At 38.9% G+C, this 57,671-nt stretch carries 42 protein-coding genes (1 of these 42 running past the window's edge); 29 read left to right on the forward strand and 13 right to left on the reverse strand.

From position 1 onward, the window contains the following. Positions 1 to 46: 46 nt before the first annotated feature. The 3 genes from HPY74_01980 to HPY74_01990 all read right to left on the reverse strand — a co-directional run bounded on the left by HPY74_01980 (position 47) and on the right by HPY74_01990 (position 2,046). A complete protein-coding gene (locus HPY74_01980) occupies positions 47 to 232 on the reverse strand; it encodes a sporulation transcriptional regulator SpoIIID (GenBank protein NSW89444.1) in 186 nt (61 codons plus the stop codon). Then, on the reverse strand, positions 192 to 1,802 hold the full coding sequence (locus tag HPY74_01985) for a recombinase family protein (GenBank protein NSW89445.1): 1,611 nt from the start codon (positions 1,800 to 1,802) through the stop codon (positions 192 to 194). The genes HPY74_01980 and HPY74_01985 overlap by 41 nt, the downstream gene beginning before the upstream one ends. 61 nt (positions 1,803 to 1,863) lie before the next feature. Continuing rightward, on the reverse strand, positions 1,864 to 2,046 hold the full coding sequence (locus tag HPY74_01990) for a hypothetical protein (GenBank protein NSW89446.1): 183 nt from the start codon (positions 2,044 to 2,046) through the stop codon (positions 1,864 to 1,866). A 601-nt stretch (positions 2,047 to 2,647) separates the two neighbouring features. On the opposite strand from HPY74_01990, the gene HPY74_01995 reads away from it, so the two are divergent. From HPY74_01995 to HPY74_02020, 6 genes are all read left to right on the forward strand, one after another. Further along, on the forward strand, positions 2,648 to 2,857 hold the full coding sequence (locus HPY74_01995) for a helix-turn-helix transcriptional regulator (protein ID NSW89447.1): 210 nt from the start codon (positions 2,648 to 2,650) through the stop codon (positions 2,855 to 2,857). A gap of 56 nt (positions 2,858 to 2,913) precedes the next feature. After that, complete coding sequence (locus HPY74_02000) at positions 2,914 to 6,147, forward strand: DEAD/DEAH box helicase family protein (protein ID NSW89448.1); 3,234 nt, start codon at positions 2,914 to 2,916, stop codon at positions 6,145 to 6,147. Then, positions 6,141 to 6,767: a DUF4391 domain-containing protein gene (locus HPY74_02005; protein ID NSW89449.1), complete on the forward strand. Its 627-nt coding sequence runs from the start codon at positions 6,141 to 6,143 to the stop codon at positions 6,765 to 6,767. Before HPY74_02000 ends, HPY74_02005 begins: the two co-directional genes overlap by 7 nt. 2 nt (positions 6,768 to 6,769) lie before the next feature. Then, complete coding sequence (locus HPY74_02010) at positions 6,770 to 8,668, forward strand: site-specific DNA-methyltransferase (GenBank protein NSW89450.1); 1,899 nt, start codon at positions 6,770 to 6,772, stop codon at positions 8,666 to 8,668. A gap of 15 nt (positions 8,669 to 8,683) precedes the next feature. After that, on the forward strand, positions 8,684 to 11,788 hold the full coding sequence (locus HPY74_02015; GenBank protein ID NSW89451.1) for a DEAD/DEAH box helicase family protein: 3,105 nt from the start codon (positions 8,684 to 8,686) through the stop codon (positions 11,786 to 11,788). A gap of 343 nt (positions 11,789 to 12,131) precedes the next feature. Beyond that, on the forward strand, positions 12,132 to 12,566 hold the full coding sequence (locus HPY74_02020; GenBank protein ID NSW89452.1) for a hypothetical protein: 435 nt from the start codon (positions 12,132 to 12,134) through the stop codon (positions 12,564 to 12,566). Positions 12,567 to 12,692: 126 nt separating this feature from the next. On the opposite strand, the gene HPY74_02025 is transcribed toward HPY74_02020, so the two are convergent. Together HPY74_02025 and HPY74_02030 are read right to left on the reverse strand one after the other, a co-directional pair. Further along, positions 12,693 to 14,042, reverse strand: a complete 1,350-nt coding sequence (locus HPY74_02025) for an ATP-binding protein (GenBank protein ID NSW89453.1) — start codon at positions 14,040 to 14,042, stop codon at positions 12,693 to 12,695. Positions 14,043 to 14,331: 289 nt separating this feature from the next. Beyond that, the gene (locus HPY74_02030) at positions 14,332 to 14,535 is read right to left on the reverse strand and encodes a sporulation transcriptional regulator SpoIIID (GenBank protein ID NSW89454.1); all 204 of its coding nucleotides are present in this window, start codon (positions 14,533 to 14,535) and stop codon (positions 14,332 to 14,334) included. Between the two features lie 281 nt (positions 14,536 to 14,816). On the opposite strand from HPY74_02030, the gene HPY74_02035 reads away from it, so the two are divergent. The 7 genes from HPY74_02035 (at position 14,817) to HPY74_02065 (ending at position 25,461) form a co-directional block, all read left to right on the forward strand. Continuing rightward, the gene (locus HPY74_02035) at positions 14,817 to 15,398 is read left to right on the forward strand and encodes a glycerol-3-phosphate responsive antiterminator (GenBank protein ID NSW89455.1); all 582 of its coding nucleotides are present in this window, start codon (positions 14,817 to 14,819) and stop codon (positions 15,396 to 15,398) included. A gap of 214 nt (positions 15,399 to 15,612) precedes the next feature. Beyond that, the gene (locus tag HPY74_02040) at positions 15,613 to 17,706 is read left to right on the forward strand and encodes an HlyD family efflux transporter periplasmic adaptor subunit (protein NSW89456.1); all 2,094 of its coding nucleotides are present in this window, start codon (positions 15,613 to 15,615) and stop codon (positions 17,704 to 17,706) included. A gap of 18 nt (positions 17,707 to 17,724) precedes the next feature. Further along, entirely contained in the window at positions 17,725 to 18,405 is a 681-nt protein-coding gene (locus HPY74_02045; protein NSW89457.1) for an ABC transporter ATP-binding protein, read from the forward strand. Between the two features lie 25 nt (positions 18,406 to 18,430). After that, positions 18,431 to 19,585, forward strand: coding sequence for an ABC transporter permease (locus tag HPY74_02050; GenBank protein NSW89458.1), 1,155 nt, complete (start codon positions 18,431 to 18,433; stop codon positions 19,583 to 19,585). Between the two features lie 33 nt (positions 19,586 to 19,618). Beyond that, on the forward strand, positions 19,619 to 22,165 hold the full coding sequence (locus tag HPY74_02055; GenBank protein NSW89459.1) for an S-layer homology domain-containing protein: 2,547 nt from the start codon (positions 19,619 to 19,621) through the stop codon (positions 22,163 to 22,165). A gap of 210 nt (positions 22,166 to 22,375) precedes the next feature. Continuing rightward, positions 22,376 to 24,148 (forward strand): hypothetical protein, encoded by a 1,773-nt coding sequence (locus tag HPY74_02060; protein ID NSW89460.1) that lies wholly within the window; start codon positions 22,376 to 22,378, stop codon positions 24,146 to 24,148. 47 nt (positions 24,149 to 24,195) lie between these two features. Then, on the forward strand, positions 24,196 to 25,461 hold the full coding sequence (locus HPY74_02065) for a neutral/alkaline non-lysosomal ceramidase N-terminal domain-containing protein (protein NSW89461.1): 1,266 nt from the start codon (positions 24,196 to 24,198) through the stop codon (positions 25,459 to 25,461). A gap of 177 nt (positions 25,462 to 25,638) precedes the next feature. On the opposite strand, the gene HPY74_02070 is transcribed toward HPY74_02065, so the two are convergent. The 4 genes from HPY74_02070 to HPY74_02085 form a co-directional block, all read right to left on the reverse strand. After that, complete coding sequence (locus HPY74_02070) at positions 25,639 to 28,776, reverse strand: heparinase II/III family protein (protein NSW89462.1); 3,138 nt, start codon at positions 28,774 to 28,776, stop codon at positions 25,639 to 25,641. A 192-nt stretch (positions 28,777 to 28,968) separates the two neighbouring features. After that, positions 28,969 to 30,591, reverse strand: coding sequence for a hypothetical protein (locus HPY74_02075; protein ID NSW89463.1), 1,623 nt, complete (start codon positions 30,589 to 30,591; stop codon positions 28,969 to 28,971). Positions 30,592 to 30,652: 61 nt separating this feature from the next. Beyond that, positions 30,653 to 31,543: a carbohydrate ABC transporter permease gene (locus HPY74_02080; protein NSW89464.1), complete on the reverse strand. Its 891-nt coding sequence runs from the start codon at positions 31,541 to 31,543 to the stop codon at positions 30,653 to 30,655. Positions 31,544 to 31,558: 15 nt separating this feature from the next. Further along, positions 31,559 to 32,530: a sugar ABC transporter permease gene (locus HPY74_02085; protein ID NSW89465.1), complete on the reverse strand. Its 972-nt coding sequence runs from the start codon at positions 32,528 to 32,530 to the stop codon at positions 31,559 to 31,561. 381 nt (positions 32,531 to 32,911) lie between these two features. On the opposite strand from HPY74_02085, the gene HPY74_02090 reads away from it, so the two are divergent. The 16 genes from HPY74_02090 (at position 32,912) to HPY74_02165 (ending at position 51,993) form a co-directional block, all read left to right on the forward strand. Further along, positions 32,912 to 34,774 (forward strand): helix-turn-helix domain-containing protein, encoded by a 1,863-nt coding sequence (locus HPY74_02090; GenBank protein NSW89466.1) that lies wholly within the window; start codon positions 32,912 to 32,914, stop codon positions 34,772 to 34,774. A gap of 269 nt (positions 34,775 to 35,043) precedes the next feature. Continuing rightward, positions 35,044 to 36,567, forward strand: a complete 1,524-nt coding sequence (locus HPY74_02095) for an NAD(P)/FAD-dependent oxidoreductase (protein NSW89467.1) — start codon at positions 35,044 to 35,046, stop codon at positions 36,565 to 36,567. A gap of 126 nt (positions 36,568 to 36,693) precedes the next feature. After that, complete coding sequence (locus tag HPY74_02100; protein ID NSW89468.1) at positions 36,694 to 38,070, forward strand: FAD-dependent oxidoreductase; 1,377 nt, start codon at positions 36,694 to 36,696, stop codon at positions 38,068 to 38,070. Positions 38,071 to 38,202: 132 nt separating this feature from the next. Then, positions 38,203 to 39,396, forward strand: coding sequence for a sn-glycerol-1-phosphate dehydrogenase (locus tag HPY74_02105; protein ID NSW89469.1), 1,194 nt, complete (start codon positions 38,203 to 38,205; stop codon positions 39,394 to 39,396). Beyond that, complete coding sequence (locus tag HPY74_02110; GenBank protein NSW89470.1) at positions 39,396 to 40,187, forward strand: HAD-IIA family hydrolase; 792 nt, start codon at positions 39,396 to 39,398, stop codon at positions 40,185 to 40,187. Before HPY74_02105 ends, HPY74_02110 begins: the two co-directional genes overlap by 1 nt. A gap of 52 nt (positions 40,188 to 40,239) precedes the next feature. After that, the gene (locus HPY74_02115) at positions 40,240 to 40,635 is read left to right on the forward strand and encodes a DUF1667 domain-containing protein (GenBank protein NSW89471.1); all 396 of its coding nucleotides are present in this window, start codon (positions 40,240 to 40,242) and stop codon (positions 40,633 to 40,635) included. Positions 40,636 to 40,671: 36 nt separating this feature from the next. After that, positions 40,672 to 41,793: a hypothetical protein gene (locus HPY74_02120; protein ID NSW89472.1), complete on the forward strand. Its 1,122-nt coding sequence runs from the start codon at positions 40,672 to 40,674 to the stop codon at positions 41,791 to 41,793. Between the two features lie 159 nt (positions 41,794 to 41,952). Further along, complete coding sequence (locus HPY74_02125) at positions 41,953 to 42,732, forward strand: flagellar hook-basal body protein (GenBank protein NSW89473.1); 780 nt, start codon at positions 41,953 to 41,955, stop codon at positions 42,730 to 42,732. A 62-nt stretch (positions 42,733 to 42,794) separates the two neighbouring features. Beyond that, entirely contained in the window at positions 42,795 to 43,601 is an 807-nt protein-coding gene (locus tag HPY74_02130; GenBank protein NSW89474.1) for a flagellar hook-basal body protein, read from the forward strand. Positions 43,602 to 43,651: 50 nt separating this feature from the next. Next, a complete protein-coding gene (locus HPY74_02135) occupies positions 43,652 to 44,035 on the forward strand; it encodes a rod-binding protein (GenBank protein NSW89475.1) in 384 nt (127 codons plus the stop codon). 215 nt (positions 44,036 to 44,250) lie between these two features. After that, complete coding sequence (locus HPY74_02140; GenBank protein NSW89476.1) at positions 44,251 to 45,348, forward strand: phosphodiester glycosidase family protein; 1,098 nt, start codon at positions 44,251 to 44,253, stop codon at positions 45,346 to 45,348. Between the two features lie 361 nt (positions 45,349 to 45,709). Continuing rightward, positions 45,710 to 46,981 (forward strand): helix-turn-helix domain-containing protein, encoded by a 1,272-nt coding sequence (locus tag HPY74_02145; protein NSW89477.1) that lies wholly within the window; start codon positions 45,710 to 45,712, stop codon positions 46,979 to 46,981. Positions 46,982 to 47,135: 154 nt separating this feature from the next. Further along, a complete protein-coding gene (locus HPY74_02150; protein NSW89478.1) occupies positions 47,136 to 48,098 on the forward strand; it encodes a sugar ABC transporter permease in 963 nt (320 codons plus the stop codon). Positions 48,099 to 48,111: 13 nt separating this feature from the next. After that, positions 48,112 to 48,990, forward strand: a complete 879-nt coding sequence (locus HPY74_02155) for a carbohydrate ABC transporter permease (protein ID NSW89479.1) — start codon at positions 48,112 to 48,114, stop codon at positions 48,988 to 48,990. A gap of 135 nt (positions 48,991 to 49,125) precedes the next feature. Continuing rightward, positions 49,126 to 50,811 carry an extracellular solute-binding protein gene (locus HPY74_02160; GenBank protein NSW89480.1) on the forward strand — a complete coding sequence of 562 codons (1,686 nt, stop codon included), beginning with the start codon at positions 49,126 to 49,128 and terminating at the stop codon, positions 50,809 to 50,811. A gap of 222 nt (positions 50,812 to 51,033) precedes the next feature. Continuing rightward, positions 51,034 to 51,993, forward strand: coding sequence for a hypothetical protein (locus tag HPY74_02165; GenBank protein ID NSW89481.1), 960 nt, complete (start codon positions 51,034 to 51,036; stop codon positions 51,991 to 51,993). Between the two features lie 639 nt (positions 51,994 to 52,632). Here the strand turns inward: HPY74_02165 and HPY74_02170 are convergent. From HPY74_02170 to HPY74_02185, 4 genes are all read right to left on the reverse strand, one after another. Further along, positions 52,633 to 54,054, reverse strand: a complete 1,422-nt coding sequence (locus tag HPY74_02170; protein NSW89482.1) for an alpha-L-fucosidase — start codon at positions 54,052 to 54,054, stop codon at positions 52,633 to 52,635. A 515-nt stretch (positions 54,055 to 54,569) separates the two neighbouring features. Continuing rightward, positions 54,570 to 56,150 (reverse strand): extracellular solute-binding protein, encoded by a 1,581-nt coding sequence (locus HPY74_02175; GenBank protein NSW89483.1) that lies wholly within the window; start codon positions 56,148 to 56,150, stop codon positions 54,570 to 54,572. Positions 56,151 to 56,197: 47 nt separating this feature from the next. Next, complete coding sequence (locus HPY74_02180; protein NSW89484.1) at positions 56,198 to 57,097, reverse strand: carbohydrate ABC transporter permease; 900 nt, start codon at positions 57,095 to 57,097, stop codon at positions 56,198 to 56,200. A 12-nt stretch (positions 57,098 to 57,109) separates the two neighbouring features. Then, positions 57,110 to 57,671 carry the 3' portion of a sugar ABC transporter permease gene (locus HPY74_02185; GenBank protein NSW89485.1) on the reverse strand. It continues 392 nt past the right edge of the window, so the window shows 562 of its 954 coding nt (coding positions 393–954); its start codon lies off the right edge, out of view — the gene reads right to left on this strand; the stop codon is at positions 57,110 to 57,112.

Here is a 57,671-nt window from a genome sequence, read left to right on the forward strand (position 1 = left end):
AGATGCATTTAGATGCATTTTTTAAAAGTGGTGCACCCATAACTTATTAATTTACGATTATTCCCCGGTTATACTTAGCTTTTGTTGCCTGACCGCCTCTGATATGCCTTTCAGCTTTATTTTCATCAAGTACTTCCCTTACATATTTTGCAAGTTCAGGGTTTATGCATGAAAGTCTTTCAGTAACATCTTTATGTATTGTATTTAGTATTGGTGTCGGTTTTATCCTCAGGCGGCATCAGGAACGTGCCGGACAATAGAACGGGGAAGCTTACCCCTTCCAAGTCTTCATTGATGTTGAAATGCACATAAATTTCTTCAGTAGACATAACCCGGATCTCCTTGATGATTTTCTTCAAATCGGTATTGTCTATGTTTTCCGTAAATTTAAAATTGTCAAAGGCCTCAATAAACTTCTTAAGGCTGTCCTTAATCTGCCTGTTAAGCTCTCTGGTTTTGTCCGTGCTGTTAAGCTTAAAGGAAAGCCTTTCTATTTCGGCATTGATGGGAATCATGTCCTGCTTTGCTTCCTCCATGGTAATCAGCCCGTCCACAGCCAGCCTTTTGAGCCGTTCACGCTTGCTCTGCAATTCCTCAAGCTGTTCCCTGGCTTCATCAAGGTCATAGCCTTCATTTTCCCTGATATATTCTCTAACCAAGGTGTTGCACTTACGCTCCACAGCATCAAAGAAGGCGGCCTTATCCTTTATAAGATAATTGAAGAGCCTGTCCAAACCGTCTTTGAGCCAATCTTCATTTACCCTGACGTACTCAGACTCACAGCGGTTTTTCCCATAGGCGCTTCTTTTGGAGCAGGTCCACCAGACATACAATGGGCTGTGTTTTGAATGCCTTCTCTGATAGCGCCGGAAGGAAAAGCCGCATGACCCGCACTTAATCAAATTGGAAAACAGGTGCTTGTCGCTTCTCCGGGTAAACGTACCCTCATAAGCTTCGGCGTTCAGTTTCATCTGCTCCTGCGCCTTATAGAACTGCTCGTCTGAAATTATGCGGAATTCCGGTCTTTCAACGATATACCATTCGCTTTCAGGGTTATTTGCCCTTTTGTTCGTGAATATATCAATGCTGCTCTGCTTCCCGTTGATTACGCGGCCGATGTAAATTTCGTTTTTCAGCACTTTGCCGACAGTATTCTGCGACCAGTTGCAGTTGGGCTTGCCGTCCTTCAGCTTTTTGGTCTTTACCCTGTTCTGATACAAGTATGAGGCAATCCTCGCCATGCCCCATTTTTCCTCCGTATAGAGGTCAAAAATTCTCCTGACCCATTTGCTTTCTTCAGGATTAGGCACAAGGGTATATCTGTCGATCCTGTCATAGCCGAAAACAAAGTTGGGCACCCGCCCTTTTTCCTTGCCGGGCTGCTTGCCGAACTTAACCTTCTCGGAAATGCGCTGGGATTCGTTCTCGGCAAGCATCGCCATCAGATTTAAGGTAAAGCTGTCGATATCCTTACCCTCGCCCATATTGACAAGGTGCAGGCTAACCCCGTATGAATTCAGCTCCCTAGTAACGGTGATAAAGTCAAGAGTGTTTCTGAAAAGCCTGCTGATGTCCTTTACATACAGCTTCTGGAATTCGCCCCGTTTGGCCGCTTTGCGCAAACGCTGCAGGTCTTTCCTGTTTTGCATTTTTGTAGCAGACTTGCCCTTGTCGCAATATATGGCTACCAGCTCATCGCCTCTACTAGGTATGTAGCTCTCAAAAAATTCACGCTGGTTTTCCAGGGAGCTTTTTTGTTCTTCTTTATCTGTACTGACTCTGATATAGGCGGCAGCCTTCATCTGAATCATCCTTTCTGTTACGTTTGTTCGCACTCGGGTGGTGAATTATAACGAAGTGCGTCTACTCCGTCAATGAGTCAACTAAACTCTCATTGCCCCGGCTCGTAACATTGGTTTGATTTATGGCTTCGACTGCCGAATTTATAATGCTCCTTGCAACTCCAAAGGACAGAGCCTCCAATATCAGGTCTAAGATGGCAGGATCAAGACTCTCATTTGTGATATTCATTTGTGCTTGTCCCATCTCCCCACCCCCAACCTTGTCTCTATGTTTAATGTATATTAATGAAGGGGTGGTTTTATTCTCTGATAAACTTACTGCGTTACGAGTTTTCTTTTTTTCACTGTCAAGGTTATTGGCTGGAGGTAGCACATATCCCGATCCTCTATGTCCTTTATAACAGATAACTCTTAGAAATGAGGCTAACCATACGGAATTGTTGAAATTTATTAACACACATAAAACAGTCCAAATATCCAAAATAAAAGCTGGCAAGCATTTTTACACCTACCAGCCCTTAAGATTAACTATGAAATTACATTCTCTCTTGAGAGGTATATATGAAACTTACTTTTTAAAATATAAACTTCCGAAGCCTATATTTATGTTTATATTTAACTCACATTTACTCTCATATTGAAATTCCTGAGTACAGATAAATATGAAGCCTTTTCAAAGCTAAGATAAAAATGATTCAAGCTGTCCATGTATAAAAATAGCCCGCATTAGATATATCCTGTTTTTCAGAGAATATCTTTGCGTTCTCGGATATTTTTATTGAGATATGGACATATGCATGATAAAATATTATTTAAATTTAACAGAATTGTGCGAGGTGAAATGCATGGCCGTAAGTTACAAAAAACTTTGGAAGCTATTGATTGATAAAGACATGAAGAAAAAGGATTTACGTGCAGCAGCTGGAATCAGCCAAACGTCCATAGCTAAATTAGGTAAAAATGAAAATGTAACAACTGATGTGCTTGTGAAGATTTGCAAAGCTTTAAAATGTGATATTTCAGATATTATGGAAATTACAAATGACGAAGATTAGTAACTGTACGGTTATATAGACAATACTTTTGAATTATCTCAGGCGGGGGTGTTTCTGTGGAAGTATTCAATAATATAACGAAAATTGTCAAGGATGACTTAACGCAGGTTATCATGCCGGGAAGCCGGATTTCTGTTGCGGCTGCCTGTTTTTCAATTTATGCCTATAAGGAATTGAAAGCGCAGCTGCAGAAAATTGATTCCATGCGGTTTATCTTTACATCCCCCACGTTCGTCGCCGAAAAATCGCCAAAAGAAAAGCGGGAATTCTACATTCCACGATTACATAGGGAACGCAGCCTTTACGGGACAGAATTTGAAATAAAGCTAAGGAACGAGCTTACCCAAAAAGCTATTGCCCGGGAATGTGCGGATTGGATTCGCAAAAAGGTAACCTTCAAATCAAATTCCACCAATTCCGGGATGAGTGGATTTCTTAACATACAGACAAACGACCAGCAGCTGACTTACCTGCCGATAAACGGGTTTACAACTGTTGATATTGGCTGCGAGCGCGGCAACAACATCTATAATATGGTGAATAAATTTGAGGCTCCCTTCAGCAGTGAATATATCCGCCTGTTCGACAGCATATGGAACGATGAAAGCCGTCTTCAGGATGTGACCGAAGAAGTAATCGAATCCATATCGGCTGTTTACCAGGAAAACCCCGCCGAGCTTATATATTTTATGACCCTATATAACATTTTCAGCGAATTCCTTGAGGATATTTCCGAAGATATGCTGCCCAATGAAGCAACCGGTTTCAAAAACAGCGTTATCTGGAACAAACTCTACAGCTTTCAGAAAGACGCCGCCCTGGCAATCATTAATAAGCTGGAGCAATTCAACGGCTGCATACTGGCGGACAGTGTGGGCTTAGGCAAAACCTTCACAGCCCTCGCCGTAATCAAGTACTATGAAAACAGGAACAAAAATGTCCTTGTTCTTTGCCCTAAAAAGTTAAAGGATAACTGGCTAACTTATCGTGGTAATTTAATCAACAACCCGCTGGCCAAAGACCGCCTGCGCTACGATGTTCTTTTCCATACCGATTTGTCTCGCGAACGAGGTGATTCTGTTATCGGCTTGCCCCTCGACCGTATCAACTGGGGCAACTACGACCTCGTCGTTATCGATGAATCCCATAATTTCCGCAATGGCGGCGCCGTATCAGGGGAATACGGAGAAAAAGAAAACCGCTATCTCAGACTGCTCAATAAAGTCATCCGCCCCGGCGTAAAGACAAAGGTTTTAATGCTCTCCGCCACCCCGGTGAATAACCGTTTTTATGACCTGCGCAACCAACTGGCCTTAGCCTACGAGGGGAAGTCAGAGTTAATCAATGAAAAGCTGAACACCAAAACAGACATTGATACTATTTTCCGGCAAGCTCAAAAGGTATATAACGCCTGGAGCAAGCTGCCGCCTGAATCCCGTACAACGGCTTCCCTGCTTAAGCAGCTGGATTTTGACTTTTTTGAAGTTTTGGACAGCGTAACCATTGCCCGCTCCCGTAAACATATCCAGCGCTACTATGACATATCCGAAATAGGCAGTTTCCCGGAGCGCAATAAACCGTTATCCTTGCGACCCAAACTGACAACGCTGAACAATGCCATCAATTATGAACAGATTTATGAACAGCTCATGCAGCTTAATTTGTCCATCTATACGCCAACAAACTATATCCTCCCCAGCAGGCTTGGCAAATATATCGATATGGATTCAAAACACAGCAGGCAGCTTTCGCAAAAAGGGCGCGAGGAAGGCATCCGCCGTTTGATGAGCATCAATCTGCTTAAGAGAATGGAAAGCTCGGTGCATTCATTTAAGCTGACTGTAAAACGCATCTATGAACAAATACATTACACTCTGGAGCTGATTGACAGCTTCCGGTCCGGCGAGGAAGTTACCGTGCAGGATGTTCATGACTTTGGCGAACTTGATCTGGATGATCAGAATATCGATATTATCAACGTCGGCAGAAAATTTAAAATTGATTTGCGCGATATGGATTATCTCTCCTGGCAGCGGGATTTGTCTGCCGATCTGGAAGTTTTGGAACTCCTGATTTTGATGATTGAAGATATTACTCCGGAGTATGATTATAAACTGAATGAGCTTTTGCGGGTTATCGAGAAGAAAATCACAAAACCCATTAATCCGGATAATAAAAAAATCATTATCTTTACGGCCTTTGCCGATACGGCGGAGTACCTGTATGAAAATGTCAACCCTTTCGTAAAGAACAAATTCGGACTGGACTGCGCCCTGATTACAGGGTCAGTTGAGGGAAGAACCACCATACCAAAATTCCCTGCCGATATGAATACAATTTTGACCTGTTTTTCTCCAATTTCCAAGGAGAAGGACCTGGTAATGCCGAACAACCACAACAATATTGATATTCTGATTGCCACCGACTGCATTTCCGAAGGACAGAACCTGCAGGACTGCGACTGGTGCATCAACTACGACATCCACTGGAACCCGGTGCGCATTATTCAGCGTTTCGGTCGTATTGACCGTATCGGCAGCAAAAACAAGGTGATTCAGCTCGTTAACTTCTGGCCGGATTTAGCACTGGACGACTACATAAACCTGAAAGAACGCGTGGAAGCGCGGATGCGGATTTCCGTAATGACTGCCACCGGCGATGACGACTACATCAACCAGGACGAAAAGGGCGATCTGGCCTACCGTCGGGCACAGCTTGAAAAACTGCAGAATGAAGTGGTTGACCTTGAGGACATGACCACAGGCATTTCCATTATGGACCTGGGGCTGAATGATTTCAGGATGGACTTGCTCTCCTATATCAAAGAGCACCCTGATTTAGACCGGACTCCCTACGGCATTCACGCCGTGATACGGGGAGAAAAGCCCGGAGTAATATTTATCCTGAAGAACGTGAATAAAGCCATAAACATTGAAAACCAAAACCGCCTTCACCCTTTTTACATGGTATACATCGGGGATGACGGGGAGGTCATCTGCAATCATTTGGAGCCGAAAGCCACCTTGGATATTATGCGCCATCTCTCCCGGGGCAAAACAAAACCCGATATGGAAGCCTGCCATATTTTCAACCGGGAAACCAACGACGGCAGGAAGATGGATCGCATATCCCAGCTGCTCCGGCAGGCAGTGTCCTCAATCATAACCGTTAAAGAAGAAAAAGATATAGACAGCTTTTTCGGGAATGGTGAAACTACCTTCCTGACCGGCAACATCTCCGGCCTTGACGACTTTGAACTGATCTGCTTTATGGTGGTGATGGGATGCTGAATTTCCCCAGTAAAGCCTTTGTCGGGCGAAACATGCCCAAAGAAGCATTTTATAAACATCTCAACTTAAGCAGCGAGCTTAGAGAAAAATTCGTTTCCGACGTAAAACGCCTGGTTCTGGAGTACAAGCTGTCGCCGGATACTTTAAACCTCGAAAAGAACGGAGAGATTACTGAAATTCTTGTACTCTCCATTGAACTGAAAAAGCAGGAGCTTGACTACCGGCTGGTGGAAAGCATAGCCCGGCAGAACGCCCATAAGCTGCTTTTCCTGCTCAAATTCCAGGAGCAGGGACAGCTCGCGCTTTATTACGGCAAGCTTTACAAAACAGACTGGATGCTGCTCAAAGACCTAGGGCTGGAAGCCAGAGGGCTAAATCTGGACAGCATATGGGAAGGGTTTATTGAGCAGATTGCCCTGCAGGAAAATATTGTTTCATCCTGCAACAGCCTTACTGTTGACGAAAAATTAAAGAAGCAGGATACAATCCTGAAACTGCAAAAAGAAATTGACAAACTGGAACGCTTATCCCGCAGCGAAAAGCAGCCTAAAAAACGTTTTGAACTGTTTACCCGCCTTCAGGGTTTGAAGAAAAAATTAGCTGAGGAAAAAGGAGAATGAGCATGGACAGGCTGAAAATGCACTCTGTAAACAAAGTGGATGAAAATATCAAAAAGATTACGGAACTGTTTCCCAATACTTTAACCGAGGTCATCAAAGGCTACAGGGATGACGGGACTCCCATCATCGAGCGCGCCATTGATTTTGACGTGCTGCGGCAGGAGCTGTTAAATGTCGTGGTGGAAGGCCCTGAGGAGCGCTATCAATTCACCTGGCCGGATAAAAAAAAGTCCATTCTGCTGGCCAACGCCCCCATCGCAAAAACCCTGCGCCCCTGCCACGAGGAAAGCGTGGATTTTGACAAGACTGAGAATCTGTATATTGAAGGCGACAATCTGGACGCACTCAAGCTGCTGCAGGAAACTTACCTTGGAAAGGTGAAGATGATCTACATAGACCCGCCATACAATACGGGCAATGACTTTATCTATGAGGATGACTTTGCTCAGAGTGCAGACGAGTATCTTGAAAACAGCGGGCAGTTTGACGAGGACGGCAACCGCCTGGTGCAGAACACCGAAAGCAACGGCCGTTTTCATACCGACTGGCTGAATATGATGTACCCGAGGCTCAAGCTGGCAAAGGATTTGCTGAGTGATGATGGGGTTATTTTTATAAGCATAGATGATAATGAAGTGGAAAATTTGAAAAAGATATGTAATGAGATATTTGGAGAAAAGAATTTTGTATCAATCATTAATTGGAAAGGTAGAGGAGGTAGACAAGACAGCAAATATTATGCAGTTATTCATGAGTACATTCTATGTTATGCTAAAAGAATTAATCAATTTGTAGCTGGAGAAGAAAGAATAATTGGTGGCAACTATCCAAAATATGATGAAGTAAAAAAACGCTATTATAAAACTCAATTAGCAAGAAAATGGGGGTCAAATAGCCGTCGCAGCGATAGACCTAATCTATTTTATCCAATAATAGCTCCCGATGGGACAGAGCTTTATCCAATGTTATCTCCTACGGAAGAAGGACGTTGGCGTTGGGGAAAATCACGCATGGAAAAAGAACTACAACAAGGTAATATTGAGTTTTCTTATAGCAATGGACAATGGGTTGCATACGAAAAAATCTATGCACCACTTGAAGGTGAAGAAAAAACAAAAAAATATAACACATGGATAGATGACATTGGAAATGGGACAGATGTAATAAAAAAACTTTTTGGCTCCGCAGTATTTGATTATCCAAAATCACCTGAACTTTTATCGAAATTTATACGAATGGCAAATGTAGATGACGACGACATCATTCTCGATTTCTTCTCCGGCTCTGCTACCACCGCCCATGCAGTCATGCAGCTAAACGCCGAAGATGGCGGCAACCGCAAATTCATCATGGTGCAGCTCCCTGAGCCTTGCAACGAAAATTCCGAAGCCTACAAAGCAGGCTATAAAACCATCGCTGAAATTGGCAAGGAGCGCATCCGCCGGGCAGGCAGAAAGATACTGGAGGAGCACCCGGAGCTTGCCAGAAAACTGGATATAGGTTTCCGCGTTCTGAAGGTGGATTTCAGCAACATGGAGGATGTTTATTACAGGCCGGACGAATACACTCAGGATTTACTCTCCTTCCTGACAGACAATATCAAGCCCGATCGCACCCCTGAAGACTTGCTGTTCCAGGTTATGCTGGATTTGGGCGTGCTTTTATCCAGCAAAATCGAAGAAATGGTCATCGGCGGCAAAAAAGTGTTTAATGTAGCGGACGGCTACCTGATGGCCTGCTTTGACAAAGACGTCACCGATGAGGTGGTTAGGGAGATTGCCAAAAAGCAGCCCTATTACGCTATTTTCCGTGACAGCGGCATGGCCAGCGACAGCGTCGCCACCAACTTTGAGCAGATTTTTGAAACCTACAGCCCGTCAACGGTGAGGAAGGTTCTGTAAAAAGGGGGTGACACAGTGAAATTTCAGTTTAAAATCCAGCAATACCAAACAGAAGCCGTAAACAGCGTCGTCAATATCTTTACAGGGCAGCCCTTTTCCGACCGGGTCAGTTATGTACGTGATTTGGGCATTAACAAGAAAAACCAGTATATCCAGGTATCCTTGTTTAATGAGCCTGAATCTCCGGATGACGATGCTACCATCGGCTTTGAAAACGCCCGGCTTGTTCTGAGCCCCGGGCAGCTTCTGCAAAACATCCGCAACATGCAGGCCCGCAACAACATCAAGCAGTCCGAGACTTTGGTCAGCCACCTGGGGGCCTGCAGCCTGGACGTTGAAATGGAAACCGGCACAGGCAAAACCTATGTCTACATAAAGACCATTTTTGAACTGAACAAGCGGTACGGCTGGAGCAAGTTTATTGTGGTTGTTCCTTCCATTGCCATCCGCGAAGGGGTATATAAGACTTTTCAGATTACCCAGGATCACTTCATGGAGCATTACGGCAAGAAAGCCCGGTTTTTTATCTACAACAGCAGCAATTTAACAGAACTTGACAATTTCAGCGCAAGCAGCGGCATAAATGTCATGATTATCAATATACAGGCCTTTAATACTTCCTTGAAAGAAGATGCCAGGAGCAAGGAAGCCCGCCGCATTTATGAAAAACTGGACGAATTCGGCAGCCGCAGGCCTATTGATGTTATTAAGGCCAACCGCCCCATCCTCATTCTGGATGAGCCGCAGAAAATGGGCGGGGATAAGACTCAGAAAGCGCTGGCTAATTTTAATCCCCTGTTCTGCCTGAACTACTCGGCCACCCATGTCCAGCACCATAACCTGGTCTATGTCCTGGATGCGGTGGATGCTTACAATAAACGGCTGGTAAAGAAAATCGAGGTCAAAGGATTTGAAGTCAAGAATCTCAGAGGAACCGACAGGTATTTGTTCCTTGAGAATATCATTATCTCACCCAAGAAGCCGCCGATGGCCAAAATTGAACTGGAAATCAAATACCAGAAATCAATCAACCGCGAGACACGCATTCTCGGCGTGGACGATGACCTTTATTTTGTATCCAACGAAATGGAACAGTATAAGGGATACCATATCAGCGATATTGACCCCATACGCGGCACGGTAACCTTTACCAATGGTGTGGTATTGTCCCGGGGAGAAGTTATCGGTGATGTTTCAGAAAAGGACCTGCGCCGGATCCAAATCCGGGAGACCATTATTTCGCATTTTGAAAAGGAAAAACACCTGTTTGAACTGGGAATCAAGACTCTTTCCCTCTTCTTTATCGACGAGGTGGCCAAGTACCGTAAGTATAACGAAGCAGGGGAAGAAGTCAACTCCGAATACGGGGAAATGTTTGAGCAGGAATATGTAAACGTGCTGAACGATTACATTACTCTGGAAGATACGCCTTACATCCGTTACTTGAAAAGCATTGATCCCCATGAAACTCATGCTGGATATTTCAGCATTGACAAGCACGGCCGCAAGGTGGACAGTCCTATCAAGCGGGGAAGTGATGAAAGCGATGATATTTCCGCCTATGACCTGATTCTTAAAGATAAAGAACGCCTCCTAAGCTTTGAGGAACCGGTGCGCTTTATTTTTTCCCACTCGGCCCTGCGGGAAGGCTGGGACAACCCCAATGTTTTTCAGATCTGCACTTTAAAGCATGGCGGTGCAAGCCCCACTCAAAAACGCCAGGAAGTGGGCCGCGGCCTGCGCCTGTGTGTAAACCAAAGAGGAGAGCGGATGGACATGGAAAAGTGCGGCGATTCCGTCCACTCCATCAACGTGCTGACGGTTATCGCCAGCGAAGGCTATAAAAATTTTGTCGCCGATTTGCAGACCGGTATTAAAGAAGCCTTGTATGAACGGCCCACAAAAGCAACAGTGGAATACTTTACGGGCAAGACCGTTATGGTCGGAGAGAAAACGCATATGCTTAATATGCAAGAGGCCAGGGACATCTACCGCTATCTCATTAAGAACGATTATATTGACAACAACGACGGCATTACAGAAAGCTACCGGACAGACCTGGAAAACAACCGGCTGGCTCCGCTGCCTGAATCCCTCGCACCCTTTGGGGAAAGTGTGCATCAGCTTATCCGGAGCATCTTTGACGAAAGCGTCTTAAGCAGGATGATAGAAAACGGCAATAAAACCAAAATTCCGGAAAATGCCCTCAACGAGAATTTTTACAAGAAGGAATTCCAAACCCTTTGGAATTATATTAACCATCAGTATGCCTACACAGTCGAGTTTGACAGCCGGGAACTAATAGAAAAAGCCATTAAACATATCAATGAAAACATGTACGTTTCCCAGCTTCAATACATGGTTACCGTCGGCAGGCAGACAGACGAGCTGGACGGAAACGCTATTGCCCTCGGAAACAGCTTTGTCCGGGAAAATGCCAGGACGGAAACCCTGAAGCACTCCGAAACAAGCCAGATTAAATATGACTTGATAGGTAAAATTGCCGAAGGCACTACTCTCACCCGCCGCACAGTGGCGGCCATACTGGCAGGTATTGAAAAGCCGGTATTTGCCTGCTTCAAGCAGAATCCTGAAGAGTTCATTGCCAAAGCAATACGCTTAATAAAAGAACAAAAGGCTACCATGATTGTCGAGCATATTTCTTATGATCAGATTGAAAAGCAGTATGACAGCAGTATTTTCACCGCTGAAAAGGGAGCAAGTGATTTTACAAAAGCATTCCGGGCCAAGAAAAACATCCAGGATTATGTATTTACAGACGGAACCGCTGAAAAGAGCATCGAACGCCGCTTTGCAGAAGATATGGACAAAGCCGACGAAGTCTGTGTCTATGCCAAGATACCGAAAGGCTTTGCCATTCCTACTCCGGTGGGTAACTACTCGCCGGACTGGGCGATTGCCTTTTATGAAGGTACGGTAAAACACATTTACTTCATAGCTGAGACCAAAGGGACAATGGAAAGCTTGAACCTGCGTCCTATTGAACAGGCAAAAATAAAATGTGCCAGAAAACTTTTTAACCAACTATCAACAAGCAAGGTCAAGTATCATGATGTGGACAGCTACCAAAGTCTGTTAAATATTATGGGTAAGCTATAAATATGGCTTATCTGAAATTAGATAGAATCGAGGTGTGACGATAATGGAGTCAAATATTCAACCAAAAATTTCATTTGCTTGTGACTTCATTTTATATGGAGTTTGATGATAAGTTATTGCCATTCAAAAACACAACTTAGAATTAAGTGGAATTTGACTATGGGGCTGTATTGGATACGACCATTTTCTTGCTTAAAACTTGATGAACGATACAGAAGCTACTTGACACAAGACGGCAATCCTTATTTTATAGACATTGTAAAAATTTCAAATTTAAAGCAGCTTCCAAACGCTAAGTAAGAAGCCAAAACCAGTTAATTCTTTGTATATCATGAGCAGTAATGTGACAAAAAAGGGCCATCCACATTTAACACATCAAATGGAAATGGCTTCTTACTTAGAACATATTAATGCTTCACCTGCATATATTGATTGGGATGTTGATGATGGCGTTATTGAATTTCTGCCAACAATGAAATCAGACATCACTCTCCGGTACAAGGGTAAAACCCTCATTATTGACACCAAATATTATGAACACACGATGCAGGCAAACAGCTTTTACAATAGCCGGACGCTACATTCTCACAACATGTATCAAATTTTTACTTATGTGAAAAACATGGATACCGCCAATTCTGGCAATGTAAGCGGCGTTCTGCTTTATGCAAAAACGGATGAGGAAATCGTACCGGACAATGATTATATGATGAACGGCAATCGCATAAGTGTTAAAACTCTTTTAAACCTATTTTGGCTTGTTTTGGAATATGTATAGCAAGAAATACTGACGCATCACAACGCAAATAAAAAAGCACCACAGGTTTTTAACCATGTAGTGCCCTAAAAAATAGTTGTAATTGCATTCTATTTTTTCAGTTTAATTAAAAATCCTCATGTGATTTTAGATTTCCAACTGCTTCAATGCCATCCCGATGAGTTTATCCGCATAATCGGCCATGAACATCGGGATATTCAGCAGATCATCGTCCAGCCGCAGATTGTTCAGTGAAAATCGGACACGCAGCTTGACCTTGTCACCGTATTTCTCTTTAAACTTCTTCAAACTTCTGCTTTCCACATTGCTCTCCGATTTTACCTCTACGGGCAAAATATCGTTTTCTCTCTGAATCAGAAAATCCACTTCATACCGGGGATTGTCCATTGCCCAATATCGCGGCATTGCTTCAAACTGGTTTCTCAGAGCCTGCAGCACATAATTCTCGCTGAGCGCCCCCTTAAACTCAACGAACAGGCGGTTGCCTTCGCTGAAAGCGGAAGGCGCCAAAAGGGACAAACGTCGCAGCAGCCCCACGTCCACCATATAAAGCTTGAAGGCAGACAAATCGTCATAAGCAGAAATGGGCAGCCCCGGCGCGCTGCTGCGGTATATCTTATAAGTCAGGTTAGCATCGCAAAGCCATTGCAGTGCGTCCTCGTATTCTCTGGCCCGGGCCCCTTCCTTGACAGCCTTATAAATGAATTTTTTGTTTTCCCTGGCAAGCTGGGAGGGTATTGACTTCCAAATCAATGATATCTTGGGGAAATCCTTAGGGTCCGGATGCTTGGCAAAATCCCTCTCGTATGCCCCCAGGATATTGGAAAGCACCTGCTGCATCAGCTCGACGTCCCGGTCTTCCGTCCAGGACCTGACAGACTCAGGCATCCCGCCGGTCACAAAATACATTTTGAGCTTTTCATAAAGTGGATTGAAGAATGCATCCGGAACAGCCTCAATCCTGTCCAAGCTGTCCATATAGGCAGCAAGATTGCCGTCGCCGTTGGCCATTAAAAATTCGATAAAGGTCATAGGCCCTATTTCCAAAAAGTCCACCTTGCCGACAGGAAAAGAGGCCGGCTTTGACAAGGCAATGCCCAAAAGTGAACCGGCGCAGGCCACATGATAGTGCGGCGTGTTTTCGCAGAAGTATTTGAGCGTATTCAAAGCATTAAAACATTCCTGAATCTCATCGAAAACAATGAGCGTATCCTCAGGCTTATCCGGCTTGATTGTCTGACCGCTTGCCATCATCAGGTTTTGCAGGATGCGTTCGACATCCTTTGTGTTTTCAAAAAACTGCTTGTATTCCGGGTGTTCGTCAAAGTTGAAATACGCAATATTTTTATAATAACGCCTGGCAAACTCCTTGAGCGCCCATGTCTTGCCCACTTGGCGCACGCCTTTCAAAATCAGTGGCTTGCGGTGCCTGGAGTTTTTCCACTTCAGCAAATCCTTCATGATCAGCCTTTCCACAATGTCACCTCCAAAATATCATATTTTTATACATATTTCGCGTCAAATAATCACACTTTTATAAATTATTATAACCGCACGCTCTGTATTTAGTCAATATGTCACATTATTATTTGGTTTTTTGCGAGTTTAATCACATTTTTATATATGATCTGAGGCGTATTGTTTGACCTGTCAACATTGGATGATTGAATGGTCTATTGTCGGTCACAAGAATGCATGAAAGGGTCATATTAAAACCTGTCTTGCTTAAAACAAAGGCAGGTTCTGTTATCCATAGACTCTATGATCATCTACTATCATTCCATACAATACATTTCATCCTCTCAGGCGGCGTACTCAAACACCCAGTGCAACCGACACCAATTCTTAACACGGTATGTACAGTAGATTTAGAGATTCCGAACTTTTTGGCTGCAGCCCTGACGGTACTTTTGTTTTCGATAATAAAATGTGCCAATTCAATGGCTCTTTCTTCAATATATTCCTTCAACTGCCCAAACCCCCTTTTTGGAACCACTGTTAAATGCATATTATTTTGTAAAAACATATATGTATTAACCTGTCTCAATATTAATGGTTTATAAACATTTTGTATTACTACAGTATATATATGCCTGTTTATTAGCGCTTATGAGTAGCAATATGGAGGAATATACTTTAAATATATTTACGGATTACTTGTGTATTAATATATAAGTATAGTAAAATAGTATTATAATCAGGCTAACTGGTAGAAAAATCAAATAGGATCGGGTGATAATTAATTATACGATGAATAAATCAAACACTTTAAGTGAATTGATCGGAAAAATTGAAGAAAATCCGGTTATTGCCGCTATAAGGAAAGATGAGGATATTGAGTATGCCGTTAATATGCCTATAACGACAATTTTTCTTCTTAGAGCGGATATTTTTAGTATAGAAAGAAATGTACAGAGAATCAAAGAGAATAATAAAAATGTGTTTATCCATATTGAACTATTGGAAGGACTTGGTAAGGATAACAGGGCTATAGATTATATAGCAGAAGTTATAAAGCCCAGTGGTATAATTACTACCAGGACAAGCCAGGTAAAGTATGCAGAGGAGAAAGGCATATGTACAATTCAGCGTTTTTTTCTGGTAGATAGCCAATCTTATGAAACAGCAATTAAATCCGTCCACTTGATAAAGCCTGATATGGTAGAGATTATGCCTGCAGTAATGCCTGAAATTATCAATCGTTTTTGCAGAGATGTATCCCTACCGGTTATTGCAGGTGGTTTGATTGATAGTAAAGAGGATATAATTGGTGCCCTTAAAGCAGGTGCATTGGGAATCTCTACAGGCAAAAAAGAGCTTTGGGGGTTGTAACATAGCAAATTCTCTTTTGATGGAACAAGGCTTTATAGATACCTTATCGCCTACCTTACCTTATCACCTACCTTACCTTACGTTCATAAAATATTCACAAATAATACATATTATTTTCATAATTTTATCATATTTTTTTTCTATAATATGTTTCTGTAATCATTAAAGTTTTTGAAAGTATTAAAATTGTTAGAAATATTGGGAGGTTGATAAGGTGAATACAGGACTCAAAGCAGGTTTGAGAGGAAAATTTTATAACGTATTTTCAAAAAAGAAGCTTTTAATTTTTATACTGGCTATTGTAGTAGGAGTATCAGGCTTCTTTGTGGTGCGGGGGATGGTTATGAAAGCCTCGGCAAAAGATAACATTGAGTTGCGTACTGCTGTAGCCAGAAGAGGCAACATTAGTGTTACAGTTACGGGGTCGGGACCAGCTGCGTCTTCATCTAAAAAGGATGTTACTGCCAGTGTTAGCGCAACTTTTCTTAAAGCCTATTATAAGGATGGGGATGAAGTAAAGGCGGGCGACCTTCTTTTTGAGTTGGATGACAGTACTTATCAGGCAAATGTCCGGCAAATTGAACTTAATCTGAGTCAGGCAAGGCTTACATACGAAAAGGTACAAAAGGAAATAGCAAATCTTAATATGGTTGCACCCTTCAGCGGAAGAGTAACATCCATATCTGTAAAGGAAGGGGACTCAGTTTCATCAAATACTGCAGTGTTAACATTGATAGATGAATCAAAACTTAAAATAACACTCCCTTTCAGGAATACTGCTATAGAGAAAATACAGATAGGTGAGAGGGCGTCGGTTTATCTAAAAGATACTATGGAGGTAGTATATGGTACGGTAACATATGTTGAAGAAAAACCGTATTCTATGACAAACGGAGGATTGGCATGCAATGTAGAAATAACGTTAGATAATCCCGGTGCGCTGGAAGAAGGGATTATAGCCAGTGCACAAATTGAAACAGGAGGAGATGCAATATCCAGCCTTGAAAGCGGGACGTTGGTATATATAAACAAAACAGTAATGAAAGCTGAAACCAGTGGAACCGTAAAAGAAATACCAGTAAGGGACGGCCAGTTTGTCAACAGCGGGACAACACTTGTGGTTTTTGAAAATGATGAACTAATCTTGAACAGAGAATCAAATAGCCTTAAGGTTAACGATTTAGAGAAACAGTTGGAAGAAGCCCGGAAACAACTTGGTAACTGCAAAATATATGCGCCGATTGACGGTGTCATTATCGACCAAAAGGAGCTTGTAGAAGGGGATCAGGTAAAGATAGGAGAAGTTTTGTGTTCGGTTATTAATCTTAATAATATTGAATTTGAAATATCTGTTGATGAACTTGATATTCCAAGGATAGCAGTCGGACAAAAAGTAGATGTAACTGTCGACGCAATAGCTGAAAACTCAGGACAGAGTTTTACCGGCGTTGTAAAGAAGATTGCTTCTCAGGGTTCAACACAAGGGGGAGTCACAACATACCCTGTTACCATAGAAATATCGGATCCAAAGGGAATCAAGGAAGGTATGAATTGCAACGCAAGCATATTTGTTATTGAAAAAAATAATATTTTGTATATTCCTATAGAAGCTGTTACCAACATTGGAGGAAGGGCAATGGTATTCGTTAGAAATGATGGACAGTTGCAGCAAAGTGCTGTAGTACCCGGCGATTTCATGCAAGGTAATCAAGGTAATTGGGGGAGTAGGAGAGGGCTGCAGGGAAGTAACCAGGGAAGCAGCCAGGCAAATAACCAGGGAGGCAGCGAGGCAAGCAGCCAGGAAAGCAACGTAGAAGAAAGGTCTACTGATTCAAGGTTTGCAAATCGCATTGCAAACCAGAACCCAAACCAGGCATTCAACAGTTCCGATAATCAAAATGACAACCAAAATGACCAAAATAATGTTAGAAGTAACAACCGTACAGGTGAAGGAGCTTCTGCTTTAATGGAGAATTTTCTAAGGAGAAATACCACATTGGATCCAAGAATTGCCGATTATTACAAGGATGCAGTACCTGTATTTATTCAGACGGGTGTAAACAACGAAACATATATTGAAGTAGTAAGCGGACTCCAGGAAGGAGATGAGGTAATTCTCCCGCCTATATTCCAGTCACAGAACTCTTCCGGTTCTAAAACTACAAATCCCATGGGAGGCTTTGGCGGTTTCGGCGGCTTCGGTGGCGGGTCTACGGTGGTGCCGGGAGGTACCGGAGGTACCGGAGGAAGAAACTTTCAAGTGCCCAATGTTCGTGATAACCAGGGTTCCGGCACAAGAACGAACTGATAACCGGAGGGATTTGATATGCTAATAGATATATGCAATGTAAGTAAAATTTATCAGATGGGTAAGAACAAGGTCAATGCTCTTAAGAATGTCAGCCTTCAGATTGGTTCGGGGGAATTAGTAGCTATCATAGGGCCTTCAGGTTCAGGAAAGACGACATTAATGAACATATTGGGCTGTCTTGATACTCCTACCGAGGGCACATATAAGTTGAATGGAAGGGGAGTCATCAATATGACCGACAGCCAGCTGGCAGATATACGCAACAGGACAATAGGATTTGTCTTTCAAAGCTTTAATTTGCTACAAAGACTTACAGCACTCGAAAATGTTGAACTTCCACTAATATATAGAGGAATGGGGGCAAGGGAGAGGCATAGGAGAGCTTTAGCGGCATTAGAAAGCGTCGGCCTTGCAGACAGGGTCCACCACAAGCCTTCCGAGCTTTCCGGAGGGCAGCAGCAAAGGGTTGCCATTGCCCGGGCTCTTGTAAGTGAAGCACCAATTATATTGGCAGATGAGCCTACAGGTAACCTTGACACCCACTCAGGTGCAGAAATTTTACGGATATTAAAAGAATTAAATAACAATGGAAGTACGGTTATTTTGATTACCCATGATAACAATATTGCAAGTAATGCAAAAAGAATTGTTAGGTTACAGGACGGAGAAATTATTGAAGACAAGGAGGTGAACTGATTTGGGAATAGTCCAGGCATATAAAATGGCGATAAAGAGTATCATGGGAAGTAAACTGAGATCGTTTCTTACAATGCTCGGAGTTATTATCGGTGTCGGGGCAGTTATCGCAGCAGTGGCATTAGCCCAGGGGACCACAAAAGGTATTACTGATACTGTCCAATCCCTGGGGACCAACTTAATCCAGATTACCATCACGGGAAGGAATAGCAGCAGGGATATTACATATGTAGATTTAAAGGAATTTGCCGATCAAAATTCTGATTATATATTGGCGTTGTCACCACAAGTTTCAGGCAGCTTTACGGTAAAAGTGGGAAGAACAAGCCGAACAGTGAGTGTAATAGGGACAAGTCCGGAATATGAAATTGTAAGAAATAGGCATGTCCAGAGCGGAAGATTTATTTTGCAGTATGATGTTGATTTCAGGCAAAAGGTTGCAGTTATAGGAACCGCTGTTGCAAAAACTCTATTTAAAGATTTAGACCCTATTGGCGAAAGTATAAAAATAGACGGGCAACTATTCAAAATAGTTGGAATTCTCGAGGAAATAGACGGAGGACAGGAACAATCAAACGATGACCAGATCATAATTCCTGTTACTACAGCGCAGAGGTTTATGAGAAATGCAACAATAAGGAACTTTGCTCTTGAAGTAACAAAACCGGAGTATGTAGAAGGTGTAATGGAAATGATCAATTCGCTCTTATCACAGTATTATAGGGATAACACTTTTTACAGGGTATTTAATCAAGCACAAATGCTATCTACGCTTGGTACGGTTACTGGTATGATGATGATAGTATTGGGCGGAATAGCAACTATTTCTTTGGTGGTAGGAGGCATTGGAATAATGAATATAATGCTGGTATCGGTCACTGAAAGGACAAGGGAAATAGGGATACGAAAAGCAGTAGGAGCGAAAAAAAGAAATATCCTTGTACAGTTTTTAATAGAAGCGCTTATGGTTACAGGAATTGGAGGCATTTTAGGCGTCATTTTGGGAATTTGCGTTATCCGGTTTATATTAGGAGGGTTTAATATTGTACCGGAAGTATATTCTATTCCATGGATTATATTTTCTTTTGGAATATCTATTATTGTGGGTATTATATTTGGAATATTCCCGGCCTATAAAGCCGCCAACCTCAACCCCATAGAGGCCCTAAGGTATGAATAACGAAGAGTAATTAATATGGAGGTGCATTAAACAATGAAAAAAATTGTAGCTTTAACACTTGCGGTGATGATGATTGTATTTTCCTTTGCAAGCATTTATGCAAACTCTAGTGGTTCTAACGGTGTATTTGATGATATATTCAGTGATATAGACAAAGATGCCAGTTATTATGAAGATGTCGCCCGTCTTTCGGCGCTGGGAATCATAAATGGCAATGGGGCAGGGCAGTTCAGGCCAAATGAACTGTTAACCAGGGAGCAGTTTGCTATTCTAATGGTCAGGGCATCAGGGCTTGAAGAAAGGGCAGCGTTATTAAAAGGGTATACTGGTTTCCCTGATGTTTCTGCAAGCAGGTATTCCAGCGGGTATATTAATACAGCGGTGAAACAGGGGTATATTGCGGCAATGCCTGACGGAAAGTTTAATCCGGAACAGCCTATCACCTATGCCCAGTTTTTAACAGCATTAATAAGGGCTTTGGGCTATAAAGACGAAGATTTAGGTGGCATATGGCCTGGAAATTATATTGAAAAGGCAAAAAGCATCGGATTAGTGGAAGGTTTCGAGTACGGCAACAATGATGCTATTCCAAGGTGGGCCGCGGCAAAGTTAATTAACAGGTTTTTGGATACTGAAATGAAGGAGTCTGCTACATCACAGCAAGCTAAAACCTTTGGAGAGTTTTCAGGAGTATGTTCCAATCCTGAATGCATTATTCTCGGCAACTCAAATACTTATAACGGCATTGAAGAAAACCAGGTACTTACCGATAAGGGGATTTTCTACCTTAATGCCAACATGCTTAAATACGGCAGTACCGGATTGGAACCGGGCAATAAGTACAGGCTTACTATTGTAGACGATAAAGTTGTATGGGCATCAACCCCTCTTAATGAAGTAAAAAGAATAACGGTTATTTCTGCTACAGAAAACAAGGTAAACTATTACTTGGAAGATAAAAGTCCGGGCACTATAATTTTATCTGAAAAAACTAAATATTATTACAAAGGTGGAATACAGGGATTTGACACTGTGAAAGGCATACTTCAGCAAAATTCATCTATAGTGTTTTCCTACAATACAGATAAAAACGGGTATGAATATGCAGTAATTTTCGACCCTATATATAGCAATCCTGAAGTAAAAAGGGATACTGAACCTTGGAACACATCCATAGGTTCAGTTAACATTGATTCGGCAAGTATTCCGATTATAAAAAACGGTGAAGTAATTTCCATAAAGGATATCAAGTATGGAGATGTTGTGTATGAAGTTACAGATATATGGAGAAATCATAAGTATATATCAGTGCTGGACAAGAAGGTATTCGGCAGTATAACCGGTATTATCCCAAATATTATGGCAGCAAGTGCACTGGAATTGGACGGTAAAACCTATGACTTAAGCAGCAGTTTTAATAAAAATAAGATTGATGGAAGAAAAGGCTCATTTACTATAGGAGACAGTGTTATTGCCCTTTTAGGAATAAATGGAGAGATTATAGATATTCTGCGTCCGGACGGGGTTACGGCTTCGAAATATGCTTTTGTATTGAATTACAGTACTTTGATTCCTGCATCCGAGAGTTTAAAGGATACAACCTATACTGTCAAGCTATTCCTTGAAGATGGCTCAAAAGTAACCTATTACACTAATACTGATCCTTCCGGAATGAGAGGTAAATTTGTAAAATATGCAAGAATTGACAACCAAAAAGTTTCATTGGAATTACAGGATGATGTTAGTGACGATATGAAAAATACCTTTACTTCTGCGCCGGGTTTTTACAGTGAGTGCATAATTTTGGGCAATTCACGTATATTTGATTATCTTTCGGAAAACCAGGTAATAACCGATGTTGGTATATTGTATAACATTAGTAATGAACCGGAACTTGAACTTGGGAACAAATACAGGGCAGTAATTGATGGGGACAGTATTCTAATGGTAGATAGAAAGCTGAAATCCCTTGAAAAGGTTACGGTCAATTCTGCAATTGATACCTATATATCAGGAAAGAAGCAAGGCAAACTTACGGACATGGTTCTTCCTCAAAAGACGGTTTATTATTATAAAGGAGTGAAGCAGGATTACAACAGCCTTAAAGATATTTTGAATGCAAATTCATCCATAATATTTGCATATAATGATGATAAAACAGGGTATGATTATGGGATTATTTTTGACCCTGTATACAGTAAGCCGGTAGTAAACAGGTCCGGCTATACTGTAACTACAAAAGTAGGTCCGATAGAATTGTCGATTAGTGATACAATTCTTAAAAATGACAAGATTGTAGAGAGCTCAGAAATTTACTATGGGGATGTTGTTTATGAAGTATCGGATATCTGGGGCGGCAATAGATACATATTGGTCGTGGACAAAAGAGAAAGTGGGGTTATTTCCGCAATAAAACCAAATATTTTGTCGCCACAGTATATTCAAATAGACAATGTCACTTATCAATTTGATAGAAATATGGATTTTTCAAAAATTAATGGTAGGAATGGCTCAATGAAAGTCGGAAACTATGTAACCTTGTTGTTTGGGCATGATGGAAAGGTTGTGGATATTTTATAGTTATATTATTGGTTGCCTATCATTAATGCCATCTTAAGCTGCATTATATTACGTTTAGGTGTGGGAAAATAGAGGAGGGAAGTAAAAAATCTTATCTGTTATTTTTTACCTCTCTCCTCTCTCTTTATAAAAAAGTTGTTAATTGTAATTGTAAAAGACAGTAATTAAATATAAAATGAATATATAAGGAGATAAGGAGTTGAGTAAAAAATGCAATATAGATATTTAGGGAATCCATGCAGGAATTTCTGTTTTTTAGGTGCAATAAAGATTAATGACCCAAAGGATGGCCGTGAAAAGGTGGTATTATCATCTTTTGTTTCTGGAGAAACGGGAGGATTGGTGTTTATTGATACTGAATCAAGAGAAGGAGAATGGATAGAGCTGCCGGGGGATGAAGGTGCATGGGCTCTTTTTCTATATAACAATGAAAAATTACTGGTAGGTACTTGCGGGACGCGGGGATACCTTCATTGCCTTGATTTAAAAAGCAGGACATGGGCAGAACCTTTGAGAGATGAAAATGAAACATATATTTGGAACCTGGTGCAGGGTTCGGATGGTATGGTATATGGAGGAACTTACCCGGGGTGTGTATTATTACGGTACAATCCTCAAAAGCATATACTTGAAAATTTGGGCAAAGTGTCAGAGCATGAAGGAAATATGTACAGCAGAATGGTATATGGGGATGTTCCGGGGAAAATATTTATTAATTGCGGCATGAAAAAATCTCATGTAGCAGCCTGGGATATAGAAACTTGTACTGTTAAGGAGTTTGGTAAAGAAGGAGCAATAATAAAAGAAGCAAATGCAGATTTTGTATGTACGGAAACAAGAGGAGAGCTTGACTTTTACCACCCTTATACTCTTGAACCTTTATGTAAAGACACATATGCCAGCAAACTTGAAAAACTCCTTAAAGACCGGAATATTACCGACGACAGGATACCTTCAGACAAGGGTATAGGAAGAATGTTGAAGCTAAAAGAGGGAAAACTTTTTGGTATAAGAGGACAGGAATATTTTATATTAAATAAAAACGACAGACATTTAAAACTGGAAAGAATACCTGTTGAGGCTCCGGCTACAGGTATACTGACCATAACCTCAGATCCGTACAACCGGATATGGGGTTCCAGTAATTTTGGTCAGACAATATTCTGCTACAATACTGATGACGGTAAATACTGGAATTCTTCTACTGTAACCAATAACGGCGGTGAAGTATACGGGATGAGGTGGGCAGAAGGTAAGTTATTCATGTCCTGCTATGCGGGTGGAGACCATGTGGTTTATGATCCGGAAAAGCCATGGGATCAGATAAACAACATAAATCCAAAGACTTTAAAATCAGTTGCTCCTGAATTAATCAGGCCCCATGCCAAAAGTATTATAGGCCCTGATGGGGCATTCTGGACGGGATGGACTGCAAGGTATGGCGTATATGGCGGCGGGCTTTCCCGTGTAGATACTGGTACATTGGAAGTAGATTCCTGGTATGACCCAGTACCCGGACAGAATATTGAGTCGTTAGCAGCAGGAGACAAATACCTTTACTTTACTACAAACGGCTGGGGAAATGGACTGCCTGAAAAAGTTGAGCCTTTCTACTTGTGTGTATGGGATACAAACGGCAGGATTGTATGGAAAATGAAATTCTCTGAAGGGGAAAAGCCGGGTAAAATAGGTATTATTGGGAGCTACGGCCTTATAAGTATAAATGATGAAATCCGGGTGTTTGACTGCCGTTCAATGGAGTTTATAAATACTATAAAGGTAGGAGGACATTGCTCCTGTATTATAGAGTATAACGAAGATATTGCAGCTGTATTTTGCGGTAAAGATATGTATTTTATTAATCCTGCCAATAGTAAGATGGAACATGCCATTGAACTCCCTGGCTATGTTGGTACAGCCACCATTGGTCCTAAGGGAGAAATTTATTTTGCCTGTAAAACGAAATTGTATAAGGTAGTATAGAGTTAAGAACTCGGGATAATAGTGCAAAAAAGTGAGGTGCTATAAAAATGAAAATAGGATATTCTTGCGTTGACATAACACCAGATTTAGGTGTTGAACTAAGCGGTTATGGATGGTTCCCCGGCAGAAAGGCAGAAAGAGTGCTTGACAGCCTTTATGCAAGGGCGGTGGCGTTTGAGGATGAAGATAATAATAAAAGCATGCTGTTAATTAACTGTGATCTTGTGGCCATCGACCGGTCTATTACCGATATTGTAAAACAGCAGATTTCTGATGAGCTTGGTATTGATAAAGCAAGTATAATGATTGTCTGTACACACACACATACCGGACCTGCAACAGGAAAACTGATAGGCTGTGGAGAACCGGATGAAAAATACCTGGATTCTTTACCCGAACTCCTTGTAAATGCCGGTAAAATGGCATATGGAGATTTAAGAGATGTGAGGCAGGCAAAGAGCATAGTAAGATCAATTGAACCTATAGGATTTAACAGGGTATTACGCTCTGATGGCCCTGTTGATAATAATGTACGTGGTATTGCATTTTATTTTGATGAGGGAAGACCTCTTGCCCTGGTAAGCTATGGCTGCCATCCTGTTACCCTTGGACCGGTAAGAGATATTTCCGCGGACTTCCCCGGAAGAATGGTAAAAGCCTTAAATAAAGAGGGATTTGACGCAGTATTTTTAACCGGTTTCTGTGGAGATATTGATCCGGTATCAAACCTTAAAAAATGGGGATCCGGCACATCGGAGGTAATTGATGAATATGGCAAGCGAATAGCGGATGGCTTTATTAGAGGTTTATCAGGGTGTGAACCCATGGGTGATTTGCACCTTGATGCATTTGATATAAATATAAAACTTAAACTGCAGCAATATAACCACGAAGACATAGATAAGTATGTGGAATATTTTTCGCAAAAGAAAGATGAAAATCCTGGATTGTATAGGGTTTCACAAATATGGGCCGAAGAAATAAAAAGGCAGCTTAAGGAAAATGCCGATCCATATATTGAGTCTCTAACTATTCAGGTTTTCAGAATAGGGGATGTGGTTTTGGTTGGATTCCCGGGTGAAATATTTACGATGCTTGGCACAATTGTAAAAGAGGCTGTACCACATATGAATATAATAACAATTGGCAATGCGAATACTTCAATGAGGTATATTCCGACTCGGGATGACATTGAAAATAAGGGATATGCAGGATTTCTATCCTGTTTACTGTACCTTAAACTACCTCTTGAACCTGGTGAGGGAGAGAGGATGGCTGAAATGGTGGCAAAAGTTTTAAAGGAACGGTTATAGATGCTTAGGTTTCTAGTATAATTTCTAGTTATAGTTAGTGTTGGTTTATAGGGAGTATCAAGAAATTACAGTGAATCTAGAGAAATAAAAAGCAATATAAAAATAACCAGCCATTATATTTTTTTGACTGGTTATTTTTTATCTTATTAATTTATAGAACCTCTTTTTATTTACCAATTATTTTTTTGCACTTAAAGGAATATAAAACTTCATGCCGGGAGCAATATCATAGGCATAGCCACTCTTCTCGTCGAAGTAGTCGACATACCCTCTAATCAGCGTTGTGTTACCGATATAAATGACAAGTTCATTATCGCCAATCTGTTCTGCATTTATAATTTCATATACTGCATTACGGTTTGTTACATAAGTGTGGTTGTCCGGAGAAAAGGGGAATTCCTTTGCAAAAGTAAAGCAAGCCTTATTGTCGGAGCCATTGTCGATATAAATGAATTTTCCAACCAAAGCTGATGGCTCAGTAGCGCAATCAAGATGCACCTTTATATAATTTTCATCGCTTAACTCACGTGTGAAGTCTACTACTTCTCCGGTTATTCTTGGAAGTGGCATTTCAATTACTGGTTTTTCATATACTGCAAGAATGGTACCGTCACATAACATAGCACCTACCACCTGGTCGTTTTTGAACGATAACAATGCTGCTTTTCCGTTCATTGTAATCCTATTGTCTATGGTATACATTTTGCCTAAATCTCCCAAATTTTCTACATTGATAATGTAATCTATTCTGCCATTTGCCAAACTTACTTTAACTGCTGTACAGCCGGGTTCTGAAGTTTTCGCAAGACATATATCCGAAATTAAACTCTGGTTTTTATAAGGTTCAATGAGAGCAGTAAAAAGACTTTCCAGTTCAATACCTTTTCTATGAGCAATAAGGTAACGCAAACTGCCAGGATTGCCAGGTTTATTTTGCGGAGGTTTACCGTCGGCTAGTGCTACATCGTCAAGCTCGGTAAGCATAGTAAGCTTTAGATGAATATCTTGTTTTTCTTTCCAAACGCCCCACGTATCTATAGCCGCCCAGTCAACGCTGAATACTGGAGCTGGTTTCTCGCATCGTTCAACATTATACAGATAATGAAAACCGCTGCCTTTATAACCTGGTATGCTGTCTTCTAAGCGATCTGCACGTACACCGTACTCTATATCAGGACCTGCATAAGTACCACCATCTTGCTTTTTTAACTTAATGCCTGATACTGTTACTTCACTTTCTGGGCCATGGAAACTATAGTGGTGTTCATTGCCTCCTTTCACTTTGAAAAAGTCTACAATGTATGAATTTTTGTCATCTATATCCACAAAGAAAAGAGTTCTTTTGTATTCATCTACACAGCGGTAAGCGCCTTTAGCTGAAACTTCAATTAACTTACAGCCGTCAAAATCCTCGTAATGTAATGGAGTACCTACAAATTGCATGTCTTGTTTTTCACAATTTACGACAACTGTATTATGGCTAATTGTATTATTATTCCACTCTGAACGGTTAGGCCATTCAACCCTTGCAAACTCCGGATATCCTAAGTCTGGTGCAAGGTCAAGACCAAAAGCATGAATGCCTAAATTTAAAGTATCGCGGTGTCCATGCCATATATTGCGACCATAATAAAGCCATATATCACGCTGAGTATCATTAGCTATATTACGGTAATCTGCTTTGCCGGATTTTAAAATTGCCAGGCCGTAACCGGTCTTATTAATACTTTTTACTGGTAGTTCACCATGTTGCTTTATAACCTGTAAAATATCGTCTGCAATTTGTCCGGCATTTGGTTTGAGAATATTCAAATGTAGACCTTCTACACTGTTGCCATTAATTAAGTATATTAATTGCGCAAGCTCAGGAGTACGGTATTTATTGTATCCGTCGAGCAAGAACGGCAAATTTCCTTTATTTAGATCAGGATTACCGGTTTTACCATGATCAGCGAAAGTTGGATGGTACATGCCTAAGCAAACAACATACGGATATATTGAAAACATTTTTTTAAATTTGGGATGTGAATACAAATCAACATGACTAAATCTATCATATCCATCGAAAAACTGAGCTATTTCATTAAGAGTACTAAGCCATAAGGAGTTGTATCCCAGGGAAGCTTCCATACCCTGACCATCTCTATCCACAAGGGTGAGTAAAATATTAGATAGGTTACCGCCTGACATATGGTAGGACGGCTCTAATTCAATTTCGCCCGGTTTGTATATCCAATCGAGCATTTCTTTAGATTTAATAGGATCGTCTACAACTACTGCGGCAAGCGCAAGAGTACTTTGATGCATACCACAGTTTCCATAAACATAGGCGTTACGTACCGCAGGGTAAACCACAGTAATAATATTTGCTTCAATATGTTGTTTAACGTCACGCATCGAGCAGCGTGGATTTAAGTAGTGAAAATTATAAGTTTTTTTAGTAATAAAATCTAACGCATCGGTGCATTTTCCATCTTCCATTGCAGGTAAAAACGCATCATATGCCAATAAAAGCTGTTTTAATAGATTAGTTTCTGAGATACAACCCAATGCTTTACCTTTAAGAGCTGAACCCCAACTATTCAAGTAACCTTTTTCAAGAGGATAATGTGTTACATCAAGGTCAGGATAAACGTCGGCAATTCGATCAAGCAAAACTATCCCTAAAGAGGCATACTTTTCTTCTCCGGTATAAATATATACATCTCGTAGCGCACACAGCATATTAATCATACTTGGATGAGATCCTGGCGTGGTAAGACCCTCTGACCAAATAGCGTTTAAATTATAATAGGCAATAAAGTGATAAACTCCACCATCCTCTTCATGATAACCATACCCATCATCAACACACCAATCTGCAGGTTTATCTGGATATAGTGTATTTTTTAAGAGCGAGCGGTCAGCCAACTCAGGTACAAATTTTCCCAAATTGTCAAGACCACTTTTATAATATGCGCCGAAATCATTAGATGGGAAACGCGAACCACAGTTTAAGCAACGAACTTTCCATGGATCATCAATACAATTTACACTGAATAGGTTAGAACCGAATTTTCGGGTAGCTTCGTCCTTACATACTGGACAACCTTTGTTTAGATGATGCAGCGTACTGCGAGGTACTCTTTGACATGTCACTAAATCCCACAGACGTTCATAACCAAGCATAAGACATTTATCTGCTAAAGCTTTTGCTTCGTTACAGAGCTTTTGAGCCCAGGAATATTTTGAAATATTGTCGCGAGCTGCTTTAAGTTTATCAGCTCTGTAATACGTACTTTCCATTTTTACTACACAAGTCCTGCTGTTCTTCATGATATTATTCCCCCTATAAGCTAGATTAAATATAAATTAGCTATAAGTTATATTAATAATTTCTTAATTTTAGCTGAAGATCAAAAAATTACTATAGTTCGATACTTCATAGTTAAAATATCGAACTATAGTTTTTTATAACTCAATTAACATTTAATATTGAAATTTACAGGAAAAATTACATGCTTTTTTTTATTTATAGTATTCGTTGTACCACTTGTTTGCTTCTTCTGTAAGCACGTCCAATCCTGACTTATACAGATCGTTTACAAAAGCATCCCATTCTTCCATGCTCTTTTGTCCTGTTATGAATAACTGATAAGCCTCTTGAATTTTCTTTGAAATTGGCGCTGAGTATTGGCCTGAAGATGGTAATGCACCAGCAACAATCGGATTTTCCCAATTTGAAGTATAATTTGCAACCCTGTTTGTATACTCTATTACTTCTTTTCTTTGACCAAACTTGTTGCGCATGTCAAAATTGTTTGATAAAAAGCCTATCATACCTAATCCCAATGATCCGAATTTTTCTTGATCTTTTGTAAGGCTTTCAGGGTATTTTATTAGCCCATTATCTAGATAATAGGTTTCACCTTTTATGCCGCCATGTACAAGCAAATAAACTTCTTCATCTTTATGGTATGCTTCGTATATTTCCATAATCTTTTCCATCTTCTTTGGATCGTTTGCTACTTGTTTTCCTAAGCCAAGTCCATAACCACTAATAAGTTGCCATTTAACAATACCCATTCCACCTGGCCCTTTAAGAGGTTTGCCTTCTGCATAAGTTGCTTTTTCACCCTGTAATTGCTTAAAGTTTTGGTAATTGCCAGAACCCAGATCACCATCAAAAAGTGGAGGATTAAAGTGGTACCACTGGCCACCTACGGTAAAACCAATTATACCATTCCAGAATGGAGGTGAATTATAGTAGTATTGGCCTTTGTTTTCACCAGTAATAAACTCAGGATCTATTAACCCATCTTTATAATATTTTCTAAGTTTTTCAACAGCTTGTTTGGCTAAAGGATTTACAGCATATAACTGGAGATCACCATTATCTGCTTTTTTCCAAAATGTGAATACATCCGGAGGAGTACCGCCATAAGCACCATATACTGCCCACATGCCTCTTTGAGACATTGCAAAAGTATCTGCTTTACCATTTTGATCAGGATCATTTTTTACAAATCTGTACCATGCTTCTTCTGCTTCCTCTATTGTCTCCGGAATTTTAGTAATTCCTACGTTATTAAGCCAATCGTCTCTCCAAATTGGTACCATATGGTATTTTGCCGAGATTTCGAGAGCAGGAAGAGCACAAAGATCATCAGAACCTTCTTTGTACCTGTAAATTTTCCATACATGTTCTCCGCCTGCATTTTTTGTTGTTACTTGATAGAAAGTTGGCATTAATTGCTTAACTTTTTCTAAAGGTATTTTTGCAAGCACACCTTGGTCCCGAAATACAGGCAAGTTTCCGCTAGTCAAGCTCATTACGTCCGGGATATCGCCAGATGCAATCCTTAAGTTCAAAAGCTCAGTTTCGTTGGTTCTGTCCATGTGAATAGGTTCAATTTTTACGTTAAATTTTTCATTGATCAATTTAATCACTGGTGAGTTTGGATCTACTGGTACACTGCCAGCTTGATATTTTATAGAAATAGTTATCGGTTTTTCTTCAGCTGGCTTGGTTGTTCCTGAAGTAGTCTCTTTTGGAGTTGTCGTTTCAGTTTTGACAACACATCCTGCAAAAATGCTTACAATCAAAGCAGATATAAGCATTAATGCAATAAGTTTGCTTAAAGTTTTCATACACATCCCTCCATTTAAATTTTTTATTATTTGTTTTACTATATCAAGGCGATATGCCTTGTTACCCTTTTAATGAACCTATAAGTATTCCTTTTATAAAATATTTTTGTAAGAAAGGATATATCATCATAATAGGAAGTGTTGCAATAATTAAAGTACAAGCCTTTATTACTTCGACATTAATATTCCTCGATAAAGCATAATCCCGTTCCGTGCCACTTCCATAGAATTCTCCCATTGAGTCAATGATTATTCTTCTTAATATTGCTTGCAGGACATATTTTTTTGTATTCCTTATATATATAATACAATCAAACCACGCATTCCAGTGCCCAACTATTGCCCACAATGTTATTGTAGCAAGAATTGGCATAGAAAGAGGAATTATTATACGTAATAATACTAGAAAGTCGCTTGCACCATCTAATTTAGCAGATTCTTCAAGCTCAGCCGGAAGTGACATAAAATAGTTTCTTACTATAAGAACAGTATAGGTACTTATAGCACCTGGGATTGTAAGTGCCCAGATTGTGTTCGAAAGACGTAAAGTTTGAGAAATAAGTAGATATTCAGGTATTAGACCTCCACTAAAGAACATAGTAAATACAAAAATTACAGTAAAAAAGTTTCTATGAGGAAGATTTTTTTTGGAAAGTGGGTAAGATGTCAAAACAATAAGTATTAGATAGATACTTACTCCAACTATAATTCTTATTATTGTATTTTTATATCCTAGCCATAGGTACTCATTGTTTAAAACATGAATATAACCGTCCAAAGAAGTTTCTCTAGGCCAAAGTCTATATCCTATTCTACCTACTTCCAGTGGATGGCTAAAAGAGACTTTGATTATTTCCCAAAATGGAAGAAGTATACTAATTCCTAGTAACGTAAGGAATATATAGTTAATAACTTTAAAGGTATATTCAGCCTTCGAATAGCGAATTTTCATCTTAGTACTGCCTCCTTACCACAACGAATACTCACTTAATTTTCTTGCTATATAATTTGTTATTATAATTAAAATAAAAGCAATTACATTTTTAAAAAGGCCAGCAGCTGTTGAAAAACTATATAAAGCGTTTTCAAGTCCCATCCGGTATACGTAAGTAGAAAACACATCTGCTACACGGTATACAACAGGGGAATATAAATTAAATATCTGATCAAAGTCGTCATTTACTATTCCACCTACTGCAAATATTAGCATAATTACAATTACTGGTGCTATAGATGGTAAAGTAATATAAATAGCTTGCTTAAATTTACTTGCTCCATCTAAAACAGCAGATTCATATAGTTGAATATCTACATTTGATATAGAAGCAAGATAAACTATAGTACCCCACCCAACTTCTTTCCATATAGAAGAAATAACAAGTACTGCACGAAAATACCTGGGATCTGCAACAAAGAAAATAGGCTGCCTACCCAAAGCTCTCAATAAATTATTTATTGGTCCAGTTGAGGGAGAAAGGAAGTTAATTAATAACCCGCTTAATACTACCCATGATAAAAAATGAGGCATGTATGAAATTGTTTGTATGGTTTTTTTAAAGTGAATATTCTGGACCTCATTAATAAGGAGGGCAAGTATAATAGGTGCAGGAAATCCAAATATTAATTTATAAGTGCTAATAATTAATGTATTTTTAAAAACTTGCCACACATCAGAAGTACCAAACATTATTTTAAAATGTTTAAGCCCTACCCAAGGACTTGCTAAAATACCATCTACAAGTCTGTAATCTTTGAAAGCAATGATTACACCATAAATAGGACCGTATTTAAATATAATATAATGAATTAAACCAGGTAATAACATTAATAAGAAATATCTATACCTATAATATTTTTTAAATAGATCTTTATTAAAATTGAATAGACCAAGTTTTTTATTTATTATTATATTTCTTTTTATGTTATTAAAAGTGTCCATTGGCTAAAACTCCTTCTTTATTAATATAAGTGTTGCAACTTCTCAACTTCAGTTAAAAATAAAGAAACCTTTATTTAACATAAACCTTCAATAACAATCTAGCATTTGATGCTTTGTTTTTCAATACACAAATTAATAACATTATATATACAAAGTTATGATTTGACATAATTTTACACTGTAAAAATATTGTTTTTTTATTATTTTATATAAAAAATTAATATTTCAATAAAAAGAAGGAAGTTAAGGTGATATTACTCTTAAAAGAGATTAATATTAATATTTATTTTGAAAAGTCAGTACAAAATTTTATTAGTTTACACGGAAATTGTAATAGTGGTATAATTTTATTAAAGTATAAAGTTTAAGAGAGGGAAATATATGTTAAAGCGAATTTTTCTAAAGTTTTTAAGCATAGGTTTAAAGAAAAGTCATTATAGAAAAATGCTTTTATTTTATTCTGTATTTACCCTTTCTATAATTACGACTTCTTCATTCATATTAATAAGTTATTTTAATAATGCGCTATCAAATGAGGCAAAGGTTTCCAACCTGAGACTTTTGACTCAGATTAGGGTTTATTCCGATACTATGCTGCGAGAAAGTGTTTATTCTTTAATAAATAGAAAATTTGTAGATATTTGTAGTGACAAGAATGTTTTTGATTTTTTTTCAGATAATCAACCAAATAATCTGGAAGTATTAAACAGACTATATCGTGATTTATGGCTTATTGCAACAAACAATAATATTATCGAGTCAATTTATGTATACCGTAAAACTGACAACACTTTGGTATCGTCAAAAGAGGGTATATGTATTTCTGTTTCGGCCTCGGAGGATACTAAACGCCAGTATGTGAATTTTAAGCTTATTGAGGAGATGATGCTATCCTCTGCAAGAAACAGATGGATAAGTCCCATCGAAAATAGAGATTTTTGGGGGGAACAACCAATAATATCGTTTGTGGTCTCAGTACCTCTACTTGCATCCGAAAGTAATGTTCTTGGAGTGGTTATAGACAGGGTTATCAAAAATCTTTCAGAAAGAGTTAATGAGATGGAAGAAACTATTCGAAGCAACCAGGGAATTATAAGGTATAAAATAGCTATGGATATAATTAATGGTAGCATATCCGGAATTAATGAATTAAACGAACGACTTAAAGTGGTTAATGATGGGATGCCTTACGACAGCTTTTGCATAATAATCACAGAGATGGATGGCCGAAGTCTTAACCTGTTGTCACCTGAACAGCGTGAATATGAGCTTTACAAAACAATTGAGATTATAAGTGACATTTTTTGCAGAAACTGCAAACATTTAAGTGTCTCAGCCAATCCAAAGCGGATAGTTACTGTTATAAATTTTGACAATTATAATTATATTAGGGGTAATTTACCAACACTTCTTCAAATGATAAGAATGCATACAGGTATGAATTGCAATATAGCACTGAGTGAAAAAACAGATAACATCTTTAATTTGAGAAATCTCTTTGAACGTAGCGAAGCTTTATTAAACTATAGCTTTATATACAATTATGGAAATGTCTTTATCCAAGACATAATAGATAATCTTGAAAAAGATAGCAAAATTTTTGATTTCTCGCTATTGGATAATATTGCAACACTTTTAAAGTCATGTAAAATATCGGCTGCTAAGGAAGAGGTAGTCAAAATATTTACATTAATCAGAACTGAAAACTATACTTATGACCATGTGCAGAGTATAATTATTCAATTAATCGGGCTGTTTTGTAAAATTATAAAAGAACAGGATATAGATGCACACATAGACAGAAACAGCATATTTTCAAGTTTTAATGAAATAACTTCTCTTGATGAATGCCAGCAATGGATTTTACAGCTAATTGATGTGTATGAAGAAAGTGTAAGTATTCGGAATAGCTCGATAGACACTGAATTTATAAATAAAATAGTAACTTTTATATCTGGAAATATTGAAAGCCAGTTGACTTTAAATAGTGTTGCAAAAGAGTTTAAAATCAGCCCCAATTACTTAAGTAAAATTTTCAAGGTGGGTACAGGGGTAAACTTTTCTGAATTTCTTATACAGAAAAAACTTCACAAGGCAAAGGAATTATTATTGGCAGATAGAAAAACAACAGTAGACGATATAGCAAAAAGGCTTGGATATTTTAACACTACTTATTTTATTTCACTTTTTAAAGAGAATTTTGGAATAACCCCTGCAAAGTTCAGAAAAAGAAATTTACTTTAAGTGTAGTCTGTGTTATAATAAAAATAAGTAATTTATAATTAAAATTAATAGTTTTAATATTTATGTTCAAGTGGAGAAATGGAGTCACATTAAATATGGTTCCCAAAGGGAGCTTATATTTGATGTGGCTTTTTTATTTGTAAAGTGTTAATATTAGAGGTTTTAATATTAGAGGTTTTCTAGCACTTTGCAAATTGCCGGTAGCATCCATTGAAGATGCTGTTGAGCTTCATTAATTTGTGAGGGAATTAACAAGGGGGATTAAAAGAATGGTTTATGATGTTGTAGTTATTGGCGCCGGGGTAATAGGTTGCCATACGGCAAGGCAGCTCTCTAGGTATAAATTGAAAATATGCTTGTTGGAAAAACACTCGGACGTGGCGTCGGGCACAAGTTCGGCAAACAGCGGAATTATCCATGCAGGTTATGATGCAGAACCGGGTAGCCTTAAAGCCAAGTTTAATGTTCGGGGCAATAAAATGATGGATCAGGTTGCTAGAGAGTTGGATGTTCCCTTCAAGAGGATAGGTTCCTTGGTCCTTGCCTTTAACCAAGACGATATGATAAAGATAAAAACTCTGTATGAAAGGGGATTAACAAATGGTGTACAGGGTATGGAAATACTTACAGCTTCCCAGGTACGGGAAAAGGAGCCAAATGTTTCAGAAGAAACAATAGGCGCTTTATATGCTCCCAGTGCAGGCATTATATGTCCTTATGAGCTTACTATAAGTGCCGCAGAAAATGCTGTTGAAAATGGAGTTGATATTGTATTGGAGTGTGAGGTTAAAAACATAAAGGTTGAGGGTATATCATTTTGTGGTGAGGATAAGACATTGTACTGCAATAACAGGCCATTGTTTGATGGGGACAGATTATTGTATGATAATGACCGTCCATTGTACAGTATAGCCACAAACCAAGGTGAGTTTAAGGCAAGGTATGTAGTAAATTGTGCCGGTCTGTATGCAGATACGGTAGCTGCAATGGTTGGAGATACTTCTTTCACGGTAAATTCCAGGAAGGGAGAGTATATACTTTTTGACAAGAGGCAGGGCAGAATAGTAAATTCGGTAATATTTCAGACACCTACAAAAATGGGGAAAGGAATACTGGTTACACCAACAGTAGACGGCAATTTGCTGATTGGACCAAACGCCGTTGATATAAATAATAAAAATGATTTATCGACAACCAGGGAAGGATTGGATCAAGTGTTGCGGGGTGCCTTTAAGTCTGTACCGGGTATAGATAAAAGGAATATCATAACGTCCTTTGCCGGCCTTCGAGCCATACCGTCCACAGGGGATTTTATAATCGGAGAATCAAGAGTGGCAAAAGGTTTTATAAATGTTGCAGGTATAGAATCACCCGGCCTTACTGCAGCCCCTGCCATAGCAGAATATGTTGTTGAGGAAATTCTAAGGAATACGGGATTAAAACTTATTCCGAGACCTGGTTTTAATCCTCTAAGGCGCCCTGTTAAGAGATTTAGAAATATGGAAGAATATGAGCTGGCAGGTTTGATAAAGGAAAACCCTTTATATGGGCGTATTGTGTGCAGGTGTGAAAAGGTCAGCGCTGCAGAAATAATTGATTCTATAAGGAGACCTGCAGGTGCAAGGACCCTGGACGGGATAAAAAGAAGGACCAGGGCCGGTATGGGAAGGTGCCAGGGGGGATTCTGTACGCCGAGGGTTATGGAGATATTATCCCAGGAGCTTGATGTACCCATCGATAAAATAACAAAGTCGGGTGGAAACTCGTGGATGCTGGCAGGCAGGACAAAATGAATTAAAGGTTACATGCTATACATATTAAAAGAAAGATGGAAAGGGGACGGTTTGATGCAGGAAACACTAAAAATATGGGATATGCAGAAAGTGCAAGAAACACAGGAAACGCATGATATAGGGAAAATGCAAGGAATACAGAAAGTCCAGGGAATACGGAAAGCGCGACGAACACAGAAAGTCCAGGCAAAAAACCAGGCAACGGAAGCTGCCAGGGAAGTAGACCTAATAGTAATAGGAGGGGGACCGGCCGGATTGGCTGCGGCTGTTGAAGCACGAAAATGCGGTGTGGAAAACATATTAATCCTTGAAAGGGAAGTTGAGCTTGGGGGTATACTCCAACAGTGCATACACACCGGGTTTGGACTTAAAATTTTTGGTGAAGAGCTTACAGGCCCTGAGTATGCAGAAAGGTTTATTAAGCAGGTGAAAGATTTGGGTATTGGTTTTAAACTTGATACTATGGTCATTGATATTACCGGGAATAAAACCATTACTGCTGTTAACAAAAGTGAAGGGCTTATAAAACTAAAAGCGAAGGCATTAGTGTTGGCCATGGGGTGCAGGGAAAGGACCAGGGGTGCCCTTAACATTCCGGGGACGAGACCTGCGGGAATATATACAGCCGGTACCGCCCAGCGGTTTGTCAATATGGAAGGCTATCTTCCCGGCAAAAAAGTTGTTATTCTGGGTTCAGGAGATATCGGCCTTATAATGGCAAGGCGTATGACTCTTGAAGGCGCATCAGTAAAAATGGTGTGCGAATTAATGCCTTACCCGGGAGGATTAACCAGGAACATTGTTCAATGCTTGGATGATTATAATATACCTCTAAAGCTTAACTGTACTGTTGTTGAAATACATGGCAAAAAGAGGGTGGAGGGTGTTACAATTGCACAGGTAGATAATAACCGAAAGCCAATACCTAATACATATGAGTATGTGGAATGCGATACTTTGCTTCTTTCAGTAGGACTTATACCGGAAAATGAGTTGTCGATGGAAGCGGGGGTCGTGATAGACCCTGTTACTTCAGGGCCTGTTGTAAATGAATCAATGGAGACATCCATTGGAGGGATATTTGCCTGTGGCAATGTAGTGCACGTTCACGACCTGGTTGACCGGGTAACGGAAGAGGCCATGCGGGCAGGAAGAAGCGCAGCTAAGTTTATTTTGTCCGGTAAATATGAAGGTATACAGCCCGGTATCCGCCTTCCGGATGAAAAATCTACCATTACAACAGTTGCAGGTGAAGGGATAAGGTATGTTGTTCCTCAAATAATCAGAAAAGAGTATGTGGAAGAAAATTCGGAAATACTATTTAGGGTAAGGGATGTATACAGAAATGTCAGGATTTCTTTAATAAGCGGAGGTGAAAAAATATATTCCGTTAAAAAGGTTAGGGTTGCACCTGGGGAGATGGAAAGCATAAAGCTTACAAAGCAACTCCTGGAAAAGATAAGGGATGGCCACAAAATTATTGTACAATTAGAAGACATTTAGTTATAATAGCATTAGAAGAAAAATGAGAGAATTTAAAAACAAGAATATAAAAGTGAAATAAGAAGACACAAGGATGCTTAAGGATGCTTAGGGATAATGAGCAGGGTTACTAAAAATGGAGGTGCAAGGTAATTGGATAAAAACATAGAAAACCTATTAAATACTGATATTTCAGACATGGCCGGCATGTCATTTTATTGTGACACATGCAAAAGGGAGCATTCGGTAGATATTGAGAAAATAATCATTGAAAAAGGTGCTGTAAATACAGTTCCGGCTGTTGCTGACGGTTTCAAGGAGGGAAAAGTATTCCTGGTAGCTGATAATAATACATACCGTGTATGTGGGGAGAAGGTTGAACATCTTTTAGAAGAAAAAGGGTTTAAACTGAAAACCTTTGTTTTTAATACCCCTCATCAGCTTGTGCCCGGAGAACAGACGCTTGGACGGCTTCTTATAGAAGTGGAGAAGGATACGACCCTCATAGTTGCTGTTGGGTCAGGAGTAATAAATGATATGTGCAGGTATTTGAGTTATAAGATGGACATACCTTATATTATTGTTGGTACAGCTCCTTCCATGGACGGCTATGCATCAGTGGTTACACCAACCATAGTTGATGGAATTAAAGCTACTTTGGGAGGAGTATATCCGTATGCAATCATAGGTGATCTTGACATCTTGAAAGAGGCTCCTATGGAAATGCTTTATGCAGGCTTCGGCGACATACTTGGAAAGCTTATAGCCCTTACTGACTGGGATCTTTCCAGGAAATTAAACGGGGAAAAGTATTGTGATATCTGTGCAGCTTTTGTAAGAAATGCTCTTGAAAAATGTATCAATAATGTTGATGGAATAAAAAACCGGGAAGAAAAAGCAATTAAATACCTCATGGAAGCCCTGATATTGGCCGGCGTAACAATGGGCATGTTTGGAAACTCAAGACCGGCTTCGGGAGCCGAGCACCACTTTGCCCATTACTGGGATGAGGATGCTATTTCAAGGGGAGAAGAACATCCTCTCCATGGTAACTCTGTCGGTGTAGGAACAGTTGTCGCATCAGAAATTTATAAGCTTATAGGCGACAGAATTCCTGTAAAAGTTAATCCTCCGGACCCTAAGGAAGTAAGGAGTTTACTTAAGCGCCTGGGAGCATGGGATAATCCCCGAGATTTAGGTATAAGCAGGGACCTTTTCAGGAGGAGTGTTCTTCATTCAAAAGATAATAGGCCTAAATTCACTGTTTCACACCTGGCAGGCCAGATGGGGCTATTAGAGGAGTTTTCAGAGATTTTAACACAAAAGTTTTATGGAGGGTGCAACTAATGGGCACAAAAAATTTGACCTTCAGGGATAAAAAACTTTTTGTGCTTGATATGGACGGCACTTTCTACCTGGGAGACAAGATTCTGGAAGGTTCCTTAGACTTTATAGAAAAAGTAAAGGAAACAGGGAAGGAATTTATGTTTTTTACCAACAACGCTTCTAAAACTTCTGAATATTATAAAAATAAGCTTTTGAAGATGGGGTGCAAGGTTAATGGAAAAAACATTGTTACGGCAGGAGATGTAACTATTGAATACCTCATTGAAAATTATCCCGGCAAAAAAGTATATCTTGTAGGTACCCCTCTACTGGAAGACAGTTTCAGGAAGGCAGGGATAGACCTGGTACAGGAAGATGCGGATGCGGTAGTAGTAAGCTTTGATTTGACCCTTACCTATGAAAAGTTATCAAAAGCCTGTACCTTTATCAGGAAAGGGGCAACCTTTATTGCAACACATATGGATTTAAATTGTCCCACAGAACATGGGTTTATTCCGGACTGCGGCTCCATATGTGCCATGGTTACTGCTTCGACAGGGGTTAAACCCAGGTACCTTGGGAAACCTTTTAAAGAAACTGTTGATATGATAGAGAGAATATCAGGCTACAAAAAGAATGAAATAGTTATTATCGGCGACAGATTATATACGGATATAGCAACAGGTTATAATAACGGAGTAACAAGTATCCTTGTACTTACCGGCGAAACGAAACTGGAAGATATTGCTCAATCAGATATTAAGCCGGATTTCATCTTCCCGTCCCTGGGATGTGTGGCACAAGTTTTATGAATGGCAAATATCAAGGATAAAGAAGTAATAATAAAGGTGATGAATATTTATTATGGCAAAATATAATTCGGTAAAAGGAGAGACTAAATTGGTAAAAAAGAACATTACTTGCATAGTGTGTCCTGTGGGGTGTAACCTCGAAATATCCTATAAGGATGGAAAGGTTATTGAAGTATCGGGCTACACTTGTAAAAAAGGTATGGATTATGGCTGGGCTGAAGGTACAAATCCGAAAAGGGTTTTGACCACCACTGTAAGGATAAAAGGCGGAAGATTGCCTGTTTTGCCGGTAAAATCGGAGAAACCTTTACCCAAGGATTTGCTTTTTGAATGCATGAAAGTGATAAATGCTGTTAGACTTGAGGCGCCGGTAGCTTTAGGAGACGTAGTTGTGGAAAACATACTTGGTACCGGCGTGAATATAGTTGCTGTAAAAAGCAGTTCATAAAACAAGTTATTTACCAGTTGAGGAGGGACTACCCCAATGAAGTGGACAAGGGAAGAATATATAGGTTTAATGACTTTTGAAAAGGTTGACAGGCAAATGTTCGTTGAACTTTTCGGGCCTCTTATAGGGCTTGAAGATGAATGGAGGGCACAGGGAGCTACCCAGGAAGAAATTGATTTGGTTGCCTTTGACTTTGACTATGTTCCCCTGGTAGACTGTGGAGGAAATACAGGCATAATGGGAGGCATGGAGCCCAAAATCATTGAAGAAACAGAGGAATATACCATTGAAACCGATGTTCTTGGAAGGACAATGAAATTATGTAAAGGAACCGCCACTATACCTTTACCTCTCGATTACCCTGTAAAGGATATGGACAGCTGGCTTAGAATAAAGCACCTTTATGAGTATAGCGATGCCCGTATAAACTGGAATGAAGTTGAGAAAGCAAAGAAAGCACAAAAAGAAGGGGCATTGGTTATTGCCTGGATACCTGGAGGTTTTGATACTCCAAGGCAATTGATGGGAGAAGAGGAATGCTGTATTTGTTATTATGAAAAGCCTGAGCTTATGCATGATATCCTTGAAACTATAGGAGAAACTGCCTTCAGGGTATTGGACAAAATAAGCAGGGAATTGGTGATTGATAATTTATCCGTGCATGAAGACTTGGCGGGAAAGTCGGGGCCTTTGATAGGACCGGGACAGGTTAAGGAGTTTATTTTGCCCTACTATAGAAAAGTATGGGATTTATTGTCTTCCAGGGGCACAAAACTATTCAGCCTGGATAGTGACGGCAATATAAATCCTTTAATTGATGCTTTCCTGGAATGTGGCGTTAATATAATGTACCCGATGGAACCAAATGGCGGAATGGATATAGTTGAATTAAGGGAAAAATACGGAAAACGCCTTGCTTTTAAGGGTGGAATTGACAAATTTGTATTAAGGGGTTCAAAGGAAGAGATACTTAGGGAATTGGAATACAAGCTTCAGCCAATTATGCAGCAGGGAGGTATGGTTTTCGGTATAGACCACCGTATTCCTAATGGGACGCCCCTGGAAAACTACAGGTATTATGTTGATACTGCCAGGAAAATGCTGGGATTAGAGCCTAGGAGCCCGGAAAATAAAGGATGGGCAAGAATGGCTTTTTAAATTTTTTTAACTTGAAGTAAATTATTTTATAATCCTGCCGATATAGTAAATGTAAACAGTAAACGGACAGTAAGTTAAGTGGAATGAAATGCAAATGAAAAATAACAGGACAAAGAGAATGAGGACGATTGAAAAATAAAATAAAACCGGGAGGATTTTATGATACGTGGGTTGTATGCCTCAGGCTGGAGTATGATGGCCAATAGCAGAAAAATGGATGTAATAGCGAATAATCTTTCAAATATTAACACAAACGGCTTCAAAAAGGATTCTGTTATATTTGAAAGTTTTCCGGAATTACTTGCCAAACGTGTAAATGATTACAGAAGCATTGCAAATCCTTCAGGCATGCTGGGTACAATGGAAATAAGCAGCGATGTGGGAGAAATCTTTACTTATTACCGCCAGGGACAATTGAACAAAACTGGCAACAGGCTTGACCTTGCTATATCTGACACCGGTAATGCTTTCTTTACCATAGGTGTTGCAGCACCTGACGGTACTATAAGGGAGCTCTATACAAGAGATGGCGCTTTCACAATAAATTCTCAAAATTTTCTCGCTACGAAAGACGGATACCTGGTTATGGGACAAAATGGGCCTCTCCGCCTGCAAGACAGGGAATTTATTGTTGAGGAGGATGGGACAATTATTCAGGATGGTGCAGTGATAGACAGGCTGTTAATCAGGAGTTTTGCGAATACATCGACATTACGCAAGATTGGTTCGAATTTGGTGGGAAGGACAGAGCAAACAGAAGAACAGCCCTTTAACGGCAGAGTTCTTCAGGAGTTTTTGGAACAATCAAATGTAAATGTTATCAGGGAAATGGTGGATATGGTGACTGTTTTGCGTGCCTATGAAGCAAACCAAAAAATACTGCAGATCCAGGACAGTACCCTGGAAAAAGCAGTTAACGAAGTAGGCGTTGTAAGGTGAAGTAAACCAATAAGACCTAATAAAACCTATATTTTAGTATTTTAAAGGAGGATGTTTCTTTTATGATGAGGGCTCTTTGGACTGCAGGCTCAGGAATGATTGCCCAACAATTTAACGTGGATGTAATATCAAATAATCTTGCTAATGTTAATACAACGGCATACAAAAAAGAAAGGGTGGAATTTAAGGATTTGCTTTATGAAACTTTAAGCAGGGCACATGTCCTTGAAGACAGAGGGGTACCTGTAAACCTTCAAGTAGGGCATGGAACTATAGTATCTGCTACAGTTAAGAATTTTCAATCAGGAAGTTTTGAAAAAACAGATAATCCCTTTGATTTTGCAATAAATGGAGAAGGATTTTTTATGGTACTGGGCCCAAGAGACGAGATTTTATATACCAGGGACGGTAGCTTCAAAATAAGTGTAACCGATATGGGGAAAATGCTTACAACTTCCGACGGCTATCCCGTGCTGGATGAGTTCGGGACAGAGATAATATTCGACTATGATTTGGATTTATCAAAATTGAATGTCTCAGAAGACGGAAATTTAAGTTACACTGACGAGGAGGGAATAACCATACCCCTTGGGCAGAGAATAGGGATTGTCGGTTTTGACAACAGGAACGGCCTTGAGAGTATTGGAAAAAATTTTTATGCAGCAACATCCGCTTCAGGAGAACCTATTCCCAACGAGGAACTGGTAAATAAAAGCGTATTAATGCAAAGGTACTTAGAAACATCAAATGTCCAGGTAGTGGAAGAAATGGTAAAGTTGATTGTTGCCCAGAGGGCGTATGAGTTAAATTCAAAAGCAATACAGTCTTCTGATGAAATGATTGGAATGGCGAATAATTTGAAGAGATAGCTTTGTTGGGGTAGAAAAAGAGGGGTAAAGTTATTATGAATGTATTAGATATGTATAATGTTGAATTGAGATTGCCGCAAACCAATAGCGCAAATAATTCTCAAAAAAATACGATTAATGCTGTTGTTCCCGAAGAGCAAGGCTTTGAGGAAAAGCTAAAGCGTGCCATGGAAAACAAGGACGAAAAAGCTTTAAAGGAGACATGCCAGCAATTTGAAGAGCTTTTTTTACAGATGATGTACAGGCAGATGAAAGCAACAGTGCCGAAATCAGGGTTGTTTTCTGAAAACATCTCGACAGAAATTTTTGATTCCATGCTTGATGAATCTTTGATGAAAGAAGCATCAAAAGCAAACGGCGTTGGATTGGCAGACATGATGTATAAACAGCTTTATAAAAAAATGTATAATACATATAAAATTGAGAACGAATAACACATAAAATAGGTATTACAGTAAAGATAGGTATTACAATAAAGAGCAGGGAAGTAGCTATTATAAATAAAGTGTTGATTACAAAGAAAATTGAAAATGGAGTTAAAAGAATAAAGAATCTTTTAAAGAAGCCACAGGCACAAAGAACGAAGGTAATTGCTTTAATTACCGGGTGTGTGTTTATGTGCTTTTTTTTATTTGTGGTGGTAAAATTTTTGTATGAAAATAATAAAAGCAGAATAGGGATAGATGACGGAATTGGGAATAATTCTGCAAATAACCGGGGAAACAAATCCCAGGAAAGGCCAGTAGAACCGGTTGTGCATAAAATCATAGAAACAAAAGTAAACGGGCTGGAGCAGGTAATCAATATTCTTGAAATACATCCTGCCTCGGACAAAGTAAAAATCAAACCTGTATTATCTCATAACAGCCTTTACGGCTTTGAGCTTTTAAGTGAAATGGTGGAAAGGCATAAAGCCTATGCTGCCGTAAATGGAGGATTTTTTTATGAATATGGGGATCCTTCGGGTATGGTGGTAATTGATGGTGAGATTATTACTGCATCAACAGGCAAGTATCCTGTCTTTATTATCAGCAATGGAAAAGTGGAATTAAAGGAGATAGAAACGAAGCTATGGATGAAATCCGATAAAACCGTCCTGGAATTGGATGGTATTAATGCCTGGGGAAAAGCAGGGGAATGGATTATATTTACCAGAAAGTATGGGACCACTAATAAAACTCCTGATGGAATAAATAAACCCAATATTACTATAGTGATAGAAGATAATGTAATTACAAGAATTATTAAAGACAGCGGCGAGACCGAAATTCCAAAGAATGGAATGCTGCTTGCCTATATAAAGCCTGAAAGGAGTACAATTTACGATAACATACCTTTTACAATAGGTGAAAGGGTTGAATTTTCATACCAGCCGTTTCTGGGAACAGACGGGCAGGCCTATGAATGCGGAAGCTGGATAATTAAAGATGGTGAAATTGTGATTGGCGAGCGTGACCCGTGGATAGGGGTGCTTACAAATAGGGACCCCAGGACCGCCATAGGCATAAAGGAAAGCGGGGAAGTGGTTCTTTTTACCGTGGACGGAAGGCAGCCGGGGTATAGTTATGGGTTTACCGGCCAGGAGCTTGGAGAATTTCTTCTGGAATATGGTGTCAAATATGCTGCCATGCTGGATGGGGGAGCATCTACCGAAATGATTATTAATGGTAAAATAGTAAATAGGACTTCTTTTAAAGGTACTGAAAGGCCTCTGGCCGGCGGTATAATTGTGGAATATGATGAATGATATTCGGGAGGAAGTATAATATTAGCCCGTCAAAGCGATCTATGTGTATCCGCTGCAGGAAGATTTCAGGGCTTGTCTTAAGGGAGAAAAGCCGTATAAGGTGGTGGAGCCGGATGAGTAAACGTAAGGAAAAGCTGCTAAGAAAGCAGCAAGAACGTGAGAGGAAGCTTCAGGAGTTCGGCGAGGCCTCAGACATTGTAAATAATTCTGGTGTGTGATATACTTTTTATCAAAGGGTGTTTTTTGTGAAAAGTGTTAAAAAGGGGTGGTTTAATGGCTCGCTTTCTAAAATCCAATAATGCTTTTTACAATTTTTTAATTTCTTATATCTTAATATTGATACTGCCGATTATTATCCTCGATGGATAATTGGGAAAACACGGGTTTTAATGAGTATGAAATGATCGAAAAATTGATAGAATCTTCTCTGTATGAACTGTCAGTCTTGAAAGAAAACTTAAAAACCCAGTTACCTATTTTACGTTCCAACTTTCTGAATAACTTTATAAAAGGCAGAATTAAATCATTAGAGGATATAACCGATAAATTAAAATTTCTAGATTTGAACCTGGACTTTAAAGCTTATAACATAGTTTTGCTTTATATAAGAAAAAAGAAGTCTTCCGGTTTAAGTGGCGAAGATATGATAAGGATTTCATTTCTCAATATTGCAAGTGCTGAACTAATTGAAAGGTGTATAAACAGGGATTATGCAGGCTACGCTATTGAAATGGAAAATGACAAGATAGCATTGATTTTAGATACCGGGTATTTGCAAAATTTTTATGAAGGACCCAGAGAAATATTAACGCAATTGAAGAATTATCTAAATGATACTATCTTAATGGACGTTGCCATGGGCGTAAGCTGTCAATTTTACAATATGCAAGAGATTGGAAAGGCGTATGAGCAGGCGGAGAGGGCTTTAAACTACAGTATAATAAAGGGAAAGGACATAACGGAATTTGATGAATTGGAACAGATAACGGATATGTACCATTTTTCTGTGGAACAGGCGGTACAGCTTTCAAATTATCTGAAAATAGGAGATGAAAAATCAATAGAGGTACTGCTGGACTCAGTTTACAGGGAAAACATTATAGAAAAGAAACTGCCTCCGGAAAAGATTAAAAGCTTGATTTTTGATATTTATAATACTGTTATAAAGACTCTCTGGGATTTAAATATTGAAATTGGAGAAGATTTACCGATTGAGGAACTGTTATTGAAGAATAATATTACGGTTACGTTTTCCAAGATAAAAGAAAAAATTGCTTCCGTCTGTAAAATTGTTAAATACGAATGGGAGAATAAGACCAAAAGAATTATTAATGAAATACTTGCTTTTATTGACGATAATATATCGGACTACAATCTCAATCTTGAAACTGTTGCAGATAAGTTTGGCAAATCAAGTAAGTATTTAAGCAAAATTTTTAAAGAAGAAACGAATAGCAATTTTTGGGACTATGTAAATTATAAAAGGGTAGAACTGGCAAAACAATATCTTAAGGGACAGGATATATCATATGCTTATAAAAAGGCCGGCTTTTGTTCCTTGAGCACGTTCATGCGCGTATTTAAAAAATATACAGGGATAACTCCGGGACAGTATAAAGAAATTTCCAAATGATGGTAACATTTTGATTTCAAAAAAAGAGGAAATTTGAATATTGAATAGAAAAATGAGAATGTAAAAAGCGGAATTTTAAGAATCGGGATGGAATTGTAAAGATTTACACCTGTTACCTTGCATAGTATTATTTCAAGCAAGGGGGAAAACGTGAATGAGTGTTACTTTAAAATCAGAGATAAATCATCTGAGTATAAACAAAAAGAGAATCTCTACTACATTTATAATAAGACAGTGGCAAAAAAATAAATATGTCTACATTATGGCTGTTCCTGTTCTGTTGTATTATATAATATTCCACTATTGGCCTATGTATGGAGCAATTATTGCTTTTAAGGATTTTTCGCCTAGCAAAGGTATACTTGGAAGCCCATGGTGCGGTTTTGACCATTTTGAGATGTTTTTTACAAGCTACTATATTGTACGACTAATAAGAAACACATTGCTTTTAAGTATATACAATATCATATTTTCATTTCCTGCTCCAATCATTCTGGCATTGATGCTTAATGAAGTCCGAAATAAATACTATAAAAGCCTTGTCCAGACAATCAGCTACTTGCCTCATTTTATATCTTTAGTTGTTATAATAGGCATGGTACTGGAATTCACTTCAAGAGAAGGGCTGATAAATGATATTATTGCCATATTTGGTATTGAGAGGATACCATTCATGATAGATACTAAATGGTTTAGATCGGTCTATATAGCCTCTGACATATGGCAGAGTGTAGGCTGGAATTCAATTATTTATCTTGCTGCATTATCCAATATTAATCCTAACCTATATGAAGCAGCAAATATTGACGGGGCAGGCAGATGGCGTCAGATGCTAAATGTAACGCTACCAGGAATTGCACCAACAGTTATAATATTGCTGATACTAAGAATAGGCAACCTTATGTCTGTAGGCTACGAAAAGATAATTCTGATGTACAATCCTACAATTTATGAAACAGCAGATGTGATTTCCAGCTTTGTTTACAGAAAAGGAATTCTGGAAATGAGTTACAGCTACTCTACAGCAATAGGCTTATTTAATTCCATTATAAATTTTTTGCTTCTTATTCTGGCAAATACTGTAAGTAGAAATGTAAGCGAGACCAGTCTTTGGTAGGAGGAATAAAAGAATGCAGAAGAGAAAAAGCATATCTGAAATTACTTTTGATACCATAAATCACTTTATTTTATTTTTGCTGGTTATAATAACCATATATCCTTTTCTTTATGTTTTATTTGCTTCTTTAAGTGACCCTTTGAAGGTATTGCAGGGCGGTTCACTTCTACTGTGGCCGCACGGGTTTAATCTGGACGCATATAAAATGGTTTTTAAAAATCCAATGGTCATGATAGGATACAGGAATACAATTATATATGTGGTCACAGGCACTGCAATAAATATGCTGTTGACTTCATTCGGTGCGTACGTATTATCCCGCAGAGATTTATACGGAAAAAGCTTCTTCATGTTTTTGATTGTATTTACAATGTTTTTTAGCGGAGGCTTGATCCCGCTATATCTTCTTGTAAACAAGCTTAATATGACAAACACGGTATGGGCTATGGTTATACCGGGTGCTATAAGTACCTGGAATCTTATTATAATGCGGACCTCTTTTGTAAGTATGCCGGAAAGTCTGGTTGAATCGGCGAAAATGGATGGAGCCAATGATTTTTATGTTTTGTTTAAAATTATTTTACCCCTGTCACTGCCCATAATTTCAGTAATGATACTTTTTTATGGAGTTTCGCACTGGAACAGCTGGTTTAATGCAATGATATTTTTGAGAAAAAGAGAATTATATCCCCTTCAACTCGTATTGAGGGAGATATTAATAAGTAACAGTACCGACTCAATGACCATTGGTATAACAGGTGATGTAGCTCCGGTAGCGGAAAATATAAAATATGCTACTGTCATGGTCGCTACCATCCCTATTTTGCTTATATATCCGTTTTTGCAGAAGTATTTTGTTAAAGGTGTAATGATAGGCGCAATTAAAGAATAGCTTTCGACAGATTGAATATTAAGAAAGGAGGGGCAATGCAAAAACACGTATAATCCGCACACATATAATCCCAAAGCTTACTTTATTATAAAAAATTATAAAAACAAATTATTTTAAAAGAGAGGAGATGTTTTTATGTTGTTGAGAAGGACTTTATATGCGCTATTGGCAGTATTGATGGTCGTGACATTAGTAACGGCATGTTCGGTGAAAAAGGACGTAGCCGGGGGAAGTACAGGGGATAATGCCCAGACTAATACGCAGGCGGGCAAGGATGATAAAAAAGGCACAGACACAGATGAGCTGGGACTTCCGATAGTAAAGGAACCTTTGACTCTTACTTATTTTGTCCCGCTTAATGCCAATGCTGCCGCTGTTGTCAAGAATTACGGAGAAATTGAGTGCATGAAGGTAATCAAGGAAAAGACAGGCATTGATATTGAGTGGCTGCACCCGCCGGCAGGACAGGAGGCGGAGCAATTTAACCTTATGATAAGCACCAATAACCTGCCCGATATGATTGAATATAACTGGACAAATTATGCGGGAGGACCAGAAAAAGCATTACAGGATGGTGTATTTATAAGGCTGAATGAAGTAATTGACAAGTACGCTCCCAATCTTAAGAAGATATTGAATGATAATCCCCAGGTTAAAAAGCAGGTAACCACGGATAGCGGCCTTATTTATACCTTCCCGTATTTGCAACTGGATCCGGAGCTGGAAGGGCCGTTCAGGGGGTTCCAGATAAGGAAGGACTGGCTGGATAAATTGAATTTGAAAATGCCGGAAACCATTGATGAGTGGTATGGTGTTTTAACGGCCTTCAAGAAAAATGACCCTAACGGCAATGGAAAAGATGACGAGATACCTTTTGGGGCGGTAGGCGGGTCCACAGGTTCTGAATTGAGAAATTTCATGACTGCCTGGGGAATGACAGCGGATTATGGAGGATGGTACAAGATAGATGATAAAATCCAGTTTGCTTTTTCGCAGCCTGAATACTTTGAGTTCCTAAAAACAATGGCAAAATGGTATAAAGAAGGATTAATAGATCCGGATTATGCCATCACTGATGCAAAAGCGTTTGATAGCAAGGTTACAACCAGTAGGATAGGTTCATATTTCGGATATCCGGCTTCACGCCTTGGGAGATATATGACTCTTATGGAGAAAGAAAATCCTAGTGTTAAGCTGGCAGGAGTTCCGTACCCTGTTTTAAAAAAGGGTGATAAACCTGTTGTAGGCCATAAAAACAATAATTTCATTGGTATAGGGACGGTAATAACAACGAAGAACAAGCATGTGGAAGAGTCTGCCAGGTGGCTTGATTTCAGGTTCAGCAAGGAAGGACACATGCTGTTGGATTATGGAATTGAAGGAAAGAGCTATATTATGAAAGACGGTGTTCCTGTATATACCGAGGAAATTACAAAGAATCCGGAGGGGCTACCTATTTCGCGTGCACTAGCAAAATATTGTATGGCATCCTGGGGAACCCCGAGGGTACATGATTTTCAAAGTGAAAAGCAGATGCAGGCCCGTCCTGAACAGGTTGAGGCTCTAAAAGTATGGTTCATACCTTCAAAAGACAGGAACCTGCCTCCCATTACGCAGAGCCCTGAAGAAAGTCAGAAATATGCAAAAATAATGAATGAAATCAATACCTTTATAAATGAAACAGAAAATAAAGTAATTATGGGTGTAATAGCAATAGAGAATTTTAATTTCGATGAATATGTAAAAACATTGAAAGGCATGGGGTTGGATGAGGCGATAAAGATACAGCAGGCAGCCCTTGACAGATACAACCGGAGATAAGGAACCATTATATAGTAAACATTTGAATAAACTGTTTCGGCTTCGTGGAAAGGCCGGAGGGCGGCTGATGTATTGCAATATCTAAGGCTGCTTTTCCGGCTTATCTTTCTGAATGTAAATATCTATAGTGAATAAAGTGAATAAATAAGATATGGAGGTATAGTATTATGAAACATAGAAACTTATACGCCCGGCACAAAAGGGACAGTTGTACCTTATAATATGCATCTTGCTTTTGCCCGGATGCTTTTGACACTGTATGATGTTAATGGAAATTCTACTTACATTGATAAGGTAAAAAAACAAAATACTTATTTTAAAAACAGGCTGATAGCCAACGGTACGGCATATAAATGGTACTATAACGGTACAAGCGGTACTATAGAGGATACATCTCACGGTATGATCGATATTGGTTCTGCGATAGATATGTTCAGACATGGACTGGTATTCAGCGGAGATGACATGGAAAAGTTCACTGATACGCTTACAGAGGTCATGTGGAATAAATCAATTACGAGTCCAACTGTAACGAAATATGTTGATGGTACTGGTGATACGACAACCTATACACGTTCACTTATAAACTGGTTGGAACTTTCACAATTCGATAAGAATGTGTGGCCTATTGCCGCCGAACAGTATAGAAACTATACACCTTCAAAGAGCACAGACTTCCAGGTATTAAGTCAGATTATGAAATGGGATCCTGTAAAGCTTGTAAACCAAGGATTTGAACTTAAATCCAGTTTTGACAGTACACAACCGGCAAGATGGGTTCGCTGGCAATCCGATTCAACCACAGTATATTTAGATTCTACAAATAGATCTACGGGAGACTATGGACTGACTATAAAGGCAAATGGAACAAGTTGGCAAAAACTATACCAGACCTGGGATGGGTGGATACCGTCTGCCACTTACGTTGTAACCTTCGATGGTAAGACGGATGGTACGGGCGCTGGGGGTGAAATTGTGATTAGAAATGAGACAACAGGGACGGTGTTAGCATCATACAACTTCATCAACTCGACATGGCAGACTATGACATTCACATTTACTGCCCCGTCAAATGCTACCGATACGGTAAGAGTCTATTTAGGAAATAAAAATTATACGGTAACAGGTGGGAAAGCTCATTTTGACAATGTAAAAATAAAAAAGTCTGACGACAGTTGGTAAATGTATGATTTGCAGCTAGGCGACAGCGCAATGAGTTTTTCACAGGAAATTACTTAAAATGTAATTGGAATCTAATGATGGCATAAGAATAGTGTTAGCAGTCACTCTCTTTGGGAATGAAAAAATCACCTTTTTTGAGACTGTAGGGACAAAAAAGCTATAGTTAAGTTGTATTAAAGCTAATAAAAGAATCCCCTATATACTAAGGGTAGTGTCAAACCCATGATTTGGTATTGGTTTGAACACTCCGTTTTTTATTAACTTTATATTATAACGGATGGTTCCATAACCGAAAAAATAATTAGAAAAGAAATTATTTTAAAGGAGGAACCATCCGCTTATAAACTTGATTTTAGTATTAATACTTATTTTAGCTTCTATCGCTATTTTTTACTTATGTTACTTCATCAGACTACTTTAACAAGTCATCATCAACTGGGCAAAATGTTGGCAACACGCTTTTTGTTGTCAACGCTTTGTCCACAGGTTATCCATGCCCCGAGCGGGTTATCCATCAAATCCACAGCCCATTAAATTTTAAATTTTCAATGTCCAAAGCTCAAACCAGTCTCAATGTTTTTTCTCCTTACTTTTTCCCCTTTTCATTTTTTCATAAAACTTTTGACACTACCTCCCATATTACGCTCTAATGGCTTTTTTAATTTCTTTCATTACTTCTAGAGTTTTATCTCCAATACTGCCATCCTGATAAATTCCTAAATTCATGGTAATAACCCCTCCATTTTTCATACAACCTTTTATATATGAGATTAACGTTTCAGCATTATAATGGGGATCTTCTACCTCCGTTTCCGGCTTTTTATGAACCCATGGATCATCCATAATAATAAGAGCATGGCTTTGAAGACCTTTCCCAGCTCCATTTTCTATATACCTACTTTTCATTATCTCACCTATACCTCCGACCTCACCTGCCCAGTATTCCTGGTATAAAGTATTTACAGGTAAAATCCAATAGTTGAATGCACATATCCTTTCAGAATTCCCCTCTTTTGCAGCTCTGAACAATACTTCGATTGGAAAGCTGCCAAAGTGCATATATGGCTGGTAGCAGCTATCAAACCAGTATCCGGCTATAGCTTTTTTATAGCGAAGGCCTATCTCCCGGAGTACCTCACAGGTTGTTTCAATATAGTCATCTTTACAAGACATATCCATTCTAACTTCATCTCTGTAGAAGGTGCTCCCATCAATATTTTTCAAGCGTGGAGATGAAACATAAGCAGCGAAAGGATTTAAATAAAGCATCAACCGTACATTCTTCGACGCCAATGCAGAAGCTAATTCAGCGATCAAATCACGTTCGGTTGTCCATCCAGGATATAATCTTTCCCATGACTGGATTGGGGCAGGGAAATGTGGTTTTGCATGATTAGCGGTGAAGATGATATATCCTGCTCCTGTTAACTCAACCATATCTGCAAAAGCTTTCACATTGAAATCCATTACTGCATCTCTATATGGCTTTAGCTTGCCATGTCTGGGTTGCGATTGTGCAGTCCAATGAAACATTAATCCGTAGCCCGCATTTACAAACCAATCTGTGCATGCCAAAGACCCGGCAGCCAAATTTTTGTCTTTCTCAATTGCTGCTTTTGCCTTAACTGGAGTTAACTCTATTGATGATAATGAAAAATCATAATTATCCACTGATTCAGTAATACTAAACGTAATCCGGTTTGTCCCCTTTGTTAAAGATATTTTCCCTTTTAAATATTCACGTTCAAAATTCAATAGGTGCTCTGTTGTCTGGAAATAACCTTTTGTCCTTCGGGTTATACCTTGTATATTATAACTTCCGGAAAATACATTATATACAATCCCTTCAGAAAAAGATGCATAACATATTGCCACTTCGTAGTCTCCATCTTCTTCCAACTCAATTTCCCATACTACATAACCCGGTCCGTACCATCTGATTTGTGTATTTGACATATCCTTTTTTAAATTTCCAATAATATCTACAGTCGAAACTGCATATAAGTGTGTAGTTCTATCTCTATCTATTTTTATTCTCCATATATTATCACTTTGTTGCATAATACATCTCCTCTCTCAATAAATCTTAAATTTTTTCATTAACTTTGATTATTATAGAATTTCAAAACTATTAAACTATCTTAAGAACAGCAACTCCTACAGCTCTTCAGAGTCTGCTCCAAAGATCCTTTTCAAATATTACTACAAAGACCTACTCGAATCTGCGTTTTTGGCTACCATCACATCTGTGTATTACCATAAAGCTTCTTGGCCTTCTTTACATGATATGGAATCACCCATCACTACCGGTATTCCATTTTGCTTTAAAAAACAAGCAAAACCTTTCAAATAGCGTCCTGTAGGCTCTATATTCATCAGGAGGTTTTTTATTTTTCAAAGTCCATTGCATTCTTTACAGAAATGTTTGTATACTAAAATAAAAGCAAAAGTAATAAATAAGTAGGGACCATCAAACAAATTATTAAGTTATTAAGCAGTTTAACTATTTGATAGCCCCATTACTTAATTTAAGTTATAATGATTTTAACTTTAGTGCATTTCATCATATATATATATTATTTTTTTAAATATTCATCATATTTCTGTTGAGCTTCTTCCATAATTTTATCGCCGCCCATTTTTTCCCATTCGCTGATAAAATTATCAAATTCATCTAATGATTTTTCACCCGTAATGAATTTAACAAAACTTTTATAAGTAAACTGATTCAGACTGTCATACTTTTCATTGTATATAGGCTTATCAATCCCAGCGAGAATGTCATATTTCCCTACTGCAATTTTCATTACATCGCTAACATAAGGAAGATACTTCTTTTTGGTCATAAACTGGAATTGAAGATTATAATCCTGATGATTAACACCCGGGTCTAAACCAATTCCAAATTCCTTACGCTTGGCTTCATCATTGTAAGGCGGTATGAATTCATAATCTCCATCGGCATTTTTCTTAAATGTTTTGCCCTCTACACCATAGTATACAAATTCTTTTTGTTTTGGATTCATACTCGACTCGTCCATTACTTCCAGATATTTCTGTAACTTCTCCTGATCTTTTTCCAAAGGTTTACCAAAAGCTATAAAACTGCTCAATGGATAATTCTGATAGGAACCTGATTCCCCATCCGGACCTTTGGGAAAAGGTATAACCACAAGATTCGAAGTCGGATTTTTTTCAAGCAAATTCTCTCTCAGCCTACCGTTCCAAAATGCATCCTTTGGCGACAATTCCCACCATGCCCAGGTAACAACTCCAAACTTCTCTGCCAACCATTTTTCCATAACATTGTCCCACTTATTTACAAAAAATTCAGGATCGAGATACCCTGCTTTGAACCATTTGTTGAGTAATGTGAGTGCTTGTTTTGCCCCTGGCTGAATTTCCCCCCTGACGATTTTACCATTTTTTTCTGTGAACATTCCCGGATAAACTCCATAAGCTCCAAATACCGGGTAAAACAATGTAGGTATTCCTGAACCATCCGTAGACCATCCAAATGTATCTTTTTTCCCATTACCGTCCGGATCCTCATTTGTAAATTTATTAAGTGCTATTTCCAATTCATCCAATGTTTCTGGAGTTTTGCCAATACCGACTTTTTCCAGCCAGTCATGCCTTATTCCAAATGCATTAAAATGCTCTGCCATTAATGAATAGTTAGGAAGGGCATAATTCTTTCCGTTTCTTATAAACGGTGCATAAGGATCGCCATTAAAAGATTTTTTAAGCCATGCATCAATTCTCGGAGCATATTTTTCAATAGTAGCTATAGGCAATTCTGCTAAGATTCCCTGTGTTGCATATTTTGTATACGTAGGAATATCAATCCAAGTAAATATATCAGGTATATCGCCGGATGCAATCATCATTTGGTATTGCTCCTTATACTTGGTGCCGTCAATCTCTCTGTTTTCAAATTTTACGTTAAATTTTTCTTCCAGTGTTTTAAGTACATACGATGCCTTTGCAACGTCATCTACACCAAAAATCTTTAATGTTATAGGCTCCTTTGTTTGAGTTGTTTGAGTGTTCTCAGTTTTATTGCCTCCACTGCCAGCACATCCGCTCAAGCCACTAAACACAATCATCAGACAGATTACTACTGTTAAAACTTTCCTCATTTTAGTTTTCTTCATAATTTTAACACTCCTTTTTTTATTATTTTTATTATATATAAAAGGGTTCACCCTTTAATAGCTCCCATCCTAATACCTTTGATAAAATATTTTTGTATGAATGGATAGATAACAATCATCGGTACGGTTGCTACAAGAAGGATTGCAGCTTGAAGTTGTCTACCAGTATAATTACTTCTTTCATTACTTTGTAGCCTTTGCATGATTTCCTGAATGTTAGTTGAGTTGTTTTCAATAATGATTTTCTGCAATACAATCTGAAGCAAAATTTTATTTTTGTCGGTAATATATATAAGTCCATCAAACCAGGAATTCCAGTGGCCTACCGCTACCCATAAAGCTACTGTAGCTATAACTGGTTTAGAAAGAGGAAGTATAATTGCTAAAAATATCCTGAAATACCCTGCGCCATCTAGCATTGCCGATTCTTCGAGACTTTCAGGGATACTTTTAAAGAAATTCCTCATGATGAACACATTAAATGCTCCAATCATACCTGGTAGTACAAGTGACCAAACAGTGTTTAGCATTCCAAGCCTTTTTACCAAAAGATAGTTTGGAACTAATCCTCCATTAAACAACATAGTAAAAAATATCATACCTGTAAAAAAACCATTCAGAGGTAGCTTGTTCTTTGACAACGGATATGCAGTTAAACTTGTAAACACCAATGAAATCAATGTTCCCAATACTGTTCTGATTATACTGTTCTTGAACCCAGTCCATAATAATGAATACCCCAACACCATTTCATACGCCTTTTTTGAGATCTTCGCCGGCCACAACAGCATTCCTGTTAAATATGCACTATACCCCTCACTTAGTGATGTAACCACTTGATTCCAAAATGGGTATACTGTAATTAAAAAAATTAAAAACATAAATACATAATTTAGGATATCAAATACTTTTTCTGATGCTGATTTTTTTAAAATGACCATTTTAATACCTCCAAAATTCTACCATAATCCATAACCTTTTCCTCCGAGCTTATTAGCAGCTTTATTAGTTCCAATAATCAGAATTAATGCAACTATTGATTTAAAGACCCCAACTGCAGTAGCATAACTGTAATCCATATCAAGTAAACCTTTTCGGTAAACATATGTGTCAATAATATCAGAAACATCCATAACCATAGAATTGTAAAGATTGAAGACTTGATCAAACCCTGCATTTAGAATACTCGAACAACTTAAAATCAATACTATAACTATAACAGGAGCAAGTGAAGGAATTGTAATATGAAAAGCTCTTTGAAACCTATTTGCACCATCCAAATATGCAGACTCATACATCTCCTCCTCTATATCGCTTATAGCTGCCAGATATATTATAGATCCCCACCCAAATCCTTTCCATATATCAGTTATAACAAGGATACTTCTAAAATGTGTTGGATCTGTCAGAAACAGCCTTGGTTTAAATCCTAAGATTGAAATAATAGCATTTATTGGACCATTTAGGGATAGAATATTTATAAACATTCCAGCAACAACTACCCATGATAAAAAGTATGGT

Source organism: Bacillota bacterium (genome assembly GCA_013314855.1).
Taxonomy (GTDB): Bacteria; Bacillota; Clostridia; order Acetivibrionales; family DUMC01; genus Ch48.

What these genes read in the sequence shown, in the direction of transcription:
- HPY74_02085 (NSW89465.1), bottom strand. Translation starts at nt 32,530, where the DNA reads ATGGACACTTTTAATAACATAAAAAGAAATATAATAATAAATAAAAAA.
- HPY74_02090 (NSW89466.1), top strand. Translation starts at nt 32,912, where the DNA reads ATGTTAAAGCGAATTTTTCTAAAGTTTTTAAGCATAGGTTTAAAGAAA.
- HPY74_01985 (NSW89445.1), bottom strand. Translation starts at nt 1,802, where the DNA reads ATGAAGGCTGCCGCCTATATCAGAGTCAGTACAGATAAAGAAGAACAA.
- HPY74_02175 (NSW89483.1), bottom strand. Translation starts at nt 56,150, where the DNA reads ATGAAGAAAACTAAAATGAGGAAAGTTTTAACAGTAGTAATCTGTCTG.
- HPY74_02170 (NSW89482.1), bottom strand. Translation starts at nt 54,054, where the DNA reads ATGCAACAAAGTGATAATATATGGAGAATAAAAATAGATAGAGATAGA.
- HPY74_02130 (NSW89474.1), top strand. Translation starts at nt 42,795, where the DNA reads ATGATGAGGGCTCTTTGGACTGCAGGCTCAGGAATGATTGCCCAACAA.
- HPY74_02110 (NSW89470.1), top strand. Translation starts at nt 39,396, where the DNA reads ATGGGCACAAAAAATTTGACCTTCAGGGATAAAAAACTTTTTGTGCTT.
- HPY74_02045 (NSW89457.1), top strand. Translation starts at nt 17,725, where the DNA reads ATGCTAATAGATATATGCAATGTAAGTAAAATTTATCAGATGGGTAAG.
- HPY74_02135 (NSW89475.1), top strand. Translation starts at nt 43,652, where the DNA reads ATGTATAATGTTGAATTGAGATTGCCGCAAACCAATAGCGCAAATAAT.
- HPY74_02060 (NSW89460.1), top strand. Translation starts at nt 22,376, where the DNA reads ATGCAATATAGATATTTAGGGAATCCATGCAGGAATTTCTGTTTTTTA.
- HPY74_02035 (NSW89455.1), top strand. Translation starts at nt 14,817, where the DNA reads ATGAATAAATCAAACACTTTAAGTGAATTGATCGGAAAAATTGAAGAA.
- HPY74_02155 (NSW89479.1), top strand. Translation starts at nt 48,112, where the DNA reads ATGCAGAAGAGAAAAAGCATATCTGAAATTACTTTTGATACCATAAAT.
- HPY74_02010 (NSW89450.1), top strand. Translation starts at nt 6,770, where the DNA reads ATGGACAGGCTGAAAATGCACTCTGTAAACAAAGTGGATGAAAATATC.
- HPY74_02100 (NSW89468.1), top strand. Translation starts at nt 36,694, where the DNA reads ATGCAAGGAATACAGAAAGTCCAGGGAATACGGAAAGCGCGACGAACA.
- HPY74_02075 (NSW89463.1), bottom strand. Translation starts at nt 30,591, where the DNA reads ATGAAAACTTTAAGCAAACTTATTGCATTAATGCTTATATCTGCTTTG.
- HPY74_02115 (NSW89471.1), top strand. Translation starts at nt 40,240, where the DNA reads ATGGCAAAATATAATTCGGTAAAAGGAGAGACTAAATTGGTAAAAAAG.
- HPY74_01990 (NSW89446.1), bottom strand. Translation starts at nt 2,046, where the DNA reads ATGGGACAAGCACAAATGAATATCACAAATGAGAGTCTTGATCCTGCC.
- HPY74_02095 (NSW89467.1), top strand. Translation starts at nt 35,044, where the DNA reads ATGGTTTATGATGTTGTAGTTATTGGCGCCGGGGTAATAGGTTGCCAT.
- HPY74_02145 (NSW89477.1), top strand. Translation starts at nt 45,710, where the DNA reads ATGGATAATTGGGAAAACACGGGTTTTAATGAGTATGAAATGATCGAA.
- HPY74_02150 (NSW89478.1), top strand. Translation starts at nt 47,136, where the DNA reads ATGAGTGTTACTTTAAAATCAGAGATAAATCATCTGAGTATAAACAAA.
- HPY74_02160 (NSW89480.1), top strand. Translation starts at nt 49,126, where the DNA reads ATGTTGTTGAGAAGGACTTTATATGCGCTATTGGCAGTATTGATGGTC.
- HPY74_02055 (NSW89459.1), top strand. Translation starts at nt 19,619, where the DNA reads ATGAAAAAAATTGTAGCTTTAACACTTGCGGTGATGATGATTGTATTT.
- HPY74_02065 (NSW89461.1), top strand. Translation starts at nt 24,196, where the DNA reads ATGAAAATAGGATATTCTTGCGTTGACATAACACCAGATTTAGGTGTT.
- HPY74_02005 (NSW89449.1), top strand. Translation starts at nt 6,141, where the DNA reads ATGCTGAATTTCCCCAGTAAAGCCTTTGTCGGGCGAAACATGCCCAAA.
- HPY74_02070 (NSW89462.1), bottom strand. Translation starts at nt 28,776, where the DNA reads ATGAAGAACAGCAGGACTTGTGTAGTAAAAATGGAAAGTACGTATTAC.
- HPY74_02165 (NSW89481.1), top strand. Translation starts at nt 51,034, where the DNA reads ATGCATCTTGCTTTTGCCCGGATGCTTTTGACACTGTATGATGTTAAT.
- HPY74_01995 (NSW89447.1), top strand. Translation starts at nt 2,648, where the DNA reads ATGGCCGTAAGTTACAAAAAACTTTGGAAGCTATTGATTGATAAAGAC.
- HPY74_02120 (NSW89472.1), top strand. Translation starts at nt 40,672, where the DNA reads ATGAAGTGGACAAGGGAAGAATATATAGGTTTAATGACTTTTGAAAAG.
- HPY74_02125 (NSW89473.1), top strand. Translation starts at nt 41,953, where the DNA reads ATGATACGTGGGTTGTATGCCTCAGGCTGGAGTATGATGGCCAATAGC.
- HPY74_02080 (NSW89464.1), bottom strand. Translation starts at nt 31,543, where the DNA reads ATGAAAATTCGCTATTCGAAGGCTGAATATACCTTTAAAGTTATTAAC.
- HPY74_02050 (NSW89458.1), top strand. Translation starts at nt 18,431, where the DNA reads ATGGCGATAAAGAGTATCATGGGAAGTAAACTGAGATCGTTTCTTACA.